Genomic DNA, 56,907 nt, shown 5'->3' with positions numbered 1-56,907 from the left:
GGCCCTGAGAGCCGCGAGCAGTTTCTCCTTGAGCCCGCCAATGGCGAGGACGCGGCCGCGCAGGGAAATCTCACCGGTCATGGCGATATCCTTGCGGATCGGAATCCCGGTCAGCACCGAGACGATGGCGGTCGCCATCGCAACACCGGCGGACGGACCATCCTTCGGCGTTGCACCCTCCGGCACGTGGATGTGAATGTCGGTCTTGTCGAACACCGGCGGCTTGATACCGAAGACTGTCGAGCGCGAGCGCACCCAGGATGCCGCCGCCGAGACGGATTCCTTCATCACTTCCTTCAAATTGCCGGTCGGGGTCATGCGGCCCTTGCCCGGCATCTTTACCGCCTCGATCTTGAGGATGTCACCGCCGACAGACGTCCAGGCAAGCCCGGTCACCACGCCGATAAGGTCATCGCCGTCGATCTCGCCATAGCGGTATTTCTGGACCCCGGCATAATCGCCGAGATTTGCGCCACTGACCTCGACGGTTTCGCTCTTGCCCTGCTCGAATTCCCGCACGGCCTTGCGGACCAGATTGGCAATCTCGCGCTCAAGGTTCCGCACGCCCGCCTCGCGGGTATAGTAGCGGATCAGGCCAATGAGACCGTCGTCGGTGATATGCCACTCGCCTTCCCTGATGCCGTGGTTTTCCAGTTGTTTCGGGATCAGGTGACGGCGGGCGATCTCGAGTTTCTCGTCCTCCGTATACCCCGGAATGCGGATGATCTCCATCCGGTCCAGAAGCGGCTGCGGCATGTTCAGCGAGTTGGCGGTCGTCACGAACATGACGTCCGACAGGTCATAATCGACCTCGAGATAATGGTCGGAGAAGGTGTTGTTCTGCTCCGGGTCGAGCACTTCGAGCAGCGCCGATGCGGGGTCGCCACGGAAGTCGCGGCCCATCTTGTCGATCTCGTCCAACAGGAAGAGCGGGTTCGTCTTCTTGGCCTTTTTCATCGACTGGATGATCTTGCCCGGCATGGAGCCAATATAGGTCCGGCGGTGACCACGGATCTCGGACTCATCGCGCACCCCGCCCAGGGAGACGCGGACGAATTCACGCCCCGTCGCCTTGGCGATGGACTTGCCAAGCGAGGTCTTGCCGACGCCCGGCGGGCCGACGAGGCACAGGATCGGGCCTTTCAGCTTGTTGGTGCGTTTCTGGACCGCGAGATATTCGAGGATGCGCTCCTTGACCTTTTCAAGACCATAATGATCCGTATCCAGCACTTCCTCGGCAGCATCGAGGTCCTTCTTGACCTTTGCTTTCGTGCCCCACGGGATCGACAGCATCCAGTCGAGGTAATTGCGCACAACCGTCGATTCCGCCGACATGGGCGACATCTGGCGCAGCTTTTTCAGCTCTGCTTCAGCCTTGGTGCGGGCTTCCTTGGACAGTTTTGTCTTCTCGATGCGCTCTTCCAGCTCGGACAGCTCGTCACGGCCTTCATCGGTCTCGCCAAGCTCCTTCTGGATCGCCTTCATCTGCTCATTGAGGTAATATTCGCGCTGGGTCTTCTCCATCTGCCGCTTGACGCGGTTGCGGATCTTCTTCTCGACCTGCAGCACGCTCATCTCCCCTTCCATCAGGGAATAGACGGCCTCAAGGCGCTCCGTGACCGGAATGATTTCCAGCAGTTCCTGCTTTTCAGACAGCTTGATGTTGAGGTGCGAGGCGACAGTGTCGGCCAGTTTCGATGGTTCCTGGATCTGCGTGACGGAGACGATCACGTCCGGCTGGACGCGCTTGTTCAGCTTCACATAGGATTCGAATTGGGCGTTGACCGAGCGGGCCAGCGCCTCGATCTCGGCACTTTCGCTCTCGTCCTCGGCAAGGGCCTCGGCTTCGGCCTCAAAAAATTCTTCGCGACCGGTATAGCCGGTGATCTTTGCGCGGGTGCCGCCTTCGACCAGCACCTTCACAGTGCCATCGGGCAGCTTCAGTAGTTGCAGCACCTTGGCGACAACGCCGATCTCGTAGATGTTGTCGGCCTTCGGATCGTCATCGGTCGCGTCTTTCTGCGCGACCAGCAGGATTTCCTTATCGGATTGCATGACGTTTTCGAGGGCACGGACAGATTTTTCCCGGCCGACGAAAAGCGGCACGATCATGTGGGGGAAGACCACAATGTCGCGCAACGGCAATACGGGATAAGTCTTGGATTCAGACATGAATTACTCCTTACGGCAGTCGGTGCCGGGCCTTCTTCGAAGCGCTACCGGCAGTGTGCTAAGCGTCGCACCGCTTGCAAACGGTATTTCTACATTATGTGGAAACATCGTGCCGGGAAACCAGCCGTCAGTGACTGAAATGGCACGCTTGCGGTTCGACTTTAATGGAAATGGCGACTGACGGGCACATTTCAAGAACTGCGACAGCGGCCAGGGCGCTTCCAAACGAATTTGTGACCGGTAGCCGGCCATGAAGCAAAAAACCGGGCCCGCCTTCTGATATCGCCGGCCCGGCCTTTTTGACGAATACCGCGAGGCAAGCTTATGCCGAGGCGTCCACTTCCTTGGAGTCGCGGGAATTCTTGGAATAGATGTAAAGCGGCTGGGCATTGCCGTAGACCACCTCGCCATTGATCATCACTTCCTCGACTCCTTCCAGGGTCGGCAGGTCGAACATGGTGTCGAGCAGGATGCCTTCCATGATCGAGCGCAGGCCACGGGCCCCGGTCTTGCGGGCAATCGCCCGTTTTGCGATCGCCTTCAGGGCGTCTTCGGAGAAAGCGAGCTTGACGTCTTCCATCTCGAAAAGACGCTGATACTGCTTGACCAGAGCGTTTTTCGGCGTGGTCAGGATCTTGATCAGGGCTTCCTCATCGAGGTCTTCCAGCGTCGCGATGACCGGCAGACGACCGACGAATTCCGGGATCAGCCCGAATTTCAGCAGATCTTCCGGCTCTACCTCGCGCAGGATCGCACCGATGCGGCGCTCGTCGATTTCCTTGACCTGGGCACCGAAGCCGATCGAGGCCCCTGCCCCGCGCCCGGCGATGACCTTATCGAGGCCGGCAAAGGCGCCACCAACGATGAACAGGATGTTGGTGGTATCGACCTGCAGGAATTCCTGCTGCGGATGCTTGCGCCCGCCCTGCGGCGGCACGGAGGCAACGGTGCCCTCCATGATCTTCAGCAGCGCCTGCTGCACGCCCTCACCCGACACGTCGCGGGTGATGGACGGATTATCGGACTTGCGCGAGATCTTGTCGATCTCGTCGATATAGACGATGCCGCGCTGGGCCCGCTCGACATTGTAATCGGCAGACTGCAGCAGCTTCAGGACGATGTTCTCGACATCCTCGCCGACATAGCCGGCCTCGGTCAGGGTCGTCGCATCGGCCATGGTGAAGGGCACATCGAGAATCCGCGCCAGCGTCTGCGCCAGCAGCGTCTTGCCCGATCCGGTCGGACCGACCAGCATGATGTTGGATTTGGCCAGTTCCACGTCATTGTTCTTGCTGGCGTGGTTCAGGCGCTTGTAATGGTTGTGCACAGCAACCGCCAGCACGCGCTTGGCGTGCGCCTGGCCGATCACGTAATCATCGAGCACGTTGTGGATATGCTGCGGGGACGGGACACCGTCGCCGGACTTGACCAGCGAGGACTTTGACTCCTCCCGGATGATATCCATGCAGAGCTCGACGCATTCGTCGCAGATAAAGACTGTCGGGCCGGCAATGAGTTTACGGACCTCATGCTGGCTTTTCCCGCAGAACGAGCAATACAGGGTGTTTTTATTGTCGCCGTTACCGCCGGAACTTTTGCCGCCAACTTTGCTCACAGGCTACTCCTTTGCCGGTCTTTCTAGAAAATGGTCAGTGTCACAAAATCTGCATGATTAGTGCCACTCACGCAATACGTACCGGCTATTTTCAATCTTACTCATCAATATAAGGTTTAAAGCGGCGGGAATTTGTCACACTGGACATACCCCGCCATTTTTCGCCTTTTCCCGCCTACTCGCTGGATGCGGGCTGCTCGCGCCGGTCGAGGACCTTGTCGATCAGGCCAAAATCCTTGGCCTCCTGCGGGGTCATAAAGTGGTCACGGTCGAGCGTGCGTTCAATAGTCTCGTAGTCCTGACCGGTATGTTCCACATAAATTTCGTTCAGGCGGCGCTTCGTCTCGAGAATATCCTTGGCGTGACGCTCGATATCGGAAGCCTGGCCCTGGAAGCCGGCAGATGGCTGGTGGACCATGATGCGGCTGTTCGGCAGCGAGAAGCGCATGTCCTTTGCGCCGGCGCACAGCAGGAGCGATCCGGCGGATGCGGCAAGGCCGATGCACATGGTCGAAACGGCCGGACGGATGTAGCGCATGGTGTCATACATGGCGAGCGCGGCCGTGACCGAACCGCCTGGCGAGTTGATGTAGAAATTGATGTCTTTCTTCGGGTTCTCCGCTTCCAGGAACAGCAGCTGGGCAACAATCAGGGTCGATACCTGGTCATGCACCGGGCCGGACAGGAAAATGATGTTTTCTTTCAGAAGCCGCGAATAGATGTCGTAGGACCGCTCGCCGCGGCTCGTTTGCTCCACCACCATTGGTACGAGCGTGTTCATGTAAATGTCATGAGGGTCTTTCATCGGGAGGCTCCGGGAATATGGCCGCAGGATAGCGGCTTTCTAGAAATGATCTGTCTTTATCGAGATGCGTTGGTTAAGGCTTTGCAAACGTCCTGCCAGCTCACGCCATAAGACTTTCCACAGAAATAAGCGGCTTTGGACGTAGTCTCAACCCCGCTCTGGCACGTCACCGGGTGTAAGGGCTCGCCACGGGGCCGGCAAACCCTATTTTCTTGCTGTGTAAAAGGAGATTTCGCGATGCGCACCCTCATTCTCTTTCTTGCCGCGACCGCGTTGCTGTCGGCCTGTAACCGGCCACCGGTGAACCGCGCGGGTGAGGCACCACCGCAAACCGAGGCCTCGGTCGATCTGAACCGCTATCAGGGGCTATGGTATGAAATCGCCCGCTTTCCCAATTCCTTCGAGGAAGGCTGCGAGGGCGTGACCGCCGCGTACGCCCTCCGCGAGGATGGCAAGGTCGATGTCACCAATACCTGCCGCCAGGGCACCGTTGACGGGCCCGAAGAGATCGCTCAAGGCATTGCCCGTGTCGTCGACGGCAGCTCGAATTCGAAACTGAAGGTCAAGTTCGCCCCGGCCTGGGTACCGTTCGCGTCGGGCGACTACTGGATCCTCTATCTCGACCCGGCATATGAGACAGTGCTTGTTGGCTCGCCGGACGGGCGGTATCTGTGGATTCTCGCCCGCACGCCGCAGATCAGCGCGCTAAAGCTGGAGGAAATGCGCACAGCCGCCAGCCAGCGCGGTTACGACACTGCTGCGTTGCGCATGACGGAACAGCCGCCCGCCTGACACAGCTTGGGCACACTGAAGAGGCAGAGGCCCTGCGCGCCGCCATCAACAGGCAGCTGCAGGCCGCCCGAGCCCGGCAGCAAACGGGGAGAGCCGGTCCCCGCGAGCGCTCAACCGGCGTCCGGGCCGTGGCCGCGACGCCCTCGCCGGCAGCCGGATTTCCGGGCCGATTCAGGCGTGATTCAGGGCGTTTGCAGTGTTGCCAACAAGGCGGCTCGCGTGTATAGAGCGCGCTCGATTTATTTCTTGCCTGCCGCGAACGGAAAGTGGCCGCCCAGCCGGGCGGCCTTGTTTCTGGTACGGAGGGCGCTTTAAAAGGATTAGACCAATGTCTGATGATGTAGCTGTTTTGACTTGTGAATTGCGCCAGCGTGCTGGCACCGGTGGCTCGCGGGCCGTTCGCCGCGATGGCTGGGTCCCTGCGATCCTGTATGGCGGCGACAAGGAGCCTGCGAACATCAAGCTGCGCTATAACGAAGTGCTGAAAGCCTACAACACGGGCAAGCTGATCTCCGTCCTGTCGAAGATCGTCGTCGATGGCAAGGAACAATCCGTTATCGGCCGTGCGATCCAGGTTGACCCGGTCAAGGACCTGCCGCTGCATGTCGACCTGATGCGCGTTTCCGAGAAGACCCGTATCAATGTCGAAGTGCCGATGCACTTCCTCAACCAGGAAACCTGCCCGGGCCTGAAAGCAGGCGGCGTTCTCAATATCGTCCGCCACACGGTCGAGGTTATCGCGCCGGCAACTTCCATCCCCGAAGCGCTGGAAGCAGACCTTGCCGCCGGCGGTTACGAAGTCGGCGATTCGATCCACATTTCCGCCGTCACCCTGCCGGAAGGCGTCGAGTTGACGATCACCGACCGTGATTTCACCATCGCCACCATTTCCGCCCCGTCCTCGATGAGGTCGCAGGCAGACGCGGACGCTGAAGAGGCCATCGCCGCTGACGAAGTCGCGGTCGTCGGCGAAGAGGAAGACGGCGACAAGGAGGAATAGGCTCTGGCCTGTTCCCAGCCGGGTCGGCATATTGCCACCATCTCTTGCCTTGCGGCCTGAAATGACCGAACACAGAAAAGCAGGCCGCAGGGTCTGCTTTTTTGATATCCGCCTCTTGAGAGCTGAGGAATAATGCGATGCTGCTGATCGTCGGGCTTGGCAATCCGGAAGACAAATATGCGGGCAACCGGCACAATATCGGCTTCATGATCGCCGATGCCATTGCCGCGCGTTACAACTTCCCCCCTGCCCGCACGAAGTTCTCCGGGCTCGTCACCGAAGGTCTGCTCGATGGCCATGGCGAGCGCATCAAGGCGCTGATCCTGAAACCGCAGACCTTTTACAACGACTCAGGCCGCGCCGTGCGCGAGGCCGCGCAATTCTACAAGATCGAGCCGGAGGACATTGTCGTCTTCCATGACGAGCTTGACCTTGCGCCCGCAAAGCTGCGCATGAAGACCGGCGGCGGCACCGCCGGCAATAACGGGCTGAAATCGATCACCGCGCATCTGGACGGGGATTTCCGCCGCGCCCGGGTCGGCATCGGCCATCCTGGCGACAAGAACCGTGTGCTGCATTACGTGCTCGGTGATTTTTCCAAGGCCGAGCGGAACGACTGGGTCGACGACATGATCGACGCCTGCGCCGACGCCGCGCCGCTCCTGGGCGCGCGCAATGATGCCGATGCCCGCTTCATGTCGCGCGTCGCTCTGCGATTGAACCCGCCAAGGAAGACCGGCGGGGCAGAGACGCACCAAGCAGACAGATCGCCGGCAGGCATGGATGCGACGGCCAACGCCGCCAGCACGCCGTCTCGTCAGCCTGACGGCAAACAGAAAAAACCGGCCGGCCCCTTTGACAAGCTCAAGGGCCTGTTCGGATCGGAATGACAACAAGGACGAAAGACCATGGGTTTCAAATGCGGTATCGTCGGCCTGCCCAATGTCGGCAAGTCGACACTCTTCAATGCACTGACAAAAACGGCTGCAGCGCAGGCGGAAAACTATCCGTTCTGCACGATCGAGCCGAATGTCGGCGATGTCGCGATCCCCGAGCCGCGCCTGTTCAAGCTGGCCGAGATCGCCAAATCAGCCGAGGTCATCCCCTCGCGCATGCAGTTCGTCGACATTGCCGGGCTGGTCAAGGGTGCGAGCCAGGGCGAAGGCCTCGGCAACCAGTTCCTCGCCACTATCCGCGAGGTCGATGCCGTCGCCTATGTGCTGCGCTGTTTCGAGGATGACGACATCACCCACGTCTCGGGCCGCATCAACCCGATCGAGGATTTCGAGATCGTCGAAACCGAGCTGATGCTCGCCGACCTCGAAAGCCTCGAGAAGCGCCTGCCCGCGCTGGAGAAGAAAGCGAAGGGTCAGGACAAGGATGCCAAGGCCGCCATCGTGCTCGTCGAGAAGGCGCTGGAAGCCCTGCGCGAAGGGCGCCCGGCCCGCTCGGTCGCGATCGACGCAGACGATCGCAAGGCGTGGAAGGGCCTGCAGCTGCTGACCCAGAAGCCGGTCCTGTTCGTTGCCAATGTCGATGAGGACTCGGCGGCTAACGGCAACGACTTGTCCCGCCAGGTCGAGGCTCGCGCCGCCGAGGAGAGCGCCAAGACAGTGGTCATCTCCGCCCGGATCGAAGCGGAACTCGCCCAGCTCGACGATGATGAGCAGGCGGAATATCTGGCGACGCTGGGCCTCGAGGAACCGGGCCTGAACCGGATGATCCGCACCGGCTATGACCTGCTGCATCTGCAGACCTATTTCACCGCAGGACCGAAAGAGGCCCGTGCCTGGACAATTCCCGTCGGCGCGACAGCGCCGAAGGCCGCCGGGGTGATCCATACCGATTTCGAGAAGGGCTTCATCCGGGCAGAGACGATCGCCTATGACGACTACGTCGCCAATAATGGCGAGGCTGGCGCAAAGGAAGCGGGCAAGCTGCGCCTCGAAGGCAAGGAATATATAGTGCAGGACGGCGATGTCATGCATTTCCGCTTCGCCAACTAGGGCCGCCAGAATGGGCTTTGTCGCATCAGCGCCTGCGGTCTTCACGCTCATCGCCATCAATGTGGCGGTGAGCCTTTATGCCCTCTATGTCGATCGCAAATTCCTCAACCGCTGCCTGTTCTCGATACAGCGTCTGCGCGCGCACGGCGAATGGTATCGCCTGATCACGGCTTCCTTCCTGCATGGCTCGATCCTGCACCTGCTCGTCAATATGTATGTGCTGTTCATGTTCGGCGTCGCGGTCGAGCGCGAGTTGGGAACGGCGGATTTCCTGATCGTCTATTTCGGCTCGCAACTCGCGGCCAAGGGCGCCTCGCTGATGCTCAACTGGAACAAATGGGACTATTCATCCCTCGGCGCATCGGGCGCCGTGTCCGGCGTGCTTCTGTCCTATTGCACCTTCGCACCGTTCAGCATGCTGTATTTCCTCGGGCTGGTGCCGATCCCGGCGATTGCCGTTGCGGTAATCTATATCCTCTATTCGCGTATCGTCATGAACCGGAAGGGCAATGTCGCCCATGAGGCCCATCTCGGCGGCGCGCTTGGCGGGATCGTCCTCACCTTCCTGCTGCACCCGGAATTGTTGCCATTCTAGAGCAGCCTGCGTCCGGATGGACGCAGAGGAGCTGCTCTAACACTCTGGAAGCGATCAACTTTTCTGCATTCAAATGATTCCATTTGAATGCAGGTTGATCTAGGCATCCGCTAGCCAAGCACACGTCCCGCAATCGCCTTCAGCTTCTCGACCATGGCCGGATCCCGCGCGTCGGGCGGCGTGATCAGGGCGAAGTCGAGACAGGTCTCTATACCGAGCGGCGATGGCGTGCGGTCCGGTCCAAGCTTCGGCGCCACGCTTTTGATCAGCGCCCTGCCCTTCTGTGAATTCTGCTGCAGGATCTCGAGCACGTTGGTTACTTCCACGTCGGCGATGTCGTCGCGCCAGCAATCGTAATCGGTGACCATGGCGACGCTGGCATAGGGCAGCTCCGCCTCCCGCGCGAGCTTGGCCTCCGGCATGTTGGTCATGCCGATGACATCGCAGCCCCAGGAGCGATAGAGATGGCTCTCTGCCTTGGAGGAGAATTGCGGGCCCTCCATGGCCAGATAGGTTCCGCCGCGCACGACCGGGATTTCCAGCTCGCGGCACCCGGCCTCGAGCGCATCGGCGAGCTTCGGGCAGACCGGTCTGGCGATCGAGACATGGGCGACGAGACCGGTGCCGAAAAAGCTCTTCGCGCGGGCATGGGTGCGGTCGATGAACTGGTCGACGATGACGAATGTGCCGGGCGACAGCTCTTCCCGGAACGATCCGCAGGCGGAGACGGAGATGACATCGGTCGCGCCGAGGATTTTCAGAGCGGCAATATTGGCGCGGTAGTTGACCTCGGACGGCGGTATCGCATGGCCCGGACCGTGGCGCGGTAAAAACAGGACTCTGACACCCGCAAGCGTGCCGGTGACGACGGGCCCCGATGGCTTGCCCCAAGGGGTCTCGACCTGCTTCAGCTCGACATCGTCCATTTCGTCGACGGCATAGATCCCGCTGCCGCCGATAAAGCCGAGTACCGTTTTGTCGCTCATGGCCAGGTCCTTCTCTTTTGCCGATCCTGCCAAGAAAAAAGGCCGCGGCAAATGCCTGCGGCCTTCAATTCCCGGTCAGTCACGGACGGATTAATCCGTATCTTTCACGTTCTTCCAAAGCTGCTTGTAGGAGAAGTAGACGATGAGAGCGAGGATGAAGAGGTAGATGAAAACGACCATACCCATCTGCTTGCGTTGTTCCATCTTCGGCTCTGCCGCCCACATCAGGAAGCTGGCGACGTCATAGGAATATTGCTCGACCGTCTCGTCGGAGCCGTCGGCATAGGAGATCATGCCGTCGCGCAGCGGGGCCGCCATCTTGAATGCGCCACCGTAAGGAACCTCGACGCTGTCCAGCGGCTGGCCTTCCTCGTCGAGATACTCGTCCTTCAGGAGCGAGGTCGTGTCGCCCGGATAGTAGACGTTGTAGTGGGTCCCTGCCGGAACGGTGATCGTGGCCGGGGGTTCTTCATAGCCCAGCAGCAGGGAATAGACATATTGCGGGCCGTGATGACGGGCCTTGGCGATCAGCGACATGTCCGGCGGCATCGAGCCGCCATTGGCAGCCATCGCCTGCTGCGGGTTGGCAAAGGGCGACGGGAAATAGTCCGATGGCAGGCCGGGGCGCATGAACATGTCGCCGGCATCGTCCGGACCATCCTCGACCATATACTCGGCAGCGAGCGCCTTGATGACCGGGTTATTGTTCGGGTTCGAACAATCGACGCCTTCCGGCACGCCGACCGGGCATTCGTCCATATAGTATGGACCGCCCGGATCGCCGAGATGGCGGAAAGCGACATAGTTGAGCGAGTGGCACGCCGCGCAGACCTCTCGATAGACCTGGAAGCCACGCTGCAGCGCGTCCTGGTCATAGGAGCCGGTGACCCCCTCGAAGGCAAAGTGCGGATGCTTCAGCGGCTTGGTCTCGCCGCCCGCAGCGTGGGCCGTGCCGCCGATCATCATGAGCGGGAGCGTGACAGCCGTCAGTGTCTTGAGAAATTTTTTCATTGTTTCGGTCTCTCAGTCTTATTCCGCCGGCTGGGCGATGCCGCCGGATAGTTCGGCGGCTGGTTTTTTCATGCGAGCTTTCTTCTTCGCCAGCACGTCTTCCGAAATGGATTTCGGCAGCGGCTTGGGCGTCTCGACGATCGACAGGACCGGCAGGATGACCAGGAAATAGGCGAAGTAATAGAGCGTCCCGATCTGGGCGAGCAGAATATAGGGCTGCTCTGCCGGTTTACCGCCGAGCCAGCCAAGGAAGATGGCATTCACCACGAAGATGAAGAACCACATCTTCGCCCACGGACGATAGCGCATGGAGCGCACTTTCGACCGATCGAGCCATGGCAGCACGAACAGGATGATGATCGAACCGAACATGACGAGCACACCGCCAAGCTTCGACGTGATGAAGAACACATCGAACGTGATCGCGCGCAGCATCGCGTAGAACGGCAGGAAGTACCATTCGGGCACGATGTGGGCCGGGGTCACCAGCGGGTTCGCCTCGATATAGTTATCGGGGTGGCCAAGCGAGTTCGGCATGAAGAACAGGAAGGCCGCGAACAGCATCAGGAACAGAACCACCGCAAACCCGTCCTTGACGGTGTAATACGGGTGGAACGGCACGGTGTCCTTCTTGACGTTCTTGATCTCGACGCCGGTCGGGTTGGTATTGCCCGGCACGTGCAGCGCCCAGATGTGCAGCACGACGACGCCGGCAATCAGGAACGGCAGCAGATAATGCAGCGCATAGAAGCGGTTGAGCGTCGGATTGTCGACGGAATAGCCGCCCCAGAGCAGCGTCTTGATCGACTCGCCGACGACCGGGATGGCACCGAACAGCGAGGTGATAACCGTCGCGCCCCAGAACGACATCTGGCCCCAGGGAAGGACATAGCCCATGAAGGCGGTGCCCATCATCAAGAGGAAGATGACGACGCCGAGGATCCAGATGACCTCGCGCGGCTCCTTGTAGGAACCATAATACAGACCCCGGAACATGTGCATGTAGACGGCGATGAAGAACATCGATGCGCCATTGGAGTGGGCATAGCGGATAATATGGCCAAAGTTGACGTCACGCATGATGTGCTCGACGGACCAGAAGGCATAATCCTCATGCGCGGTATAGTGCATGGCAAGGATGACGCCGGTGATGATCTGGATCATCAGGCACAGCGTCAGGATGCCGCCGAAAGTGTACCAGTAGTTCAGGTTCTTCGGCGTCGGGAACCCCATGAAGTCATCGCCGAAACGGATCAGGGGAAGGCGTTTGTCCAGCCAGCGCTCAAAGCCGCTATTGGGGACGTAGGTGGATTCGTGACTCATTCTCTTACCCTCTCCTAACCAATCCTGATCGTCGTGTCCGTGAGGAACGTATAGGGCGGAACGTCAAGATTCTGCGGTGCCGGCCCTTTGCGGATACGGCCGGACGTATCGTAATGCGACCCGTGGCAGGGGCAGAACCAGCCATTATAGTCGCCCTTGTTGTCGCCTTCGTCGGTCCCGAGCGGCACGCAGCCGAGATGGGTACACACACCCAGCACGACCATCCATTCGGCGCTCGATACGCGATTATCGTCGGTCGCTTCCGGGCTGCCGCCAAGATTTTCGTTACGGGCGATCGGATCCTTCAGGGCCGTCAGCGGCACGGCGCGGGCTTCCTCGATCTCGCGTTCCGTCCGGTGACGGATGAACACCGGTTTGCCCTGCCACATCACCTTGATGCCGGACCCCACCTCGACGGCGCCGATATCGACTTCCTTCGTTGCCAGCGCGCGCACCGACGCATCAGGGTTCATTTGATGGATCAACGGAATGGCAATGCCGATACCAGCCGCAGCGGCGGCGCCACCGGCCAGTAGATGGATGAAATCGCGGCGCGAGGGCTCTTCCTGGCCTTCGACAGCCCCGGGGGCATCTGTTGTGGAACTCATATCTACCCTTTGAGTTTGACGGTAAATTTCGAGCGGGTTTGACATGACTTCCCTGTAAAGTCCAGTACTCACAACGCCCGTCTGGCAGGGCATGGTGTCGCAAACCACGATGGTGACAAGGGCGTCGTTTCAGGCTCATAAAGGCATCATGCGCCTCGTTCTCTACCAGCCCGAAATCGCCGCCAATGTCGGCGCCGCGATCCGCATCTGCACCTGTTTCGGCGCGTTGCTGGATATCATCGAGCCGTGCGGATTTCCGTATAAACACAAGGATATACGCCGGGTCGGCATGGATTATGGCACCCTGTCAGAGCCGGTACGCCACGATTCATGGCTTGCCTATGCGGGCGCGGATCATGGCGCAGCGCGGCTGATCCTGCTGACGACAACGGGTGATACCGATCTGGGGCAATTAGACTTTCGTGCCGATGACCGGATCATGATCGGGCAGGAAAGCGCAGGCGTGCCGGACGATGTGCGCAATGTGTGCGACGTTACGGCACGTATACCGCTCGCCCCCGGTGCCCGGTCCCTGAACATGGCGGTCGCGGCTGCGATCGCCCTGGCCGACGCCCGGCGGCAACTGGGCTATGGCTAGCGGCGGCTAGAGGAATTCATTCCCGCCGGAGTAGCGGTGGCGGAGCACGTCGACGGCCTTGGTGTCCTGCAGGATCAAATCATAGTAATCGCCCGATGCCTCGCAGGCCAGCCGGGCATCATTGTCGTTGCCAGGCTGCTGGGTCGCCATGATCAGCCCGACCTTCTCGTCACCAAGCTGGTCGTTCAGAACCACCCGGACCTCGTCGAGTACGATCACCGCATGGGTCTCGTCATAGTCAGGCAGGATTTCGCTCGCCCCGCGCACCACCGCACCGAGGCGGGTCTGCATCTCCAGATGGGTCGACGGGCCGATGGCGGCAATATAGCGGTCGAAATCGAACCGCGCGCCGAGCATGCCGCCATAGAGCCAGGTATGGCAGGTCATCGGATCGTTTTCGCTCAGCATGGCGATGACCACGCGGATCTGCTGGACAGCGGCGATGAGATCGCCCTCCTGCGCCCGCGCCATATAGTACGGAAAGGAGACCTGCAGAATTTCACGATCCGCCGCCATCAGCGCTGCCATCAGGGCCTCTTCACCGCCCCGGCGATAGGCGGAGGCAAGGCGGGTGCGGATCTGGGACGACCGGTTCGGCTCGCGCTCCAGCACCGCGTCGAAGAAAGGATCGTTGAGCCCGGCGAGCGCCTCGTCGATGGCGGCGGCGACGACCTCCTCGGCAATCTCCGGCTGCACGCTGGCGGGCGCGGCTGTCGCGGCCGATGCCTCGCCGGCAAATTGCTCGAGACGGGGCTCGACGAACGGGCTGATAACTGGCGGCAGAAAGGCATAGCCGGCGACGGCACCGGCGATCACCATAATGCCACCGACGGATTTTTTCGCTTTCGCTCCCAGCGCACCGGCCAGCGGCGATACAAGCCAGCCGAGCACGACACCGGCGATCATGCCGGCGCTGCATGCCAAGGCGATTATCAGGATTTCATCCCAGCTCATCACATCCCTCTCCTGACCCTAACAATAAAATGCTGGCCGGGCCGTGACAATCTGCGCATTTCAACATCCTGAAGCAGGTTGCAGTTCGGCAACACCTGAATAAAGTGCGCTGATGGACAAACGTGATTCGACGGGCATAACCGAGAGAAAACACCGGGCTGCCGAGTGGTTCGCCAGCCTGCGCGACCAGCTTTGCGTGGCCTTCGAGGCCCTGGAAGACGCCGCCGACCCCGGCGTTTACGGCGAATCGCCCGCCGGACGCTTCGTACGGACCGATTGGCAGCGGTCGAAAACCGGCGCCGATGAAGGCGGCGGCACCATGGCACTGATGCATGGCAAGGTGTTTGAAAAGGTCGGCGTGCACATCTCCACGGTCCATGGCGCGTTCTCGCCGGAGTTTCGCGCCCAGATACCGGGCGCGGAGGAAGATCCGCGCTTCTGGGCGGCAGGCATCTCGCTGATTGCCCATACCCGAAACCCCCACGCCCCGGCTGCGCACATGAACACGCGGATGATCGCGACGACGAAAACCTGGTTTGGCGGCGGCGGCGATCTCAACCCGATGATGAATGCCTATCGCGGCGAGAGCCATGAGGACACGCTCGCCTTCCACGCTGCCTTCAAGGGCGCCTGCGATCGTCATCACGAGGAGTATTACCCGCGCTTCAAGGCGTGGTGCGACGAGTATTTCTTCCTCCCGCACCGAGGCGAGGCGCGCGGCGTCGGCGGCATTTTCTATGACCGCCATGACAGCGGCGACTGGGAAGCGGATTTCGCCTTCACCCGGGATGTCGGCAAGGCGTTCCTGACGTCCTACCCGGCGCTCGTCGAAAAGCGCATGAACCAGCCCTGGACGGAAGATGAGCGCGAGGAACAGCTGATCCGCCGTGGGCGCTATGCCGAGTTCAACCTGCTCTATGACCGGGGCACCCAGTTCGGCCTCAAAACGGGCGGCAATGTGGAATCGATCCTGTCCTCCCTGCCACCGGAAGCCAAATGGCCCTGACATGAATAAAAACGCGCCCCGGTCAGGAGCGCGTTTTCGTGTCAGTTCGAATGCGTCGGCGCCTCGAGCAGCCTGCGTCCGGATGAACGCAGAGGAGCTGCTCCAACACTTTGGCAGCGATCAACTTTCTGCATTCAAATGATTCCATTTGAAGGCAGGTTGATCTAGTCCGACTTTCTGCTCATGGAGCTCATCCCGACGAGGACCGTGAGCAGCGATACCGCAAGGGCGGCCCACATGAACCACTGAACGTCGCCGAGCATGCCCTTCTCCCAGATCTGATACAGCAGCGTGCCCGATGCTGCAGTGCCAGCTGCACCGGACAGGAAGGTCAGGAAGCCTGAAATGCCGGCAAGAAACGGTAGCAACCCGAGCACACCGATAATCGCGGCAACGGCGCTGACGGCAACGGCGGCATAAACCACCCAGCCGGTAATGCCGTTCTGCGGGCCGCAGCCCTCGGCCAGCGGGTTGAATTGCAGCTCCATCGCACAGTCGACGGACTGGCCAACATAGGCAGCCCCGGTGACCATGTCCGTGCCCGGCCCGGTAAAGGTGCCGTCGCTGGATTGCTCGAGCAGCGGCGCATAGATGAACAGGCCGGCGATGACGAGCGGTAGAATAATTCTCATGAAAGGCATAATGATCCCCAAACTGGTTTCTTCCCCGTTCGACGTTAACCCTTCCACAAGGCTTCAACAAGTCTCAATTATGTGACACGCAAGGATTGCGCGTTTCGATATTTATATTACAGTTCAGTGACTTGAAACGCTATCCTTACGTGGCACCTATATTCCGTGTTCGGCCAAAACGCTGCCCAAAGGGGATAACCGGGCCGCCCAGCTGCCGGTAGCGACCATGTGCTCACGGCCCGCCCTGCCGATGCTGGTGGCTGTCGGATCATCCTGCAACAGCGCGCTGATGCGCTGGCGGAACGCTTCCGCCCCGTCGGCGATGAAGAAGTGTTCGCCGGGCGTGGCCGCAATGCCGGTGGCCGCGCCGGGGCTGGCGACGACCGGCCGGGCCATGGCCATCGCCTCCAGCACCTTGTTCTGGACGCCGCGAGCGATCTGCAGCGGGGCGATGGCGATCCGGGCGGCGGCGAGCCAGGGGCGCATGTCTTCCACCCTGCCGGTGACGATGATGCCGGGCCGGGCGGCGAGACCGGCGACGGCTTCCGTCGGACGCGCGCCGACAATGGCAAAGATGATATCCGGCATCGCCTTGCGCAATTGCGGCCAGACGGCATCGGCGAACCAGGTCACCGCCTCGACATTGGGCTGGTAGTCCATCGCACCGGTGAAGATGAGATCGACGCGGCGATCGAGCGGGGCGAAGTCGGCGGCGGGGTCGAAATAGTCCGTGTCAACGCCATTGCCGTAGCAGCCGATGCGTGCCGGATTGGCGAGCTTGTGCGACTTCACGATCATGGCCTCCTCCGGCGTGATCAGGAAGGTATGATCTGCCCGGCGCGAGATGGCTGCCTCCGCGTTCGCCAGCACGCTGCCCTCACGGGCATACAGGGCGGACATCGGCAGAGAAGCGCGCTCGGCATAGCTGGCCCACTTGGCACTGTCGGCATCGACCAGGTCGGCGAAGACCGGACAGGTGGCCTGTTCCAGATAGGGCATGACGGCGGCAGAAAAGCCGAAAGCGGCATCGACTCCCTCAGCCAAGACGCCATCAACCCACTGTTTCATGGCGCGGCTGCGGTAGAAGTCGAAGGTCATGGGCCTGCGTGAAGCCAGCGCCGTCAGCGACCGCAGGCGGGCAAGCCGCGGACCGATCTGAACGGCTTTCACCTCATCGCAGAACTGCGCGAGATATTCGACATGAGCCATGTCATCCGGGTCGTCGACGAAGAAGCCACAGGATAGCCGGTAACGCCCGGCGAGATAACGGAACAGCCGCCAGGAGCGGATCTTGTCGCCCTTGTCAGGCGGCCACGGGATGCGGTGCACCAGCAACAGGGCATGTTTGCGGTTATCAGGGGGCTGGCTCATCGCCTATCCCAGATGGCCGGCGATCAGCGGGCCGAGCCGGTTGGCGACAGACAGCGGCAGCTTGCTCCAGACGCTGGTCAGCAGGCGGAATTTCGGATTGTTCGGATTGATGTCCGGCACGTCATCCGCCTTGACGAGATAGTAGTGATAGGCAAGCGGTTGCGGCTCGAACCCCCAATGGCGCTTGTAGTCGTAAGCGCCCGTGCCGACCTTGGACCGGCCGAAATCGAACCGCGCGCAACCGCGCCCGGCAGCATGGCGCATCTGCGCCCAGTACATATAGTCATAGGCATGGAGCGCGCGTGCTGCTGGCGATGCCCCGCCATAATAGGGCATTACCGTGCCCTGGTGATAGAAGCTGACGAGCCCCGCGACCGGCGTGCCGGCGGCACGCACGAGCGCGACGTCCATGTCATCGCCGAAGGCTGCGCCGAGGTTTTCGATCAGGCGTCTGGGCAGGACAGGCGTGCCGAGATTGCGCACGCTTTCGGCATAAAGAGCATAGAAAGTCTCGACGTCCCCCTCGCGGGTCACAGCCAGTTCACCTGCTTGCGCCGCCTTGATGCCCTTGCGCACATCCGCGCGTTTCTTGCGCGGGATCGAGGAAAGGTTCTGTTCTTCGTCGGCCGCAATATCTGCGACGAACCCGGCATAGGTTGCATCCTTGGTCTGCCAGCCTGGCGCCGGCGAGCCGCCGCGCAGCTCGACATAATCGACGCCCCGCTCCTCGCCCAGTGCTTGAGCCGCAGCGATCAGCGCCGATTCCGCAGCGGCATCATCCGCGAGCACGCCGCCGCCGACGGTAAACGCCGTCGAGATCAGCGCCCTGCCGAATAGCGGGCTCCTGACATGAACGAGCGGCAGGATGCCCTTGATGTCGCCGGCCGGTGCATGCGCCATCAGAAAGACCGCCTCATGGCCGTAGGTCTGGCCGATGACCCGGCCCCATTCGAAACGGTGAAAGAATGACGAATCCGGATGCGCCATGACATAAGCGTTCCAGGCGCGCAGATCCGATGGCTGCGCGCGGCGGACCTGGCTGGCCGCCTGCGTCGGTGAGAGTGCGGCCGCGGGCGCGTTCATGCGGCCACCTGCACGGGCTGGACCGGGAACACCTCGTCCATGCGGCGCCAAGGATAGCGTGTCAGCAGCTTTTCCAGCTTGGCTTCCATGCGGTCGAGATTGGTATAGTGGCGCAGGCGCGACCTGGCGCTGATACCATCAATGCGGGGCTGGCCGGGGTCTATCTCCCATGGATGGAAATAGAAGACGGCCGCGCCGCCCTCGCCCTCGATAAGGCGGGTCAGCAGATGGTGCGACCACGCATAGGGCAACAGCCGGAACCAGCCGCCACCGGCGCAGGAAAACCGCCGCCCCCAGGCATCGACCGTGGAGACCGGGATCTCGACGAAGCCGGCGCCGTCGACGGGATGCCAGGCTTGGCGCGGCGCTTCCGGCATGCCGTAATGATCATGCATGATGGGGTGTACGGAGGAGCTATAGAGATGACCAGCCGCGGCAAGGATTTCGAAGGCCCAGGGCGTGCGGTCATCGATAGAGAACCCGGCGGCGCGATAGCCGTTGACCGGCTTGCCGGTGACGTCCTCGAGGATTGTCTTCGTCTTGACGACATCGGTGCGAAATTGATCCGGTGTCTGATCGAAGACCTTGATATGCTCATAGCCATGGCTGCCGACCTCGTGACCGGCATCGACGATATCGCGCATCAGTGCCGGGCAGCGTTCGGCGACCCAGCCGAGGGTGAAGAAGGTCGCCGTCGTGCCGGTACGGGCGAACAGGTCGAGCACGCGCCGCGTGGTATCTTCGACGCGCAGGGAATATGAGTCCCAGGTGTCGCGGTCGATGACGCTTGAGAGCGCCCAGACCTGGAAATAATCCTCGACATCCACCGACATGGCGTGGATGCCGGCCGTTTGCGCGATGGAGCGATCAGGACCGGCGGCTCGGCGCTGATCGCCCGTGCTGTGGTCCCGCGTCATGGTCATTTTCTTTCCTGCAGCCGGTCGAGCATGGTCTCGACACTGTCGAGCTTTTGCTTCAGCAGGCCGTTGCGGCCGTTCTGATAGGCTTCTATCTCGGTGATCTTGTCGTTCACGACATGCATCGACTGTTCCAGGTCGCCAAGGCCGCTGCGTACCTCCTCCAGAAACAGGGCGAGGTCGTTCTTCAGGGCCGCGATGCGCTCGTCGCGTTCATCGGGGTCCCTCGACAACACGGCCTCCTCCAGCACGTTTCCGCCTGTAAGTTGGGTGTTCATGCGCAGCTGACGACCCAGTTCCTCGAACTCGTCATCGCCGGTTGGCGTCGCAGGATCATGTTGCGGCCTATCGCCTTCGTTGCTGGCGGATTGGCCGGGAAAATATCTTCGTTTTGCGGCGTGCAGCCGGTCCAGTACACTCATGGGAAATTCCTCCTCTGTCCTGCTCTCCGTCTGCGGCGGGACAGTCGCTTCAGGCTCTTCTGTCTTCGCCGGCTCATGATCGTGACCGTCTTCGGCGATCATGGCGGCGGTGTCGGTGTCGTCGTCGTCGTCGTCTTCAACTTCATCTTCAGGCGTTTCAGCATCCCCATGCCGGGTACTGAAGATCGGGTATACATTGCTGGGCGTCTGCGCACCGCTCCCGGATACGGTCCCTGCCTCGGCGGCAAGGTCATCGTATTCGTCTGCAGCGAAGCCCTCGTCTTCCTCGACAGGAGGCTCGGCGCCCGGCGCCGGAATGGCGGACCCAATGGTCTCATCAGCGATGTCGATGACGTCATCGACCGTGTCGTCGGACGACACATCTGCCTGAGCCGGCGTTAGCACTTCCGGTTCGTTGATGTCGGGCTCTTCAGATTCTCGCGGCGCGGTCTCGATTTCTGCACTGGTATAGACCGGCTGATCCTGCACCGGGATGATATCCTCCTGGGTCACCGTCACCGGTTCCTCGCCGTGCCCGACCTGTGCGCCGCCCATTTCCTCGTCGAGATCGTCGATCACCGTCTGGACGCAGGCAGCGTCGACGAAGTCTTTCTCATCCAGCGCGGTCTGCAGCAGCACGCGGGCGCAAAGCTTGTTGATACGGCGCGGCACCCCGCCGGTATGGTGGTAGATCGCGTCCTGTGCGCGGTCGGTAAACAGCGACTGCTCGTCCTTGAAGCCCGCCGCATACAGACGATGGTCGATATAGGCGGCGGTCTCGTCGCGGGTCAGCGGCGAGACGTGGTAGGAGGCAATCACCCGCTGGCGGAACTGCTCCATGTCCGGCCGGGCGATCATTTCCTGCATCTCGCTCTGGCCGATCAGGAAGACCTGCAACAGCGGCAGGCCGTCATAGGACAGGTTGGTCAAGACACGCAGCTCTTCCAGCGTTTGCGGCGACAGGTTCTGGGCCTCGTCGACGATCAGCACGGCCTGACGGCCATCGCCGATCTGGTCGATCAGGAATTCCTGCAGCGCTTCGAGCCCGGCGCCTGCCCCCGCCCCGGCCGGTTCGATGCGGAACGCAGACAGAACCTGCGCCAGCGTCTGGCCCGGCGCGACATGGCTGATATCCATCGTCGCGGCAATGATCTGGTTGTTGTCGAGGCCATCGAGCAACTGGTGGACCAGCGTCGTCTTGCCGACGCCGGTATCGCCGGTGATGACGACGAACCCCTCCGCCTGCTGGATGCCGTATTGCAGATAGGACAGCGCCTTGCGGTGGGTCGGACTGTCGAAATAGAAATAGGGATCGGCGCTCAGCTTGAACGGCGCTTTGATCAACCCGAAATAATCTTCAATCATTTCAACACCCTGGCGGCATGCCGCCGGTTAAAAATCGTAGCTCAGGCCGACGGTGACCGAGTTTTCGACATATTCATTGGCAGGTGTATCGGCAAAACGTTGGCTTCTGCTTAATGCGGTGAAAGCGTTCAGGTCCCGGAACAGCAGGTAATCGAGCCCGGCGGAGAGGATGAGCGTGCGGGTGTCGAGGCCGAGCCCTTCGCCGCTCTCGCAGATCGCTTGCAGCATGGCGTCGGTCATGCCGGCATTGTCAGGGTTCTGGCGCAAGGCGGTAAGGCAGTCTTCAAGGCTGCCGCCGACCGCGCCGTCCGAGTCCTGGAAATTGGCGCGGCCATAGGCGTTGAGACGCCGGGAGATGCGATGGTTCAGCAGCGCAGAGACAGACCATGTGTCGATCTCCTCGAACCCGAAATCGGATTTGTCGAAGCCCGTACGCAAGACGAGCGAACTGCGCGGCGCCTGGGCGATCATGTCGGCATAGACGCCGGTGGCGCGCGACAGGCCTGCCTGCTGGCGGGTCAGGTCGGACAGGCCCTCGTTATATTCGAGGACACGGGCGAGTATGTTTTCGGAGGTCAGATTACCGAGCTGGCGCAATTCCTCCGCATAGGACAGGGTTTCCTGCTGCAACACGCTGAAGCGCTCGGCCTGCGCCTGGGCCGTCGTCATCAGACGGTTGTTGGCTGACAGTCGGAACTGCAGCCGGCTCGAATAGCGCCACGAGGCTGCCGCATCGACCCATGTGCCGCCATAGCGCTCGCCCAGTTCAAGGCTTGCATCACTGCGGCGGCCCGGCTTGATCGCAACACCGGCCTTCCAGAAAGCGCCGCTGAGATCCTCGTCATCGAACGGGCTGGTGCCATTCGTATCGATATCGTCATAGCCGACGGTCCCGACCAGCGACAGCTTGCGGTTCATGGCGTACCGGACATCACCCGACAGGCTCGCCTGTCTGAAGTCGACCTCCGGCAGCACCTGGCTGCCTGTCTCCTCGGTCGCATTGGCCAGGGCGCGGACGGAAAATCCGATTCGGTCGAACAGGCGGCCAGTGGAATATTCGGCAAGCAGTTCGTGCGAGCGCGAGTCGTTGAGGAAGTCGTCGACACCATCGACGGACTGGTCGTCATCGACGGAAACGGCGACATAGCGATAGCGTGCTTCGACCGTCGCCTCGCCCGGCAGGCGCCGAAACAGATACGGGCTGGCGCTGACGGCGTAGGAATTGGCAAGGCGCTGGCTGCCGGCGAGCGAGGTGCCGCCGGACGACCGCGTCGTCTCGTCCAGCGCCTGCTCGCGGGCCGATGCCGCAATGTCGAAATAGAACAGGTTATCGACGAGTTTCGTCGTGCCGCCCGCGACCACATTGGGACTGAAGACGACGCGATCATAGAGCTGCTCGCCACCGATTTGCGGCGGATCGACATAGCTGCCAAGCTCGATCGAGCCGTTGACGATGCCCTTGAACCGCACACGGTCGACCAAGGCACCGCCGGACAAATAGACGGAGGCAAGTGCGTCCTGCTGTTCAAAGCCTTCCGGGGCGAGCTCGACATTGTCCGAATAGGTTACACGCGGGCTGACGCGCAGAACATAGGAAAGGGGCCGGGCTTCATAGACCTTCCGGCTCGCGCGATCGCCGGGCTGGGTGCCCGGCGTGTCCGTCAGCAGAGGCGTATTCTGGCGATCCTCAAGATAGCGCTCTGCCAGCTTTTCCTGCGTGACCTGGCTTTGTCCGTAAGCTGCGGGCACAACAGAACCGGCAGCAACGCCTGCCAGCAGGGAAAGCCTGAGAAGCCGCGCAATCATTCCTATCCCTCCCTGCTGCGCAGGTGGCTGGATCGAAGCCCGGACCCCTTGGCATAATATTCTTCATACGATCCGTAATGGGACGCTGCCTGAGGCGCGAGGCATTTGTTCAGGATGAGGGAGATATTCTCGTTGTTGTCGAGCAATTCTTCGAGCGCGATGGCGACCGCCGGTTCCGGCGTCTCGTTGGCCTCGACGAGGAACACCGTCTCGTCGACATGGCGCGCGAGCACAACAGCTTCGGGGGTGGCGAGAACCGGCGGCGCGTCAAAGATGATGATCCTGTCCGGATAGCGGCGGGAGACTTCCTGCACGAACCGGGACATCTCTTCGCTGGCGAACAGTTCGACGGGGTTGACGTTCGCCTTGCCCTGGCTGAGCAGCGACAGCGGATAATCGCGCTCGCGCATGACGAGGTCATCCAGCGGCCGCGCGGTGTCGAGGACATAATCGGTCAGGCCATCGCCTGCATCGAGACCGAAGTGATGGAAGATCTTCGGACGCGGCACATCGGCATCGATCAGCAGGACACTGATATTGTCTTCCAGCGCGAGGCTGAGCGCGAGATTGATGGCGGAGAATGTCTTTCCCTCTGCGGGACGGGTCGACGTGAACAGCACCGTGTTGCGCACAGGCCCCTGCGGCGTCGGCCGGCGGCGCCCGGCGTTTTCCATGCGATAGAAGTTGAGGCGGCGCAGCAGGCGGCGTTTTACCGCACGCATCTCCAGCGCGAGGCGCTTGTCCCTGGTGTCAGGGACCAGAAAGCCCTGCCTCGCTAGAAGCGCCCTATCGAGTTCGAAGACCTGGCCCCAGCCGGCAAGATCGAGGTCGAGATCATCGTCGACGCCCTCAACCGCCTGTGGATGGACGACCGGCAGGCTGCGCCCGGCGCTGGCGCGATTGACCGGCCGGGTTTCGCCGCCACCGGAGCGTCGCGGTCCATCCGCGTCACGCTCGCCCTCGTTCATGGCCCGGTTCCGGGCCGTTGCGGCTCGCTCGATGAGACTCATAATTCCTCGCTCGCGGCCAGCAGGCCCGGTCTGTTGTCGTCTGCATCGACGTGGATTTCATGAAGCCAGAACAGCGCGCAGGCGGTCGCGAACAGCAACCCCGCGACGCCGACAATGGCGGTTCGATCGAAGAAATTATCCCGTCGCCGGGACGGCGTCTGTGCCGGGGAAATCGCGCCGAGCACCGGCAGGCCCAGCGCCTCTTCAAGGTCACTGACCTGCGTGTAGCTCCGGTCGATCTGGGCGAGCAGGAAGGCAATACCGACACCGGCGCCAAGCGCGACCAGGAAAACACCGAGGCTCATCAGCCCGCGCGGCGGCCAGGCCGGTTCGGCTGCGGCGGTCGGCGCCTCGTAGAGATTGTAATCGACCGTGCCGCCACCCTCTGACAGGGACGCGGTGATCGCCTGGCGTTCACGCTCCGACAGCAGGTCTTCATAGCTTGCCTCGATCTGATCGTAGTTGCGCATGATCTCCTGCAGCTCAGCCTGGACGGCGGGCACCTGCCCGGCTGTCAGGGTCAGTTGTTCGATCTCGCTGCGCAGGACAGCCTGACGCTGGCGCAGCACGGCAAGTTCATCCTCGACGACGCGGACGGAGGCTTCGAGGCGCTGGAACTCCGGGTTGTTCGGCAGGCTGGCGCCGCCATTTTCAAGCTCGGCGATGCGGGCCCTGAGCGCGATGATGTCGGGGTAGTTGTCGCGATACTGGCTTTGCAATTGTGCCATTTGCAGCTTCAGCTGGTCAAGCTCCGTACCCGATGTGTTGCGCGGCGTCGTCGCAAGTTCACCCATCAGGGTCTGGCGGCGGCGGGTCGACTGCTCGATGGAGAACTCGATACCGGACAGCTCGCCTTCCTTCTGGTCAAGGCGGCGGCGCTGGGTTTCATTGCCGGTCAACTCGTCCGCATGCTCCTTGCGGAAGGCAGCGACTTCCTGGTCCTTCTGCGAGAGCAGCGCCTCGTAGCGGCGGATTTCCCTGTCGAGGCGGGACAACGCCGTTTCGCTCTGGGAGATCGCGGTACCGACATCCTTTTCGATGAACAGGGCGATGACGGCGGCGACGATGCGCTGCGCCATGACCGGGTTCCTGTCGAGATAGGAGATCGTGTAGTACTGCTCTTCGGAACTCGAGATCCTGATACTCTCGCCCAGTGACTTGATCTTCCGCTGCAGGAGTACCTTGCGGATACGCTCCTGCTCCGCCGCATTGCCCGGTGCCCGCTCGGCAGCCACGACAGCGAATTCCTCGTCAATGCCAACCTCGGCGATAACCTGTTCGAGATTTTCGCGGGACAGGAGTTGCAGGGTCATGACCCGGACGCGCTTTTCAAAATCGGCGCGACGGGCGCTTTCCTCGAGCGTTTCGTTCAGGGCGGTGTCAGTATCGACATAGATCTGCGCACGCGATTCATAGGCATCCGGCATCAACATGATGGCGAGCCAGCCGGCAACGGCCACCAGCCACGCCACTGACAGCACCAGCCAGCGGCGCGTCCAAAGGCCGACGGCATAGCGGACAATCGGTTTGGGGAGATCGTTCAAAGTAAACACGGTACTCGTTGCCCTCTTGCCGTTCACCCTTTCGGGTCCGGTCTGTTCTAGAAAATGCTTTCCGGGATCAGGATGACGTCACCCGGCAGCACCGGCACGTTCGCCTTCACGTCGGCCCGGCGCATCAGGTCATCCAGATACAGCCGATAGCTGAGCTTGTTCTCGCCCTGCCCGCGGATCAGCACGGCCTTGTTGCCAGCGGCGAATTCCGTCAGCCCGCCGACGGCGACCATCACGTCCAGCACGGTCATGCCGGCCTGATAGGGCAGCGCCACGGGCCGCTGCGCCTCGCCCAGCACCCTGACCTGCTGATCAAAGGTGGAGGAGAACTTCTTGACGCTGACGGTAACTTCCGGATTACGGACATATTCGGACAGCTGGCGCTGCAGGTCCACCGCGAGCCTGGTCGGCGATTTGCCGGCGGCCTGCATGTCCTGCACCAGCGGCGTGGAAATCCGCCCGTCCGGCCGCACGGTGACGTCGCCTGACAGCTCCGGCGCGCGCCAGACGAAGATGTTCAGTTCATCGAGAGGCCCGATCAGATATTCCGGCGACGCCTGCAGCAGCGCGCCCTGCGATTGCTGAGCCGGTGTGACTGCGCCGGTTTGCTCGCCCGGCCCGCGGCCGAGGGAATCGCTGATCGACCCCGGCGGCATCGACTCGCATGCCGCGAGGACAAGAAGCAAGAGCGCCGCGGCCGTTTTCATTGTGAAAGTCAGTGTCGTTTTCATCTGTCAGTCCTCTCCTCGCCCTGTTTTGCGAGGTTCGTGCCGCTTGCCCGGCCGTTACCATGATCCCGCACACTTATCCGGTGCAGAACCGCTTCATTACTCGCGTTCAGGACCTGCCGGCACGAGCAGAGCCCGTTCCGGACCTGCGGAAGTTAACGCCGTTATCCTTTATGGCCCGTTAAGAGCCGCCCCGAGCCGTTATAAAACGGCACAACTCCCTTTCTTGCCGCCTAGCGGCTGCCAGTCCCCAGGATCGCTACCGAAATGGTGCGCACAACGATGAAAAGATCGAGGATCAGGCTGTGGTTCTTGATGTAGTAGAGATCGTAGCGCAGCTTCATGCGCGCATCCTCGACCGATGCGCCATACTCGTAATTGATCTGCGCCCAGCCGGTCAGACCCGGCTTGACCCGGTGGCGCTCCTCGTAATGGGGGATCTGCTCGTTCAGGATCGCAGTGAATTCCGGCCGTTCCGGGCGCGGACCGACGAAACTCATATCGCCTTTCAGGATGTTGATGGCCTGCGGAATCTCGTCGATCCGGGTCTTGCGGATGATCCGGCCGATCCAGGTGACCCGGGCATCATTGGTGCCTGCCCATTTAGCGCCATCGCGCTCGGCATCGACCGTCATGGAGCGGAATTTCAGGATGCGAAAATGGCGGCCATGGCGTCCCACCCGTGTCTGGCTATAGAAAACCGGCCCGCGCGAGGTCAGCCTGATCAGCAGCGCGACAGTCACCAGCAACGGTAGCGTGAACAGGATCAGCGCCATGCTGGTGAAAATGTCGCACAGCCTCTTGCCGCCGCGCACCCACAGATCGCCGCGAACCACGGGAATCCCGTCGATCTCCCGTCCGGCAAACAACTCCAGATTTACCTGTCCGTTCAAATGCTCGATCCCGGACTTGTCAGCATCCATGTTGATGGACTTACGCAGCAGTCCGGTAAAAGGTCTCCGCCAGAGGCGTCCCGGGACAGCAAAAAACAGCGCCTTGCGGGCGGAACGGTGCAGGGAGCCGACATAAAGAAGCGCAAGACATCCCGACAGGATGACTTGAATAAACAGGACAGTGACAGGAATCCCCAAGACGTTTTCTACGCTACCCACTTTACGACCCTCACGCGGCGCCTTGTTACTCAGTGTGATTGATCATGGCAATGCCGCACTTCTGGCTAGCAGGAAGCGTGCCACTCGCCCGTCAAGTGTGCACGCCACAGGCAAAGCAGGGCGGCACGGCTCTTGTATGGTGTTGAGCTTCTGGAAACAGTTGCCTGTTATGAAGCGACGCGAGGCAGCATTCACCGCTGTTCCGGACCGGACTGACTGACCCTATGCGTATCCTGACCCTGACCACCCTCTATCCGAACGCCGCCATGCCGACCCATGGCGTGTTCGTGGAGAACCGCCTGCGCGCGCTGCTGGACGAAGGCGGGGTGGACGCGAAAGTGATCGCGCCAGTGCCGTGGTTCCCGTTCAGACAGACCGTATTCGGCAGATATGCCGCCTTCGCCGCAGCCCCGGCGCGGGAAACGCGCCATGACATCGGGATCAGCCATCCGCGCTACCTGTTGCCGCCGAAGATCGGCATGAGCTGGGCCGCTGGCGCCCTGACCCGGTGCTTCGAGCGCGAGGCACGCCGGCTGGTTGCCGAGGGCTGGGATTTCGATCTGATCGATGCGCATTATTACTACCCTGACGGTGTCGCTGCGGTGGAAGTTGCCCGGCGGCTGGGCAAGCCGGTGACGGTCACCGCGCGCGGTACCGACATAAATCTGATCCCGTCCTGGCCCCGCCAGAAACGCATGATCCTCGACGCCGCCGCAAAGGCCGATGCCTCGATCACCGTCTGCCGCGCCCTGAAGGACGAGATGGTGGCCCTGGGCGCCCGCGAGGAAAAAATCCATGTACTGCGCAATGGTGTCGATCTCGACCTGTTCCGCGAAACGCAGCGCGAGGAGACCCGTATGCGTCTCGGCCTGTCGGGCACGGTGCTCCTTTCTGTCGGTCACCTGATCGAGCGCAAGGGGCACGGCCTCGTTATCGACGCGCTGAAGACCCTGCCCGATGCCACGCTGGTGATCGCCGGCGCAGGCCCCGACCGTAGCACGCTGGAAGCCCAGGTGGATAAGTCCGGCCTGGCGGGCCGCGTGATCTTCACCGGCGCCCTGCCCCACGAGGATCTGCCCGCTGTCTACAGCGCCGCCGATGTTCTGGTCCTCGCCTCATCGCGGGAAGGCTGGCCCAACGTGCTGCTGGAAGCGATGGCCTGCGGCACGCCTTGCGTCGCGACGCCAGTCTGGGGCTGCGGCGAAGTCGTCGCCGCGCCTGAAGGCGGACGCCTGACGAAAGATCGCAGCGCCGCGAGTATAGCAGCGGCCGTGACAGAGTTGCTGTCAAATCCCCCGACGCGCGCGCATACACGAGCCTATGCGGAACAATTCTCGTGGAAGGAAACGGCGCTCGGTCTCAAATCGCTGTTTGACCGCGTATCGGGTGCACCGGTGACCGGGCCACAAGCGGCGGCGACCGACTGGCAATATGATCGCCGCTATATCCATGGCAAGTCTCCCTCCCTGCTGGTGACGGTGGACACCGAGGAAATCTTCGACTGGACGGTCAACGATTTCACCACCCACGCCGTCGCCGACCCGGCGGATATTGCCCGGTTCCAGTCGCTGTGCGAGAGCCACGCCATCAAGCCGCTTTATTTCATCACCTGGCCGCTGATGCAGGATGCTGCGAGCGCGCGCTATTTCCGCCAGCTGCAGGACAGCGGCCGGGCCAGCCTCGGCCTGCACCTGCATCAATGGGTGACGCCGCCGCAGTCAGGCGACAACACGCCGCGCAGCTCCTATCAGGCAAACCTGCCGGCTGATTTGCATCGCGAGAAGCTGCGTACCCTGATCGCGGCGTTCAGAAAGGCTTTCGGCACCGATCCGATCGCCCACCGCGCCGGGCGCTATGGCGTGTCGCCATCCGTGCAGGCGGACCTGCAGGCGCAAGGCGTCTGGCTCGATTCATCGCCATCGGCCGGCTTCGACCAGGGCGGCGATGGCGGGCCGGATTTCACCGGGCATTCGCCGAAGGCCTGGTGGCGCAAGGCGACCGTGGACGGAAAGCCCCTGCTGTGCCTGCCGGTATCCGGCGGGAGGGTCCTGCGCGGCACCAGCCTGATGCTGCCGGTGCCCAAGGGCAGGCCCGACGCCAACGGGCCATTGCCTTCCCTGCTCAAACGCATGACGGCGCCGGTGCGCCTGTCGCCCGAAGGCTATGAACTGGATGATCTGAAAAGCCTGACCGGCGCGCTGTTGCGGGAAAAAGTCAGCATCATGACCTTCAGCCTGCACTCCACCTCGCTGACCGAGGGGGCGACCCCCTATAGCGAGACGGCGGCGATGATCGACGCGCTGCTGGCGCGGTCGGAGGCCTATTTCAGATGGTTCAGAGATGAAAAAGGCGGCTCGTTTGCCGCCCTTGATGATTTCGTTGCTACGCGGAACGCCGACGCGGCCTGATTGGCCCTAATCGTCCCGGTGGACCTTTTCCTGGCGCTCATGGCGCTCCTGCGCTTCGAGCGACAGGGTCGCGATCGGGCGCGCTTCGAGACGGCCAAGGCTGATCGGCTCACCCGTATCCTCGCAATAGCCATACTCGCCAGTATCGATCCGGCGCAGGGCCGCGTCGATCTTGGAGATCAGCTTGCGCTGGCGGTCGCGGGTGCGCAGCTCAAGCGCCTTGTCGCTCTCGCTTGAGGCCCTGTCGGCGGCATCTGGCAGATGCAGGCTGTCTTCCTGCAACTGGCCGAGCGTATCCTTGCTGGCACGCAGGATGTCGTCTTTCCAGTCGAGCAGTTTCTTGCGGAAATATTCGAGCTGGCGCTCGCTCATGAAGGGCTCGTCATCTGACGGACGATATGCTTCAGTTTCAGTTGCCGACATCCTGTACTCCCTGAATGATGTCCCGACCCACGGCAATGCTGGTGGTAATAGGCAAACCAGCCTGATTCAGCAAGGCGGGAAGCTCCCCATTGCATAAAATTTGTGTGACGAAAAGGAGACTATTCCGTGTCATTTCGCCAAGTAGTTGGGAACGAAGCAAAAATCGGGCCCGGTTGGCGATCTTTTCGAGGTTTCAGGCGTTTGTGCCTGTGAACAAAAAGTTAACGTCGCCATTGTTGGGCCCGTCTGGCTGGTCTACAATGGGGCCAGCGGGAGGCCGGTCTGCCGAAAGGCTCCGGAGCGGGATAGTATGCGGGTTTCACAAACTGGGATTGACCTGATCAAGCATTTCGAGGGCATCCGGCTAGATGCCTACAAGGATGTCGCCGGGATCTGGACCATTGGCTATGGCCATATCGGCCCGATCCGGATCGACGGCAAACGCTATGACAGCGTCGCCGACGCGGTCGCGGCCAATGGCGGCCAGCCCGTCCGCATCAGCCATGATTACGCCGAGGAATTGCTGCGCGACGAGCTGCAGCGGTTCGAGGAAGGCGTCTCCGGCGGGCTGAAACGGGAGATCAACCAGAACCAGTTCGATGCGTTCGTGTCGCTGTCCTACAATATCGGCGTCAGCGCGTTCCGCAGTTCCAGTGCCCTGAAATTCTTCAACCAGGGCAAGATCGCCGAGGCAGCGGATGCCATCACCTGGTGGAACAAGGCGACGGTGAACGGCCAGAAACAGGTGGTACAGGGTCTGGTGAACCGCCGCGCTGCGGAGAAAGCGCTGTTCCTGCAGCCGATGGACAGTAACGAGCTCGGCGATACGGATGTGGATTCCAGCCGAGTCACGCCGGAGGAGAACTCCCCGCGGCGCAAGAATATCGGCTCGTCCCGGACCATGGAGGGCGCCGTCGTCGCCGGGGCCGGCGGCGCGGCCAGTGCCGGCGCGGCGTGGATGAACCGCGACAGCGATGGTGGCGATGCCGCGGGGGATGAGGCCGGAACCGGGAGCGATGCAGACGCTGGCGCTGACACCGACGCAGACAGTGACGCTGACACCGATACCGGCAGCGAAACCGATGCCGGAACCGGGAGCGATACCGGAACCGGGGATCAGACGGACGGTGGCACGGGTACGGATGATACGTCTCCGGATGAAAGCGCGACAGACAGCACGACCGATGCGACCGATGACGTTGCTGCCGACGACATTGCAGGCGATGATACCGGTACGGGAACGGAAGTCGGCACACCGCCGGTGACGGAGCCTGAGATCACGCGGGAGGACTACACTCTCGCCTTCCAGGTTGCCATCGGCGTGATCATCGTGATCGCGGTGCTCTACATCATCTATGCCCGTATCGATGACTGGCTGAACCACAAGCGCTGATTTATCGCGGCGGGCGACCTTGCGGCCGTCATCGCGGCGTTCGAAAGCTTTTTCCAACCGGCCCGGCCATGGCCGCATTCGCGTCAATCCGGGAATTTGCGCTAGATCAACCTGCCTTAAAATGGAATCATTTGAAGGCAGGAAAGTTGATCGCTTCCAAAGTGTTAGAGCAGCTCCTCTGCGTCCATGCGGACGCAGGCTGCTCTAGGCCATGACCTCTTCGACGAAGGCGGCAGCGAGTTCGAAGGATTTATCGGCATCGCGCGACTTGAACCGCTCGAGGTGATGGCGCGGGGAGTCCCAGTAGTTGATCCGGCATGGAACACCGGCCTTCTCTGCCTTTTCCACCAGCCGCAGGGCATCATCAAACCGGATATCGTAGCGGCTGGAATGGATCGCCATGGGCGGCAGGCCCTTGACCTCGCCATAAACCGGCGAGGCCATGGGATTGGTCGGCAGCGTGTCCTGCAGGTAAAGCCTGGCACAGAAGGCGGCGATTTCCATGCGGTAGGGGCTCGTCGCCGAGACGCTGCCGGTGATGTAGGACCAGCCGGACAGGGAAAGATCCGCCCATGGCGAAAACAGCAGGACGCCTGCAGGCATGGTCACGCCGCGGCGGCGCAACTCCATCAGGGCAGAGAGCATGATGCAGGCACCGGAGGTGTCGCCCCCTGCGATGATATTGCCCGGATGATGCCCTCCGGCCAGCAGCGCCTCGTAATGATCGGCGATATCGTGAATTGCCGCAGGAAACGGATGCTCCGGTGCCAGCCTGTGCTTGCCGATGACGAGGCGGCAATTACAGGCGCTGGCGAGACGCTGCGCCGTCGCGAGCTGCTTGGGCGATGGCGGCAGGATGAAACCGCCGCAGGGCACGTAGAACAACAGGCGCTCCCCGCCCTGCCGGCTCAGGCGCCAGGCATCGGCGCTGGAGCTTTCCTCCGTGTCGACACGCGGCGTGCCGTCGGCGGAGGCCATCATCGACAGGCCCGCCATCTTGCCCTCGCTCTGGCGCTGGCGCAGCGCGTCCATCATGGCATTTGCCGGTCTCAAAGGATCGGCAAAGTCGCGGAAAACCTTTTTCAGACGACTGATAAACACATATTCGATCAGCCTGTTTTCCGCGCGGGCGAGCGTATGGTCGGCGATACGCCCGAGCAAGCCGGCCTCGGAGCGCACGAAATGCGCGAGCCTGCCCGCCTCCAGCACTGAAAGCCGGGCTGCCGGGTGCATCCTGTCGGTATAGGCCGCAGTATTCATAAGATCTCCCGGCTTCTTCAGTAGCATGATCCAGACAAAAACTGAACTATTCACAGGCCCCGAGAGAAAGGTCATGATGCCTTGCAGGAGAGAATAATGGCTGATGAGGATACCGGGGATAAGAAGGATGACGCTGTCGAGACGTTCCTGACCTATGCCCAGCTGTTCGAATTCGATGGCGAACGCCTTGGCGACGTGCCCGTCTGGCAGGAGCGGATGCGCGACATTGCCCGCCAGCTGCCACCGGATCTCGTCAAGGGACTGACCGAGCGCATGCGTCATGCCGCGCCGGGCGAGCTGACGGATTATCACGCCTTTTCCGAGCGTTACGGTCTGACCGTGTCGGAGAAGAAGCTGCTGGTCAGCCTTGCCGGCGGGTTCTCCGTGCCCGATCACGCCCGCCGCACCGGCATTTCAGTGAACACGGCGCGGGTGCATATGCAGAACCTGCTCGACAAGACCGGCGCCGGTGGCCAGGTCGACCTGATAAAAATGCTTCTCGCCGGATAAATCAGCCTCCCATAGTCCTATTGCATCATGTGCCCTGCGAAGCATAACGGCACCCTCCTCTCCGTTCACAACTTTCGAAGAGGAGAGAACTCATGAGAACCCTATTGCTGGCTGCGACAAGCGCAGGCGCCCTGATTATGGGGCAATTTGCCATGACATCACCATCCGCAGCTCAGGACATGAGCACGTTGACGATAACCCAGCTCGAAGACAGGTTGACCGGAATGATGCTGGCAGACGGGCAGGCCGTAGCCACATCGCAGGAATACGCGAAAGCCTATCAGGAATTGAAAGACCGGATGGAAGGGACCCCCACGGCCGATCAGTTGAACAGATTCCAGAATTTTCCCAAGCCGGTCCTGAACCCGTCTCGCAACGCCGAAGGGGGTGGCTCCAGTACAGCTTTCGTCCTGACCTACGCCGAGCCGATGGACAGAACCACTGTCGAGGACAGTTTCGCCATCAGAGGTTTTACCGGAGATGAGGATCGTTCGGGAAAAACCGGAGAGGACGACAAGATCTCTACGTCGTCCTCGACCAGTGCCGCGGCGAAAAGCGGTGGCGGCACCTGGTATGTCGGCGGCGAATTTTCCTCAATGATAATTGACGACGAGGAACCGGGAAACAGCTCGGCGGAGGGTTCCGGTGCCCAGCCGGCAGGGCTTGAGGCTGGCAACAGGTTCCTCGAGCGCAGCCTGTTCGGTTTCGGTGTCACCAGCGTCGACATCCCCCGGGCAGGTTTCGGTGTGGAAGTGACCACCGAGGACGAGCGGTTCGTTGCGGAAACGGACGGCACGCTGTCGGGCACGACATTCGGTGGCTTGCACATTGGCGATTACCGCTTCACGCCGCGGACGGAATATGACGGCCTGCCCTATCTGCAGCGCAAATGGCGCGGCCGGGCCAACGCCTTCATGGCCGGGTTCACCTATACCCAGGCCGACGGCTCCTCCCGCGGCAGCGTGCCGGTTGGCGGCAACGGCACGGGCGTCGTCTATTTCGACTTTGCCGATGACAACGCGACCGGACTTTTCTTCGGCAGCGCCGGATCGGATGTCGAGACGAATACGGACTTCGAAGGCTTCCGTTTCAATGCCGGGCGCAAGGTTTATCACGGAATTGATCCGGACTGGTACTGGGGCTGCTATCATGGCTTTTTCTATGATTATTCCGACACGGAGCATGAATTCGAAATCACCACGCCGAGCTATTCCGATATCTACACGCTCGGGCGCCAGGACCTGACCGAGCGCTATGCCGGGTTCGAGGCCGGCCCGTTCTTCGGACGGCAGCTCGGCAATGCCAGCGTCCATTTCCGGCCCTTGTTCAACTTCGGCTATCGCGAGGCGGACCTCGATGCACAACAGGATACGTTCTGCGGCGCTTGCTACTATTCCCAGACCGTGCCGATCAGGCTGGATGAGGATGATTCCGGCCTTACCTATGGCGCCTCGGTGGATGCGGGCCTGCAATTCGCCGTGACTGAGCGTTTTTCCCTCGGGGCGGTTTATCAGGCCCGCTGGCGCGCCGACAGTGCCGCAATTGTCAACCCGGAAAGCGGCGACGACCTGTTCATCGACAACCAGCCGACGCGGCTTGCTACCGGGGAGCGAACCGAACAGCAGCTGCTCTTCACCGTTGGCAACAGCTGGTAGGGCTCACGCGATCTCGCGGCGGATGATGTCCTGCACGAAAGGCACGACGTCCTCTTCGAACCAAGTGTTCTTGCGCAGCCATGCATTGTTCCGCCATGAGGGATGGGGGAGCGGCAGATAGATGGGGGAGTCCATCGCCGCTTCCCCATTCACGATTCTGTCGTGCGCGATCTTCACCGTCTCCGTCAGTGTACGTCCCACCTTGTCGCCCAGATGCCATTTCTGGGAATAGGCGCCGACCAGCAGGACGAGTTTCAGCTGGCCTTCGATCTCCTTCATGATCCGGGCCCGCCATATCTCGGCACAGACTTTCGGCGGCGGCAGGTCGCCGCCCTTGCCGGTCGAGCCCTTGCCGTCATAGCCGGGAAAGCAGAACGCCATCGGCGCAATGGCGATGCGGCCGGAGTCGTAGAACTCCTCTTCGGTTACGCCCATCCACGCGCGCAGGCGCACGCCGGACGGATCGTAGAACGGCTTGCCCTTGATATGCGCCAGATTGCCGGGCGCCTGGCTGAACAGGCCGATGCGCGCTTTCGACGGCAGCTGGAAGATTGGCCGCGCCTGCGGGATCAGGCCTATGTCCTCGCAATGGCGGCAGCCGCCGAGATCTTTTCTGAGAGTGCTGAGGCTCATGGTTGGGACGATATAGGATCATCGCCGCCACTGTACCAGTGCGGGCGTATTATGAGAGGAAGGCCCGTGGAGAATATTATCCAGAGCTTATATAGCGTTGAGAGCTTTGAGCTTCGGAAAAGCTTTTCACTCTCCACGGCGGCATTCTGGTGCGCGGCCCTGAAGGAGCTCTCGCGTCCACTCGTCTGAGTGAAATGCCGATCCCTGCCACGGGCGCCGACGCGCGCTCGCCCCTCCCGACGACAGGAATGCCTGTTGCCCGGATGGCTGCGAGCAGATCAATCGCCACCATCCAGACCTCCGCCCGGTTCTCACCGGGCTTGGGAGAGTTATAGCCGCAAAATTTTGCACGGGGATAAGTGTGCCCTCACCCGAAATTCCCTGCAGGAATTTCGACCTCTCCCGGAGGGAGAGGTGGGGCATCGCACAAGGCTCAAGATTGGCTTTCCCTCTCCCTCGGGAGAGGTCGAAAGTCCGGTACGGACTTTCGGGTGAGGGGTATGCCCCCTACTTCAGCCGATACCGGATCACGCCCTTGACCGTGTGCGGATCGACGGGCTTGCCCTTGCGGGTGACCTCGATCAGGCCTTCGTCTGAGAGCGCCCTGCCCGCCTCGCGGACCCTGTGCATCTCCGGTTGCCAGTTGTCCGGCGCAAGAGCCTTGGCCGCCTCCGACGGGCAGATGGACTTGCCGGGGTCGCGTTGCGCCAGCAGCGTCAGAATGGCATCGCGCGGATTGCTCATGATTTCCTTTTCCCGATAGGGACGTAGCGGGCCTCGAACGCGAAGGGCTGTTTTTCCGCCTGTGGCGTCAGGTGGACATACCGCCCTGGCCGCGCCATTTGGGTGCTGACATCGACGCTGGCCTCGACCGTCAGCACATTGTCCTTGTGCGGCGCAGTCCAGCCCTCGATCTGCGCCAGTGCGCGCTTCTTCGCCGCGCGGGCATCGCCGGCGACGACCAGCAGGTTTTCGTGCAGCTCGGTGAACAATGCCGGATCATAGCCGCCGAGATTGACGAACCACAGTTTTGGCCCGCCCTGTTGCGGTTCGTCGCGCACCTCGACACCATGGCCGTCGGCCCAGTGAACCTCGCCCCAGCAATCGAGATGCAGGCTTTGCGGCGTGCCCCACCATTGCGCGCACAAATCGTCGTAGCAGGCTTCTATGCTGTCGCCGATGACGAAGCGGACATCGTGCAGTTCGACATGGCAGCCCTTGGCCATGCCGCCGACATAGACCATGAAGAGTTTTTCGCCACCCATCTCAGCCCATCCAGATGACGCCGATGACGGCGCCGGACATCAGCGTTGCCAGCGTGCCGCCGACCAGCGCCTTGGGTGCGAGCTGGATGATTTCCTTGCGCCGGTTCGGGACAAGGCTCGACAAGCCGCCAATGACGATGCCGAGCGAGCCGATATTGGCAAAGCCGCACAGGGCATAGACCATGATCAGGCTGGTGCGCTCGCTCAGGGTTCCGGGTTCGAGGCTGGCCAGTTCGATATAGGCGATGACCTCGTTCAGGGCGGTCTTGATGCCCATCAGCTGGCCGGCCTGGAAGGCTTCTTCGAACGGCACGCCGGCGAGCCAGACCAGCGGCATGAAGACCCAGCCCAGCATGCGCTCGAGCGTCAGCGGCGCGCCGCCGACATCGGGGATGAAGGCATCGAGCATGATGTTGATCAGGGCCGCGAGCGCAATGAAGGCCAGAATGGAGATGACGATGTTCCACCACAGCTTGCCGCCCTCGGTGACGCCATGCATGAACGCGTCCATCGAGCCTTCATACTGGAAGTCGTCGCCCGCACTGGTCGGCGTCGGTGTCTCCTCGTCCGAATAGGGCACCATGATGCGGCCGATCAGCAGGGCAGCGGGCACCGAGATGATCGAGGCGACGATGATATGGCCGAGGATGGACGGCTCGATCGGGGCGAGGATGGTCGCATAGAGCACGATGACCGATCCGGCGACCGTCGCATAGCCGGAGGTGATGATGGTGAACAGTTCCGACCGGGTGACGCGGTCGAGATAGGCGCGGATGAGAAGCGGCGCTTCGGTCTGACCGAGGAAGACGTTCGCTGCGGCTGCGAGCGAGACCGCGCCGCCGGTGCCGAAAACGCGGGTCAGGATCATGGCAAAGCCGCGCACGATCCATTTGAGAATCCCCCAATGCCAGAGCACCGCCGACAGGGCCGAAATGAAGACGACGAGGAACAGGCCCTGAAAGGCGAAGATGAACAAGGGCGCGCCCTCGACCGGATCGAAGGGCATCGCTGCGGGATCGCTGGTGCCGAGATAGCCGAAGAGGAAGGAGGTCCCCTCCAGGGTTGCCGACTGCAGGGCATCGACGAGGCCGTTCAGCCCGCGCAGGGCGCGGCGGGCCGGATCGAATTGCAGGAAGAATGCGGCGACGCCGATCTGGATCGCGACCGCCCAGATGGCGCTCATGAAGGGAAATTTCAGCTTGCGCTCCGACAACAGCCAGGCGATCGCCATGAACGCGAAGATTCCGAGCATTGACTGCCCTCTGAGCCCGAATTCCATACTCATTCTTTCTATCTGCCCCACCCGCGCCCGCGGTAAATGGCCTGCCGCGATTCCCGCCATGAAATACCGTTTTCATGGTTTTGTCATGTCAGGGCGCTTGCCCCTGTAACGGTGTACCGGTAGGAACGAAAGAACTTTTGCTAGAGGAGAGAAGCGATGCTGCCAACCCCGCGTACCGATCTTGAGCCCAATACGCTCGAATATGAGATCATCCCGAAGGTCAAACCGACCGGTTTCCGGGAATATGACGCGCGCTGGCTGTTCGAAAAGGAAATCAATTTGCTCGGCATCCAGGCCCTAGGCGCCGGGCTGGGTACACTGATCCACGAGCTGGGCAAGGAGCCGCGCATCGTCGTCGGCCATGATTTCCGCTCCTATTCCGTCTCCATCAAGCAGGCGCTGACCGTCGGGCTGATGAGCGCCGGGATCGAGGTCAACGATATCGGCCTCGCCCTGTCGCCGGTCGCCTATTTCGCCCAGTTCGATCTGGATATCCCGTGCGTTGCCATGGTTACCGCAAGCCACAATGACAATGGCTGGACCGGCGTGAAGATGGGCGTGGAAGCACCGCTGACCTTCGGCCCGGAGGAAATGGGCCGGCTGAAGGAGATCGTGCTGAACGGCGCGTACAAGTCGCGTGCGGGCGGTGCCTACAAATATGTCGAGGGGATGCGCGAGCGCTATATCGCCGATCTCGTCAAGGACGTGACATTCACCCGCAAGATGAAAGTGATCGCGGCCTGCGGCAATGGTACGGCGGGCGCGTTCGCCCCCGAGGCGCTGGCGCGCATGGGCGTCGAGGTCATCCCCATGGATGCCGAACTCGATCACTCCTTCCCCAAATACAATCCGAACCCGGAAGACATGAAGATGCTGCACGCCATGGTCGATGCGGTGAAAGAGCATGGCGCGGATATCGCGCTCGGCTTTGACGGCGATGGCGACCGCTGCGGCGTCGTCGACAATGAGGGCAACGAGATCTTTGCCGATGTCATCGGCGTGATGCTTGCTCGCGACCTGTCGGCCCTGCACAAGAACGCGGTGTTCGTCGCCGACGTGAAATCGACCGGTCTGTACATGACCGATCCGGTGCTGCAGGCAAATGGCGCGACGACCAAATACTGGAAGACCGGGCACTCCTATATCAAGCGCTATTCCAACGAGATCGGGGCCCTCGCCGGTTTCGAGAAATCCGGCCACTTCTTCTTCCGCGAGCCCTATGGCCGCGGCTATGATGACGGTCTCGTCGCCGCCATCGCGCTGCTGAAAATGCTCGACCGCAACCCGGACAAGACGATGGCGCAGCTGCGGGCCGACCTGCCCAAGACCTGGCAGTCGCCGACCATGTCGCCCCATTGCGATGACGAGAAGAAATATGAGGTGCTCGACCGCATCGTGGCGCAGGTGCAAAAACATAGCGATGGCGGCGGCACGTTTATCGGCCAGAAGCTGCGCGACCTGAACACGGTCAATGGCGTGCGCTTTACCGTCGAGGACGGTACCTGGGGCCTGATCCGCGCGTCCTCGAACAAGCCGGAACTGGTCGTCGTGGTCGAGAGCCCGACTTCCGAGGAGAACCGCAACGAGATGTTCCGCGAGATCGAGGCGATCCTCGCAGGCTATCCGGAAGTCGGCGAGTTCAACCAGAAGCTCTGATCCCTCTCGCGTATAGTGATTATGCAGCGGCGGACGGTCCCGGACTGTCCGCCGTTCTTGTATCCGGGTCTCCAGTCGGCGAGAGTTGAGAGACAGGAGATTTGCCCATGACCATTACGCTGTACCACGCCGCCTACTCGCGCTCGTTCCGCATTGCCTGGCTGCTTGAGGAGATGGGGCTGGAACATGAGTTGAAGATCGTGCCGCAGGCGACCTTCCGCCAGTTCGCGCGCAGCGAGGAATACCGCAAGATCAGCCCGACCGGGAAATATCCGGCGATCCAGGACGGCGATTTCACCATGGTCGAGTCGACCGCGATCATGGAATATCTGTTGAGCCGCTATGGCGACGGCCCGACAGCGGGCGGGCTGAAGCCGGAACCTGGCACCCATGATTATGGCCGCTATCTGCAATGGGTCGAATATGGCGAGGCCGGCATGGGCCCGTATATGAACATGCTGCTCGCCCATGCGCTGATCCTGCCGGAAAAGCACCGCATTCCGGCGATTGCCGAGTGGGCGCAAAAGGAAGTCTATTCTTGCGTCGATTTCATCAGTGACGGACTGGGCGACAAGCCGTTCATCTGCGGCGAGCGTTTTACCGCGGCGGATATCTCGATCGGCTACATGCTGCTCTTGCTGAAGATCATGGGCCGACTGGACGCGACGCCGGAAAATGTGCAAGCCTATTTTGATCGTCTGAGGGGACGCGAGGCCTGGAAAACCGTTTCCGCCAAGGCCGGTTGATCCCCTGCTGCCAATTCTGGTGCTACAAGGGGCTTACCGCATGAAACTGATCTCCCGGCTTATGACCGCCGCCGCTGCCATTTGCGTCTTCACGGGCGCGGCGCAGGCGCAGACTGTCTTCCTGACCGCAGACCGCATGGTCGATGTCGAGACCGGCCGCCTGGTCGGGAATGCCGCCGTGCTGGTCGAGGATGGCAAGGTGACTTTCGCGGGCGACATGTCGACCGTGCGCCTGGCGATCCCGGAAGATGCGACCCGCATCGACCTGGCCGGCTACACCATCATGCCGGGGCTGATCGACATGCATGTGCATCTGACCAGCTCGGCCGACCAGCATGGCTACAAGGGGCTCGCGATCTCCGACGAGATGAGCGCGATCATCGGCGTGGTCAATGCGCAGACGACTCTGGAAGCGGGCTTTACGACGGTACGCAATGTCGGCGCCGGCTCGTTCGGCGATGTCGCCCTGCGCGATGCGATCAACGAGGGGATGATCCCCGGGCCGCGCATGTACGTTTCCGGCCCGCCGATCGGCATTACAGGTGGCCATTGCTCCGACAATAATCTGTTGCCGGAGGAATACGGCCTGGAGGGTGAAAACGTTGCCGATGGTCCGTGGGCGGCGCGCAGCGCAGTGCGCAAGAACGTCAAATATGGCGCCGACCTGATCAAGACATGCTCGACCGGCGGCGTGCTCTCGAAAGGCACCAAGGTCGGCGCGCCGCAATACACGCTGGAGGAACTGACCGCCCTGACCGAAGAGGCGCACAGCCATGGTTTGAAGGTCGCCTCCCACGCCCATGGCGCCGAGGGCATCCGCAATGCGCTGATGGCCGGTGTCGACACGATCGAGCATGCGAGCTTCATCGACGATGAGGGCATTCGCCTCGCCAGGAAGAACGGCGCCTACCTGTCGATGGATATCTATGTGACCGAATATATTCTCGGCGAAGGCGAAGCCGCAGGCATCTTGGAAGAGTCGCTGGAGAAGGAGCGCATGACCGGGCAGGTCCAGCGCGACAATTTCCGCAAGGCGCATGAGGCCGGCGTGAAGATGGTGCTCGGCACTGACGCAGGCGTCTATCCGCACGGCCAGAACGCGCGTCAGCTGTCGCGCATGACAGGCTTCGGCATGACGCCGGCAGAGGCGCTGCAGGCGGCGACGGTGAACGCCGCAGACGCGCTCGGCAAGGGCGATACGATCGGCAGGCTCGCGCCCGGCTATTTCGCGGATATCATCGCGGTTGAAGGCAATCCGCTGGACGATATCTCGATCCTCGAAAGCGTCGGTTTCGTGATGAAGGAAGGCGTCGTCTATAAGTCCGTAGACTGATTTGCCTGGCGGGCGGTCAGTAGTCGACCTGCCCCCTGTTTTTCTTGATATCGCCCCGGCGCTTCTTGGCGTCGAGGCGTTTTGCCTTCTGCGCCCGGCTCGGCGCCGTCTTCCTGCGCGGCTTGGGCTGCACCAGCGCCTTCTTCAGCAGGTCGACCAGCCGCTTGCGGGCATCCTCGCGGTTGGCCTCCTGGCGGCGGAATTGCTGGGCCTCGATCAGGATGTGTCCATCCTTGGTCAGGCGCGAGCCGGCAATGCGCCGGGCGCGCGCCTTCACATCCGCTGGAATGGCGTCGCAGTTCTCGAGGTCGAAACGCAGCTGCACCGCGCTGGAAACCTTGTTGACGTTCTGACCGCCGGGCCCGGAGGCGCGGATGAACGCCTCCTCGAGCCATTTGTCGTCGATCACGATATTGCGGGAAACTTGCAGGGCCATGTCAGACACCGGTCAAAACGATATCGACGGCAGAGACAATCTCGTGGCGATAGTCCCCGATCGTGCCTGTCTGCTCCCCCAGTTCGGACAGCCGGAACGTTGCAAGATCCAGAACAGACAGAATGAGGCTTTCCCCTTGTACGGACACGACAGGCTCCAGCCGGTCGATAGCCAATTGCGGCCTGCCCCTGAAGAGGGAGGCGCACAGCCGGGTCGGCAGCGCATCGAGATAGTCACTCTGTATATTGACGATATAGGGAAAGGATTTTCTGAGCGACGGGATCGGATGAATATGCAGGTCGAACTGTCTACTCATCCCGCCATGCTCTCAACTGCTCCGACAGGGTGCCGTGGGTTTCGATACGCTCTTCATAGGCGGCGATCGCCTCGGCATTGTCTTCCTGCCACCGGCGTTTCTTCTCGGCGCGGACGGCTTCTTCAATTGCCCGCTCGGACAGGGCCGACAGGTTGAGCTTCAGCGCCTTGGCCTGTTGCAGCAGGTCGGCATTGATGGTGACATTGGTCGCCTTTTTCGGCGCCTTGCGGTCATAGAAGCTCATGGCAGGGTCCTCAAATTCATGCGCATAAGGTATGCGCATACTTTGTCCGCATCAAGCTACGAAATGGTGTCGCGCAGCAAGAGCAGAGCCGTGACGCCGAGATAGATGGCGAAAACGCGGTTCAGTAGCCCCTTGTCGAGCCTATGGGCGAGGCTCGCGCCGAGGGGCGCTGTCAGGAAGGTCATTACCGCGATCAGGGCGAAGGCCGGCAGGCTGACATAGCCGATGGAAAGCGGAGACAGGCCGGTGATGCCCCATCCGGCCCCGATAAAGCCGAGCGTGCCGGGCACGGCGATGGCGAGACCGAAACCGGCAGATGTCGCGATCGCCTGATGGATGGTGCGGCCATAGGCGGTGAGCACGATGACGCCGAGTACGCCGCCGCCAATGCCCATCAGCGACGACAGGAACCCGATACCGCCGCCGAGCGCCGCCGCGACCGGGCCGCCGGGAACCGGGGCAAGCGCGCTCGCCCGCGGCACCTCCCGTGTGCGGAACAAGCCCCTACGGATGGCGACGCCGAGAGCGCCGAGGGCAAAGATCAGCGTCAGCGCCTCCGCCGGGATGAACCGGGCAGCCACCGCGCCGACAATCGCACCGAGGCCGATCCACGGTGCCCAGCGTTTCAGCAGATCCATATCCACCGCGCCGTGCTTCATGTGCGCGGTAACAGAGCGCAGCGAGGTGACGATGATCGTGGCGAGGGAGGTGGCGACGGCGGCCTTGATGCGCTCCTCCTCCGGCACACCAACGAGACCGAACACGGCATAGAGCGCCGGCACGATGACGATGCCGCCGCCAATGCCGAACAGCCCGGCGAGGAAGCCCGCGAACAGGCCGACCCCGGCAAGGCCGAGCAACAACATGGTCCAGTCGAGCCCGGTGAGCTCGATCATGCCGCGCCCTCCAGCGCCGCCGCAGGCATCCGGTCGAGCGCCCGCAGCAATACGCTGGCGTCGGCATCGGGCTTCGTGCCCTCCACCGTCAGCATCTGGCGCCAGCGCCGCGCGCCGGGCTGGCCATGGAACAACCCGAGCATGTGGCGGGCGACATTATGCGGGCGCACGCCATTTTGCGCCTGCCGCTCGATATAGGCGGCCATCGCCTCGACCACCGCGCGGCGGGAGGCTGACTCAGCCGTCAGTCCAAGGAGCTTCCCGTCGAGAACACCGAGCATAGAGGGGTTTTCATAGGCGGCGCGGCCGATCATGACACCGTCGATCCTTTCGAGATGGGCGGCTGCGGCGTCAGGCTCGGTGATACCGCCATTGAGCACGATGGTCAGGTCAGCGCGTGCCTGTTTGAGGCGATAGACGAGATCATAGTCGAGCGGCGGTATGGTGCGGTTCGCCTTCGGGCTCAGCCCCTGTAGCCACGCCTTGCGCGCATGGATGATGAAGACCTTGCAGCCGGCCCCGGCCAGCAGATCGACGAAACCGGGCAGCACTTCCTCCGGGTCCTGATCGTCGACACCGATGCGGCATTTGACGGTGACCGGTACATCGACGGCATCGGCCATGGCGCTGAAACAGTCAGCCACCAGTTGCGGCTCGCGCATCAGGCAGGCGCCGAAGGCACCGGACTGGACCCGGTCGGACGGGCAGCCGACATTGATGTTGATCTCGTCATAGCCATAGTCCGCGCCGATGCGGGCCGCGGCCGCCATCGTCGCCGGGTCGCTGCCGCCGAGCTGCAGCGCGACCGGGTGCTCTACGGCATCAAAGCCGAGCAGGTAATCGCGGTCGCCGCGCAGGATGGCATCGGCGACGATCATCTCCGTATAAAGCCGTGCGCCACGCGTGATCTGGCGGTGAAAGAACCGGCAATGGCGGTCGGTCCAGTCGATCATCGGCGCGATGCAGAATTTCCAGGCGCTATCAGTGTCACTCATAGGCCCTGAAATAGGCCGGGGCAGGCGCAAAAGGCAAGCGGCGGCCCGCCCTCATGATCCGTCTTTCAGAACGGGTTCAGCGCATAGCCCTGTTGCTGGAGCAGGACATGGGCGGTCATCGCCGACAACGCCATGGTCACGCCGGGCAACAGGTCTTCCGCGGCGATATCGTAATAGGCAGCACTCTGGCCACACAGTTCGATCGTCACCCCCTGCTCGATCAAAGCGGCGATCAGCGCCTCATTCGGGTTCGTGGCGCCCCGCGCCCCGGCCGTGAGCAGGTCGCTGGAGGCCTTGCCGTGGACGACGATGGCGACCTTCATGTTTTCGGCCGGCACGCCGGCATCGAAGTGCATGTTGAGGAAGCGGGCCGCTGTTTCGATGCGGCGGTTGATGGCATCCTCGCTGCCGGCCTCGGCGATATCATAGGCGATCTTCATTTCCGTTTGCGGCCCGAGGCGCGCATCGGCAATCGGTGCGACCCTGCCGAAGTCAGGTATAAGGCCACCCGGGTGGAACGCCTCCTCCCCTGCCCAAACCTGGGAAATCATGGCGGCGACCGAGACAAGGGCGGGCAAAAGGATTTTCATCGACAGGCCTCCTGTTGGGCAAAAAAATGCCGCCTCATCAAGCCCGATGAGGCGGCACCTGTCCAGCTTCATTGCGGCGAGTGGAGGCTATTCCTCGCTTGCTGCAGCAGCCTGTTCCGGCGCGCGCTGGGCATACATGCCGAAGGTCGCGCCGACAAAGCCTGTCGCCATGCGGGTCGAGAGCGGCTTGGCGTCAAGCCTGTCGCCGAGCTGTTGCCAGTCGCCACCGCCGATGGCGTAATGGAAGGTGTAGCCCTCCCCGCCTTCTGCAACCGCTTTCAGCCGCAGCCGGCCCTTGGCCGCCAGCGGTGCGGAGGCAATCGTCACACCGCCCTTCGGCGCGCCCTCACCGACACGCTTGGACAGGCGAACGATGCGGTTGCCGTCCTCGTCGAGCGTGATGCCGATGGCATAGTAATAGTCATCATTCTGGAAGGCCGCGAGACCGGCCTCATCGCCTGCCTCGCGCGGCGCGAATTTGACCACGGTCTCAGCCGAGCCATACAGGTGTTGCTGGCGGCGCGTGACGAAGGATGGCTGCGTCATGTCGCCGAGGCGCTGGTCCCGGGCCTCGATCACCAGAGAGCCATCTTCCAGCGACCACCACTCTTCCTTCGGTACACGGACCATCATCCAGTAGGGATCGAGGCTGTCGCCGTCGAAATCCTCGGTGATGGTGAAATTGCCGTTCATCGGTATTTCCGGCGTGCCGGCATCGGGCAGTGCCGGGCGGTCGAGAATGTATCCGACCGGCTCGCCACGATCGAGGATCACCGGCCAGCCATCGCGCCATTCGACCGGCAGCAGGAAGGTTTCGCGGCCCGTGTTGTAATAATCGCCCTCATAGGGACGCACGCCGAGGAAGGTCGCCCACCACTTGCCGTCATTGTCGGTGACCATGTCGGCATGACCGACGGAGGTGATCGGGTTTTCCCGGTCGGGGTCGAGGTCGCGCTGGGTCAGGATCGGGTTGCCGTCATAGACTTCCCACGGGCCCTTGATGTTCCTTGAGCGGATGATGACCTGGGAATGGTTGATCGCCGTGCCGCCCTCGGCAGAGGACAGGTAGTACCAGCCATCGACCTTGTAGATATGCGGACCCTCGATCCAGATCGGGTTTTCTTCGGGCCGCACGCCGCCATCAAGCAGCACGGTCTGCTCCTCGATCGGCTGCAGTGTCTCGGGGTCGACGGCGCGGATCCAGATGGCGCGGTGGCCGTCATAGCGCGGCTCTCCGACCGGCGCGTCATTATTCATCATGTAGACGGTGCCGTCATCGTCGAAGAACAGCGAGGGGTCGATGCCGCCGACTTCCGGCGTCCAGATCGGGTCGGACCAGGGGCCGGCCGGGTCTTGCGAGGTGACGATGAAATTGCCGCCGCAGTCGACGCAGGTATTGGCAACGTAGAAGGTGCCGTCATGATGCTCGATCGTCGGGGCAAAGACGCCGCGCGACAGGCCGAGGCCATCGAAATCGAGCATGCCCGGGCGGTCGATGACATTGCCGATCTGGGTCCAGTTGACGAGATCGGTCGAATGGAACACCGGCAGGCCGGGGAAATAGGCAAAGGTGGAATTGACCAGATAATAGTCGCCGCCGACCTGGGTGACGCTCGGGTCAGGGTAGAAACCGGCGAGGACCGGGTTCAGGAATTGATTTTCCCCCGGCTCCAGCCCGTCATAAACCGGGTCGTTGCCGGTATAGGTGAAGCTGTCGAAGCTGGCCGTCAGCGGGCCCGCCGGCTGCGCTGCAGTGTCGTCCGAAATGTTCCGGGCAGCAGGTTCGCTGCACGCGGCAACGCCGCCAAGCGCCAGAATTGCGGCCATCAGGCCAAGCTTGTTGATCTCTCTCATTACATCCTCCCGGTTAGATGATAGCGTCCTGTTTTTCATTCTTGGTGGACGGCCATGAACAGTTTATGATAGCGTTACCAAACAGACTAGTGTATAGCTGGCGAAAAGTACAAAAAAATTACGCCCCTGTCCCGAGAGAAAAATACGGGAGGGGGTCCGGTGACGGAGGAAACAAACAATGACCCGCTGGTCCCGCCGCGAGTATCTTACCTATTCCCTGGCCTGTTCCATGGGCACGGCTGCCCTTGCTGGCAGCGGCGTGCTGTCGCCTGCCCTCGCCGGCGCCGCCGAGGCGTCGTCGCTCGCCGCGCTGGCTGCGGAAAAAGGCGTCCGCTTCGGTACCGCCATGGCGGCCTATCAGGTCGACGATCCAAGATATGTCGAGATCGTCCTGAACGAGTGCAACACCATCGTCGCCGAAAACGAACACAAATGGTACACGATCCATCCGCAGCCCGATGTGTGGAATTTCGGCCCGGGCGACAAGCTGGTCAATTTCGCCAAGGCCAATAATCTGATGATGCGCGGCCACACGCTGATCTGGCATCACCCGCAATGGTTCCCCGACTGGGTCAACAACAAGCAGTTCGCCAATGCCGCCGAGGCAGAAGCGATGCTCGACGATTACATCGACCGCGTCGCCACGCACTATTCGCCGTATCTCTATTCCTGGGACGTGGTGAACGAGACGATCGACCCGGAAACGGGTGCGCTGCGCGAGACGTCTTTTTCGCGCGCCATGGGCCCGGAGGTGATCGATTATTGCTTCCACCGCGCCCGCGAGCATGCGCCGAATGCGACCCTTGCCTATAATGATTACATGAGCTGGGAGAGCGGCCACGAGAAACACCGCACCGGCGTGCTGAAACTGCTGGAGCGGCTGGTTGCCAATGGCGCGCCGATCCAGGCGCTGGGCATCCAGAGCCATTCCAATGACAATAATCCCGACGAGTTCACCGCCGACAAGCAGCGGACCTGGCGGGCCTTTGTCGAGGAAGCCATCGGCATGGGGCTGGAGATCTACATCACCGAATTCGACGTCAACGATACCGAGATGGACCCGGACCCGCAGCTGCGCGACGAGATCATGGCCGCCTATACCAAGGACTATTTCGACCTGATGCTGTCATACGAGGCGACCAAGGAGATCCTGATCTGGGGCATGGTCGACAAATATTCATGGCTGCAGGGCTTCAAGCCGCGTGAAGATGGTGTTGCGAAGCGTCCGACTCTGTATGATGCCGACTACAAGGCAAAGGCGATGCGCGATGCCGTGGGCCAGTCGCTGAAGGCTGCACCCGTGCGTGACCCGGGCAAGGCCGACCCGATCAGAGGCAAGATCGAGGGTTGAGACGGATTTGTAGGGCAGGAAAAGAACGGATTGGATTTGAATGTTTCTAGGTATTGATATTGGCACGTCGAGCGTGAAGGCGGTGATCACCAACGCCGCGGGCGATGTGATCGAACAGGCGACCGCACCCCTGCCCATCTCGCGGCCGAGGCCGCTATGGTCGGAACAGAACCCGGCTGACTGGTGGGCTGCGACCAACAAGGCGGTGATGGAACTGTCGTCGGACCGGCGCAAGGCTGTCGAGGCGATCGGCCTGTCCGGGCAGATGCACGGCGCGACGCTGCTCGATGCGGAGGACAAGCCGCTGCGCCCGGCGATCCTGTGGAATGATGGCCGCAGCGCTGCAGAATGCGCCGAGCTGGAAGCGGCAGAGCCCAAATCGCGCGAGATCACCGGCAACCTCGCCATGCCGGGCTTCACCGCGCCCAAGCTTGTCTGGGTCAGGAAGCACGAGCCGGAGATTTTCAAGAAGACGGCCAAGGTGCTGCTGCCCAAGGATTACGTCCGCCTGCTGATGACCGGCATTTATGCCAGCGATATGTCGGATTCCGCCGGCACGCTGTGGCTCGATGTCGGCGCCCGCAAGTGGTCGCCCGAAATGCTGGCCGCCACAGGTCTTGATGAAAGCCATATGCCGGAGCTGTTCGAAGGGTCCGAGGTAACCGGCTCGCTGAAATCTTCGGTCGCGAAGGACTGGGGCATGGATGCCGTACCGGTTGCCGGCGGCGGCGGCGACAATGCCGCCGGAGCCGTCGGTGTCGGCGTGACGGCGCCGGGCCAGGCCTTCCTGTCGCTCGGCACGTCCGGCGTTCTGTTCCTGGCGGGCGAATCTTTCCTGCCGAACCCGGAACGGGCGGTTCATGCCTTCTGTCATGCCCTGCCCAATGCCTGGCACCAGATGACGGTGATGCTGTCCGCGGCGAGCTGCGTCGACTGGGCGGCGCGGATGACCGGCACCCACGATGCCGGCGAGATCATCGCCAAGGCCGCTGCGAAAGACCGCCTCGACGGGCCGGAAATCTTCCTGCCCTATCTGTCGGGCGAGCGCACGCCGCATAATGATCCGTATGCCCGCGGCGTCCTGTTCGGCCTCAACCATGACACCGATCCGGCAACCGTCGGCCAGGCGGTGATGGAAGGCGTTGCCTTTGCCTTCCGCGACGGGCTCGACGCCCTCGTCGAAGGCGGCGGCAGGCTGAACGAGGTCACCGTTATCGGCGGTGGCGCGCGGTCGGCCTATTGGGGCCGCATCCTGTCGGCAGCACTGGAAACGCCCCTCGTCTATCGCCGCGATGCGGAAGTCGGCCCGGCCTATGGCGCTGCCAAGCTGGCCCAGCTCAGCATCAGCGATGCCGACCCGGCGACGGTCTGCGCCCCGCCACCGGTGCGTGAAACCATCGAACCGAAACAGGCCGATATCGACGCCCTCGCCGCCAAGCGGGAGCGTTTCGGCACCCTCTACAAGAACTTGAAGTCAGTATTTCCACAAGGAGACCAGTAATGAGCAGTTCGGAATTTTTCTCGAAGATCGACCCGATCACATATGAAGGCCCGGAGTCCAGAAACCCCCTCGCCTATCGGTATTACGACAAGGACCAGATGGTCATGGGCAAGCGGATGGAAGACTGGCTGCGTCCGGCCGTCTGCTACTGGCATACCTTCTGCTGGGATGGCTTCGACGTTTTCGGCGGCGGCACGTTCAACCGCCCGTGGCACAAGCTGTCGGGCCAGGAAATGGCCGAGGCCAAGCTGGACGTCGCCTTCGACTTCTTCACCAAGCTCGGCACGCCCTATTTCTGCTTCCACGATATCGACATCATGGCCCCGGCCGCGACCATCAAGGAGCATACGAAGAATTTCGCCGCGATCCTCGACAAGGTCGAGGAGAAAATGGGCGAGACCGGTGTGAAACTGCTGTGGGGCACGGCGAACGTGTTCTCCCATCCGCGCTTCATGGCCGGCGCCTCGACCAATCCGGACCCGGAAGTCTTTGCCTTCGCCGCGACCCAGATCCGCCAGGCGATGGACGCGACCAAGCGCCTGAACGGCGAGAACTACGTCATGTGGGGCGGCCGCGAGGGCTATGACACGATCCTCAACACCGACCTTGGCCGCGAGATGGACCAGCTCGGCCGCATGGTGTCGCTGGCCGTCGACTACAAGCACAAGATCGGCCTGACCGGTCCGATCCTGATCGAGCCGAAACCGCATGAGCCGACCAAGCACCAGTATGACCGCGATACCGCGACCGTATACGGCTTCCTGAAGCGCTATGGCCTCGAGAACGACGTGAAGGTCAATATCGAGACCAACCACGCGACGCTGGCCGGCAATTCGATGGAACATGAAGTCGCCACCGCCTTCGCGCTCGGCATCTTCGGCTCCATCGACGCCAATCGCGGCGATCCGCAGAACGGTTGGGACACCGACCAGTTCTGGATGGAGAACATGGAAATCACCAAGACCATGTATCACATCGTCAAGAATGGCGGATTCGAGACCGGCGGCTTCAACTTCGATTCGAAAGTTCGCCGCCAGTCGATCGATGCCGAGGACCTGTTCTATGGCCACATTTCCGGCCTTGACGCCCTCGCCCGCGGCCTTCTGTGCGCTGTCGACATTCTCGAAGACGGCCGCATGCCGGACTTCGTCACCGAGCGCTATGCCGGCTGGGATGGCGAATTCGGCCAGTGGCTGCTGAAACAGGGCTCCCTCGACGAGATCGCGGACCGCGCCGTCAAGGAAGGCCTCGATCCGAAGCCGAAATCAGGTCGCCAGGAATATATGGAAGGCCTGCTGAACCAGTTCGTCTAAACCGGTGCCTGGACCGATTAGACACGATGCCCGTCGCTTCCAAGCGGCGGGCTTTTTTGTATCGCTCCCGGCGCGCGCCTGCCAACGGGGGCACACAGTTGTCGACTCGGCATTCAGTACGCTATAGGCTTTGAAAACAGGGACGAGAAACGACAAGAAAATGAGCCAGTCACAGATTCGCATGAACAAGCGCCAGTCCGTCACGATCAAGGAAGTGGCCGAGCGCGCTGGCGTCTCCCTCATGACGGTCTCCCGGGTCCTCAACAAGCAAAGCGTCGTCAAGGAAGAGACCCGCGCCCGGGTCGAGGAAGCGATGCGGGACCTGAACTACCGCCCGAACATGCTGGCGCGCGGCCTTGCAGGCGGTAATTCGATCTTCATCGGCCTCGTCCACGCCAACCCGTCCGGCAGCTATTTGAGCGAATTTCTTGTCGGCGCGCTGAACAAGTGCCGCGAGCTGACCCATCACCTCGTGCTGGAAGACATGGTGATCGGCGAGGACACAAGTGTCGAGGAGTTCGAGCGGCACCTGCGCAATATCGGCCTCGACGGCATGATCGTGACGCCGCCGCTGAGCGAGAACCCGGCCTTCATCCAGGCGTTGCGCAATATCGCCGCCCCGTTCGTGCTCGTTTCGCCGGGCGACAATGCGCCCGACGATGCCAGCGTCGTCATCAACGACCGTCAGGCCGCGGAAATGATGACCAACTACCTGATCGAAAAAGGCCATCGCCGTATCGGTTTCATTCTCGGCAAGCCCGACCAGTCGTCCACCTATCGCCGTCATGAAGGCTATCTGGCCGCGATGAAGTCCAACGGGCTCGACATCGCAGAGGATGACGTGATCCAGGGCGCGTTCACTTACCGCTCCGGCATGCAGGCGGCGGAGAAAATTCTCGGCCAGGACGAACCGCCGACCGCGATCTTTGCCAGTAACGACGACATGGCCGCCGGCGTGATCGCCATGGCCCACCAGCGCGGACTGAAAATTCCGCAGGATTTGTCAGTCGTCGGATTTGACGATACGCCGATCGCAACGGCAATCTGGCCGCAACTGACGACGATCCGCCAGCCGATCGCCGACATGGCGCAGGCCGCCGTGACGATGCTGTCGGAAAGCGTCGCCGGCTCTGGCACAGACAAGCCGCTGACGAGGCACGAGCATCTCGTGCTCGACATCGCCATCGTCGAACGCGATACGGTCGGTGCCCCCAGAGGCGCGTGACGATCAAGGGCGCGTGATGATCAAGCCTGCTTCGTCAGCAAGCGGGCTATCTTTTCCTCGAAGCCATCAAGATCACGCCAAGAGGTTGCGCAGCGAACGGGTACGCCGCCTTCCCGGTCGATCAAGGTCATACCCGCGTCGGTGACCGTGATCGGGAGCGTCTCGATCTCGACATGGCTTTCATTGTAGGCGAGCTCGACAGCGAGCACATCGAACAGCGTGCTGCTGCGCTGCGCCGGGTCATGGCCTTCCGGCATCCAGTCGACATTGGGCAGCCATGTCTTGTAGTTCTCGATGATCGCGCGGGCCAGCGGATCGTCGCTCTCATGGACACGGGCGTAGTCTTCGCCATCGAGCACGATGAGGCCGCAGGTATCGAGCGGCGTCAGCAGGATGTCCTGCCACGGCGCGGAAAGCAGCGTGCGCAAGGCACCCGGGTCTGCCACGACATTATACTCGGCGACTGGTTCTTCCGCACCGCCATAGCCGAGATTGATCGACCCGAACATGCCGATCAGGCGGGCATTGCGGAACACGTCCGGACGCTGACGGATTGCCTCTGCCAACACAGGCGCGGGCCCGACCGACAGGACCGTCACCGGCTCCGGCGAAGCCTCGATGGCCGACAGGATCGCTTCGATACCATCTTCAAGGATGGCGCCCGGGTAATCGGTAAGCTGATAGTCGCCGACCCAGCCAGACTGGGGACCGTCCCACTCGTCCCGGTTCGGCCCGAGACTGACCGGCACGTCGCTGCGCCCGGCCAGCTCGAGCAGCCTGGCCGTCAGCCGTGCCCGGTATGGCGTGGCGCTGCCCTCTGTCGCGACCAGCTTCAGGTCCAGCTGCGGGCAGCGCAGCAAGTAATAGAGCGCCCAGGTGTCGTCGACATCACCGCCGATATCCGTGTCCAGAATCACCGGTATGGTGCGCAGGTCAGGCGATCCTGCCCCGCAGGCGCCGAGGACCGGCAGCGCTGCCATCATCTGGAAAATCGCGCGCCTTGAAATATCATTCATACTCATTCCTGCCCTGATCGGTTTTTCTGACACTTTAATAAAAAAAGGCCGCCCTTCACAAGGCGGCCTTTCCGATAGATCGTGAGACGATGAGGGGCTAGCCCTTCATCTCCTCCAGTTCCTTGCCCTTGGTCTCTTTCACCGCCCAGAAGACGAAGAAGACCGAGATGACGGCGCAGATGGTGTAGAAGCCATAGGCACCCGGCAGGCCGATCCAGGCGATCCCGAGCATGATCGGGAAGGTCAGCGTGATCAGGAAGTTGGAGATCCACTGGAAGAAGCCCGCCACGGCGAGACCGGAGCCACGCAGCTGGTTGGGGAACATCTCGCCCAGGGCAACCCACATGACCGGGCCCCATGACATGTTGAAGAAGAACACATAGGCGTTCGCCGAGATCAGCGCGATCCGGCCGACATCTTCCGGCATGCGCACGGCACCGTCGACGAGCGAGGCCTGGGAGAAGGCCCAGACGAGGAGGCCGAGCGTGACCGACATGCCCATCGAGCCGAACCACAAGAGCGGCTTGCGGCCAATAGCATCAATCAGCACCAGTGCCACGATGACGGCACCAATGGAAACGGCGCCGGAGATGACGTTGATGAGAAGCGCATCAGCTTCCGAGAAACCGACAGCCTGCCACAGCACGGCGCCGTAGTAGAAGACGACGTTGATGCCGACGAGCTGCTGGAACACGGCCAGGCCGATCCCGACCCAGACGATGGGCTTGAAGACCGTCCCGCCGAAGACATCGCCGATGCTCGGCTTGTGATCCTTGGCCAGCGAGTCCTTGATCTCGCCGACTTTCTTCTTGGCACGGATGGCGCCGGACAGTTTTTCCAGAACCCCTTGCGCCTTTTCGACCTTGCCATTGGCAACAAGGAAGCGCGGGCTTTCCGGGATCAGAAGAAGCGCGAAAAAGAAGATGAAAGCCGGGATCAGTTCCATCCAGAACATCCAGCGCCATGCTTCGAAGCCCATCAGCCATTCATTGGTCGAGGCACCGGCGGCACCGGCAACGAGATAGTTGCTGACGAAAGCCATGAACAGCCCGGTGATGATTGCGACCTGCTGGATCGAGGACAGGCGGCCGCGATATTTGGCGGGCGCGACTTCCGAGATATAGGCCGGCGACATGACCGATGCTGCACCGACGGCGAGGCCGCCCATTATGCGGTAGATGATGAATTCGATCGAGCCGGTGGCGACGCCCGAGCCCCATGCCGAGACGATGAAAAAGACCGCGGCGACGATCATCATCGTGCGACGGCCGAATGCGTCCGACAGCGTGCCGGCAAGCGCGGCACCGGCGGCGCAGCCGAGCAGCATCGAGGCGACATTGAAGCCCGTGCCCGCGCTGTCCGAGTTAAAGGCTGACTGCAGCCCGTCTACGGTGCCGTTGATGACGCCGGAGTCGAAGCCGAAGAGGAAGCCGCCGATCGTGGCGACGATACTGATGAGAAGAACGTAGGCAAAGCTGCCCTCGCTCTTCGGAGCGTCTGCGGTTGTTTCTGACAATGTTCCATCCCTTCGATGCTGGCCACTGCCCTGTCCTGGCGGGCGTGGCACCCTGTTCGTTGTCGCCCTTGGCTCGTCTTCTTATTGTTAGGGCTAACAGCCACGTTATGGCACACAGCCTGCCGAGATCAACAACAGATTGGGATAAGATCACAGGCTGGCAGGGCCAAGCAACAGAAAACTCGCCGCCCCAGGCGCCCGGAACCCGCGCGCCGCGTAACGGGCATCGAGACCACATGCGGCTGGTGTAGTCCTCAGACAGTCACGAGCGCATTCATGGTGAGACGCCCCTTGCGCGGGTTGCGCGGGAACCTGAACCAGTCGGGTATCAGGCCGGAATGGAGCGTGTTGCCGCGATACATCAGGACGCGATTGAAGACCCCGTCCCAGCCGGCGATCCGTTCGAAGAACGGGTTGCTGTCTTTCATGTATTGGAGCGGCGGCGGACCATAGTGGCGCACCTGGGCCTCGACAGTGCCGCGATAGCCTGGCGCGCGGTCTGACGACACAGTCTCGAAACCGGTCTGGACGTGACGGAAAAACCCGGTGCCGCCAGCCTCGTTGCGCGCGATGTAATGCAGGACGGCAATGGAATTGGGGTCGGTGCCATCTTAATGCGGCATGCGCTGAAACGGGACCAGCTGGTCGGGCGGCGTGGTCACCAGCGAGAAGGCACATTGTTCGACTTCCGGCTCTTTCTGCCGGCCGAAGACATCGTAAATGACAGGGCCGAGAATTTGCTTGATTGTATGACGGTATTTGGCTTCGCCTGGCGCCCTGACCCCCGGATAGAAGGGCGATCTGATCGGCCAGTCGTTCAGGGTCTCTGCCGACTCGACCAGCGCGTCGGCATCTTCGAGAAAGTTGTCGACAACGACGACGGATTCACCTTCCGATCCGATGGCATTGACGTGATACTTAAAATCAGGGTGCTGATCATAAATATCCAAAAAACTTCTCCGACACGTTCCACTCAACAGGTTCAAGCGTAGCATGAGCCTGTCGCGGCACAAAGTTACAGTGGCTTAAAGGTTTGGCGGCAGCATCGCCTGTATCATCAGTTGCCGTTCATCAGGGTCGGCAGTCCCATCGACAGGAACGGCACGAAGGTGACCAGCATCAGCGCCGCGAGCAGGGCCAGATAGAAAGGCCAGATCGAGCGCACCGTGTCCTCCACCTTGACCTTGCCGATGGCCGAGCCGAGGAACAGCACAGAGCCGACGGGCGGCGTGACGAGGCCGATCGACAGGTTCAGCAGCAGCACCATGCCGAACTGGGTCGGGTCCATGCCCGCCTTCTCGGCGATCGGCAACAGGATCGGCGTCATGATGATGATCAGCGGTGCCATGTCCATGAACGTGCCGAGGATCAGCAGGATCAGATTGATGATCAGGAAGATGACGATGGGGTTTTCGGACGCGGCGGTGATCAGCCCGGCGAGCATTTCCGGCGCCTGCAGCAGGGCCAGCAGCCAGCCGAAGGCGCCGGCAGAGGCGATGATGAACATGATGATCGCGGTGGTACGCGCCGCGCCGGCAGCGGCCTGCGCGAATTCCTTCCAGCCCATGGAGCGGTAGACGAGCCCGGCAATGATGACGGTATAGACGACGGCGACCGCGG

The 56,907-nt window shown here is 61.8% G+C and carries 52 protein-coding genes and 1 pseudogene (2 of these 53 only partly in view); 18 read left to right on the top strand and 35 right to left on the bottom strand.

The features are described from left to right. From lon to IEV88_RS02615, 3 genes are all read right to left on the bottom strand, one after another. A protein-coding gene (gene lon / locus IEV88_RS02625) for an endopeptidase La (protein WP_188159733.1) crosses the window boundary here: on the bottom strand, positions 1-2,172 show its 5' portion. The gene continues 234 nt to the left of window position 1, outside the view; only the first 2,172 of its 2,406 coding nucleotides appear in the window; the start codon lies at positions 2,170-2,172; the stop codon falls past the left edge of the window. A gap of 322 nt (positions 2,173-2,494) precedes the next feature. After that, the gene (gene clpX / locus IEV88_RS02620) at positions 2,495-3,787 is read right to left on the bottom strand and encodes an ATP-dependent Clp protease ATP-binding subunit ClpX (protein ID WP_188159732.1); all 1,293 of its coding nucleotides are present in this window, start codon (positions 3,785-3,787) and stop codon (positions 2,495-2,497) included. Positions 3,788-3,962: 175 nt separating this feature from the next. Then, positions 3,963-4,592: an ATP-dependent Clp protease proteolytic subunit gene (locus IEV88_RS02615; RefSeq protein WP_188159731.1), complete on the bottom strand. Its 630-nt coding sequence runs from the start codon at positions 4,590-4,592 to the stop codon at positions 3,963-3,965. Between the two features lie 237 nt (positions 4,593-4,829). On the opposite strand from IEV88_RS02615, the gene IEV88_RS02610 reads away from it, so the two are divergent. The 5 genes from IEV88_RS02610 to IEV88_RS02590 all read left to right on the top strand — a co-directional run bounded on the left by IEV88_RS02610 (position 4,830) and on the right by IEV88_RS02590 (position 8,985). Next, positions 4,830-5,384, top strand: a complete 555-nt coding sequence (locus tag IEV88_RS02610; protein ID WP_188159730.1) for a lipocalin family protein — start codon at positions 4,830-4,832, stop codon at positions 5,382-5,384. Between the two features lie 328 nt (positions 5,385-5,712). Beyond that, positions 5,713-6,384 (top strand): 50S ribosomal protein L25/general stress protein Ctc, encoded by a 672-nt coding sequence (locus IEV88_RS02605; protein WP_188159729.1) that lies wholly within the window; start codon positions 5,713-5,715, stop codon positions 6,382-6,384. A gap of 137 nt (positions 6,385-6,521) precedes the next feature. Then, a complete protein-coding gene (gene pth, locus IEV88_RS02600; RefSeq protein ID WP_188159728.1) occupies positions 6,522-7,274 on the top strand; it encodes an aminoacyl-tRNA hydrolase in 753 nt (250 codons plus the stop codon). Between the two features lie 18 nt (positions 7,275-7,292). Beyond that, the gene (gene ychF, locus IEV88_RS02595; protein WP_188159727.1) at positions 7,293-8,390 is read left to right on the top strand and encodes a redox-regulated ATPase YchF; all 1,098 of its coding nucleotides are present in this window, start codon (positions 7,293-7,295) and stop codon (positions 8,388-8,390) included. 10 nt (positions 8,391-8,400) lie between these two features. Continuing rightward, on the top strand, positions 8,401-8,985 hold the full coding sequence (locus IEV88_RS02590; protein ID WP_188159726.1) for a rhomboid family intramembrane serine protease: 585 nt from the start codon (positions 8,401-8,403) through the stop codon (positions 8,983-8,985). Positions 8,986-9,095: 110 nt separating this feature from the next. Here IEV88_RS02590 and IEV88_RS02585 read toward each other — a convergent pair whose 3' ends face one another. The 4 genes from IEV88_RS02585 to petA all read right to left on the bottom strand — a co-directional run bounded on the left by IEV88_RS02585 (position 9,096) and on the right by petA (position 12,913). After that, positions 9,096-9,971 (bottom strand): S-methyl-5'-thioadenosine phosphorylase, encoded by an 876-nt coding sequence (locus tag IEV88_RS02585; protein ID WP_188159725.1) that lies wholly within the window; start codon positions 9,969-9,971, stop codon positions 9,096-9,098. A gap of 90 nt (positions 9,972-10,061) precedes the next feature. Then, positions 10,062-10,982: a cytochrome c1 gene (locus IEV88_RS02580; protein WP_188159724.1), complete on the bottom strand. Its 921-nt coding sequence runs from the start codon at positions 10,980-10,982 to the stop codon at positions 10,062-10,064. A gap of 18 nt (positions 10,983-11,000) precedes the next feature. Beyond that, the gene (locus IEV88_RS02575; protein WP_188159723.1) at positions 11,001-12,305 is read right to left on the bottom strand and encodes a cytochrome b; all 1,305 of its coding nucleotides are present in this window, start codon (positions 12,303-12,305) and stop codon (positions 11,001-11,003) included. Positions 12,306-12,319: 14 nt separating this feature from the next. After that, positions 12,320-12,913 carry a ubiquinol-cytochrome c reductase iron-sulfur subunit gene (gene petA, locus IEV88_RS02570; RefSeq protein ID WP_188159722.1) on the bottom strand — a complete coding sequence of 198 codons (594 nt, stop codon included), beginning with the start codon at positions 12,911-12,913 and terminating at the stop codon, positions 12,320-12,322. 148 nt (positions 12,914-13,061) lie between these two features. On the opposite strand from petA, the gene IEV88_RS02565 reads away from it, so the two are divergent. Then, entirely contained in the window at positions 13,062-13,511 is a 450-nt protein-coding gene (locus tag IEV88_RS02565) for a tRNA (cytidine(34)-2'-O)-methyltransferase (protein WP_188159721.1), read from the top strand. Positions 13,512-13,517: 6 nt separating this feature from the next. Here IEV88_RS02565 and IEV88_RS02560 read toward each other — a convergent pair whose 3' ends face one another. After that, the gene (locus tag IEV88_RS02560) at positions 13,518-14,465 is read right to left on the bottom strand and encodes a hypothetical protein (protein ID WP_188159720.1); all 948 of its coding nucleotides are present in this window, start codon (positions 14,463-14,465) and stop codon (positions 13,518-13,520) included. A 112-nt stretch (positions 14,466-14,577) separates the two neighbouring features. On the opposite strand from IEV88_RS02560, the gene hemF reads away from it, so the two are divergent. After that, entirely contained in the window at positions 14,578-15,471 is an 894-nt protein-coding gene (gene hemF, locus IEV88_RS02555; RefSeq protein WP_188159719.1) for an oxygen-dependent coproporphyrinogen oxidase, read from the top strand. Positions 15,472-15,635: 164 nt separating this feature from the next. On the opposite strand, the gene IEV88_RS02550 is transcribed toward hemF, so the two are convergent. From IEV88_RS02550 to IEV88_RS02505, 10 genes are all read right to left on the bottom strand, one after another. Then, positions 15,636-16,103 (bottom strand): hypothetical protein, encoded by a 468-nt coding sequence (locus IEV88_RS02550; protein ID WP_188159718.1) that lies wholly within the window; start codon positions 16,101-16,103, stop codon positions 15,636-15,638. A 156-nt stretch (positions 16,104-16,259) separates the two neighbouring features. Further along, positions 16,260-17,474: a TIGR03087 family PEP-CTERM/XrtA system glycosyltransferase gene (locus IEV88_RS02545; protein WP_188159717.1), complete on the bottom strand. Its 1,215-nt coding sequence runs from the start codon at positions 17,472-17,474 to the stop codon at positions 16,260-16,262. A gap of 3 nt (positions 17,475-17,477) precedes the next feature. After that, on the bottom strand, positions 17,478-18,557 hold the full coding sequence (locus IEV88_RS02540) for a FemAB family XrtA/PEP-CTERM system-associated protein (protein ID WP_188159716.1): 1,080 nt from the start codon (positions 18,555-18,557) through the stop codon (positions 17,478-17,480). Continuing rightward, the gene (locus tag IEV88_RS02535) at positions 18,554-19,474 is read right to left on the bottom strand and encodes an XrtA system polysaccharide deacetylase (protein WP_188160520.1); all 921 of its coding nucleotides are present in this window, start codon (positions 19,472-19,474) and stop codon (positions 18,554-18,556) included. Before IEV88_RS02535 ends, IEV88_RS02540 begins: the two co-directional genes overlap by 4 nt. Positions 19,475-19,476: 2 nt before the next feature. Continuing rightward, entirely contained in the window at positions 19,477-21,261 is a 1,785-nt protein-coding gene (locus IEV88_RS02530; protein WP_188159715.1) for an ExeA family protein, read from the bottom strand. 27 nt (positions 21,262-21,288) lie between these two features. Then, complete coding sequence (locus IEV88_RS02525; RefSeq protein WP_188159714.1) at positions 21,289-23,067, bottom strand: porin family protein; 1,779 nt, start codon at positions 23,065-23,067, stop codon at positions 21,289-21,291. Positions 23,068-23,069: 2 nt separating this feature from the next. Further along, positions 23,070-24,077 (bottom strand): P-loop NTPase family protein, encoded by a 1,008-nt coding sequence (locus tag IEV88_RS02520; RefSeq protein ID WP_188159713.1) that lies wholly within the window; start codon positions 24,075-24,077, stop codon positions 23,070-23,072. Continuing rightward, positions 24,074-25,630, bottom strand: a complete 1,557-nt coding sequence (locus tag IEV88_RS02515) for an XrtA system polysaccharide chain length determinant (protein WP_188159712.1) — start codon at positions 25,628-25,630, stop codon at positions 24,074-24,076. Before IEV88_RS02515 ends, IEV88_RS02520 begins: the two co-directional genes overlap by 4 nt. A gap of 47 nt (positions 25,631-25,677) precedes the next feature. Beyond that, positions 25,678-26,337, bottom strand: coding sequence for an XrtA/PEP-CTERM system exopolysaccharide export protein (locus IEV88_RS02510; protein ID WP_373291172.1), 660 nt, complete (start codon positions 26,335-26,337; stop codon positions 25,678-25,680). A 254-nt stretch (positions 26,338-26,591) separates the two neighbouring features. Continuing rightward, positions 26,592-27,281: an exopolysaccharide biosynthesis polyprenyl glycosylphosphotransferase gene (locus IEV88_RS02505; RefSeq protein ID WP_188159711.1), complete on the bottom strand. Its 690-nt coding sequence runs from the start codon at positions 27,279-27,281 to the stop codon at positions 26,592-26,594. A 413-nt stretch (positions 27,282-27,694) separates the two neighbouring features. Here IEV88_RS02505 and IEV88_RS02500 point away from each other — a divergent pair, with 413 nt between their 5' ends. Beyond that, the gene (locus IEV88_RS02500) at positions 27,695-29,878 is read left to right on the top strand and encodes a glycosyltransferase (RefSeq protein WP_188159710.1); all 2,184 of its coding nucleotides are present in this window, start codon (positions 27,695-27,697) and stop codon (positions 29,876-29,878) included. A gap of 6 nt (positions 29,879-29,884) precedes the next feature. On the opposite strand, the gene dksA is transcribed toward IEV88_RS02500, so the two are convergent. Continuing rightward, on the bottom strand, positions 29,885-30,301 hold the full coding sequence (gene dksA, locus IEV88_RS02495; RefSeq protein WP_188159709.1) for an RNA polymerase-binding protein DksA: 417 nt from the start codon (positions 30,299-30,301) through the stop codon (positions 29,885-29,887). A 310-nt stretch (positions 30,302-30,611) separates the two neighbouring features. Between dksA and IEV88_RS15210 the strand changes: the two genes are divergently transcribed. Continuing rightward, on the top strand, positions 30,612-31,694 hold the full coding sequence (locus tag IEV88_RS15210) for a lysozyme (protein WP_206711326.1): 1,083 nt from the start codon (positions 30,612-30,614) through the stop codon (positions 31,692-31,694). A 204-nt stretch (positions 31,695-31,898) separates the two neighbouring features. Here IEV88_RS15210 and IEV88_RS02485 read toward each other — a convergent pair whose 3' ends face one another. After that, the gene (locus tag IEV88_RS02485) at positions 31,899-32,954 is read right to left on the bottom strand and encodes an alpha/beta hydrolase fold domain-containing protein (RefSeq protein WP_188159708.1); all 1,056 of its coding nucleotides are present in this window, start codon (positions 32,952-32,954) and stop codon (positions 31,899-31,901) included. 96 nt (positions 32,955-33,050) lie between these two features. Here IEV88_RS02485 and IEV88_RS02480 point away from each other — a divergent pair, with 96 nt between their 5' ends. Both IEV88_RS02480 and IEV88_RS02475 read left to right on the top strand, forming a co-directional pair. Further along, positions 33,051-33,464: a helix-turn-helix transcriptional regulator gene (locus IEV88_RS02480; RefSeq protein ID WP_188159707.1), complete on the top strand. Its 414-nt coding sequence runs from the start codon at positions 33,051-33,053 to the stop codon at positions 33,462-33,464. 92 nt (positions 33,465-33,556) lie between these two features. Continuing rightward, a complete protein-coding gene (locus tag IEV88_RS02475; RefSeq protein ID WP_188159706.1) occupies positions 33,557-35,119 on the top strand; it encodes a hypothetical protein in 1,563 nt (520 codons plus the stop codon). A gap of 3 nt (positions 35,120-35,122) precedes the next feature. On the opposite strand, the gene IEV88_RS02470 is transcribed toward IEV88_RS02475, so the two are convergent. The 4 genes from IEV88_RS02470 to IEV88_RS02455 form a co-directional block, all read right to left on the bottom strand. Further along, positions 35,123-35,752, bottom strand: a complete 630-nt coding sequence (locus tag IEV88_RS02470) for a uracil-DNA glycosylase family protein (RefSeq protein ID WP_188159705.1) — start codon at positions 35,750-35,752, stop codon at positions 35,123-35,125. A 507-nt stretch (positions 35,753-36,259) separates the two neighbouring features. Further along, complete coding sequence (locus tag IEV88_RS02465) at positions 36,260-36,496, bottom strand: DUF3253 domain-containing protein (RefSeq protein ID WP_188159704.1); 237 nt, start codon at positions 36,494-36,496, stop codon at positions 36,260-36,262. Beyond that, positions 36,493-37,017, bottom strand: a complete 525-nt coding sequence (locus IEV88_RS02460) for a DUF1543 domain-containing protein (protein ID WP_188159703.1) — start codon at positions 37,015-37,017, stop codon at positions 36,493-36,495. Before IEV88_RS02460 ends, IEV88_RS02465 begins: the two co-directional genes overlap by 4 nt. Before the next feature lies 1 nt (position 37,018). After that, positions 37,019-38,269, bottom strand: coding sequence for a NupC/NupG family nucleoside CNT transporter (locus IEV88_RS02455; RefSeq protein ID WP_206711325.1), 1,251 nt, complete (start codon positions 38,267-38,269; stop codon positions 37,019-37,021). Between the two features lie 186 nt (positions 38,270-38,455). Between IEV88_RS02455 and IEV88_RS02450 the strand changes: the two genes are divergently transcribed. The 3 genes from IEV88_RS02450 to IEV88_RS02440 all read left to right on the top strand — a co-directional run bounded on the left by IEV88_RS02450 (position 38,456) and on the right by IEV88_RS02440 (position 42,034). Further along, complete coding sequence (locus IEV88_RS02450) at positions 38,456-39,955, top strand: phosphomannomutase/phosphoglucomutase (protein WP_188159701.1); 1,500 nt, start codon at positions 38,456-38,458, stop codon at positions 39,953-39,955. A gap of 107 nt (positions 39,956-40,062) precedes the next feature. Next, positions 40,063-40,701, top strand: a complete 639-nt coding sequence (locus IEV88_RS02445) for a glutathione S-transferase family protein (protein WP_188159700.1) — start codon at positions 40,063-40,065, stop codon at positions 40,699-40,701. A gap of 40 nt (positions 40,702-40,741) precedes the next feature. Next, positions 40,742-42,034 carry a Xaa-Pro dipeptidase gene (locus tag IEV88_RS02440; protein WP_188159699.1) on the top strand — a complete coding sequence of 431 codons (1,293 nt, stop codon included), beginning with the start codon at positions 40,742-40,744 and terminating at the stop codon, positions 42,032-42,034. Between the two features lie 16 nt (positions 42,035-42,050). Here the strand turns inward: IEV88_RS02440 and arfB are convergent, their stop codons facing one another. From arfB to IEV88_RS02405, 7 genes are all read right to left on the bottom strand, one after another. Then, positions 42,051-42,470: an alternative ribosome rescue aminoacyl-tRNA hydrolase ArfB gene (gene arfB, locus IEV88_RS02435; protein ID WP_188159698.1), complete on the bottom strand. Its 420-nt coding sequence runs from the start codon at positions 42,468-42,470 to the stop codon at positions 42,051-42,053. Between the two features lies 1 nt (position 42,471). Continuing rightward, complete coding sequence (locus IEV88_RS02430) at positions 42,472-42,786, bottom strand: CcdB family protein (protein WP_188159697.1); 315 nt, start codon at positions 42,784-42,786, stop codon at positions 42,472-42,474. Next, entirely contained in the window at positions 42,779-43,030 is a 252-nt protein-coding gene (locus IEV88_RS02425) for a type II toxin-antitoxin system CcdA family antitoxin (RefSeq protein WP_206711324.1), read from the bottom strand. Before IEV88_RS02425 ends, IEV88_RS02430 begins: the two co-directional genes overlap by 8 nt. A gap of 56 nt (positions 43,031-43,086) precedes the next feature. Beyond that, positions 43,087-43,926, bottom strand: coding sequence for a sulfite exporter TauE/SafE family protein (locus IEV88_RS02420; protein WP_206711323.1), 840 nt, complete (start codon positions 43,924-43,926; stop codon positions 43,087-43,089). Beyond that, on the bottom strand, positions 43,923-44,921 hold the full coding sequence (dusA, locus tag IEV88_RS02415; protein WP_188159695.1) for a tRNA dihydrouridine(20/20a) synthase DusA: 999 nt from the start codon (positions 44,919-44,921) through the stop codon (positions 43,923-43,925). Before dusA ends, IEV88_RS02420 begins: the two co-directional genes overlap by 4 nt. A gap of 65 nt (positions 44,922-44,986) precedes the next feature. Then, positions 44,987-45,511: a DsrE family protein gene (locus IEV88_RS02410; RefSeq protein WP_188159694.1), complete on the bottom strand. Its 525-nt coding sequence runs from the start codon at positions 45,509-45,511 to the stop codon at positions 44,987-44,989. Positions 45,512-45,598: 87 nt separating this feature from the next. Further along, a complete protein-coding gene (locus IEV88_RS02405; RefSeq protein ID WP_188159693.1) occupies positions 45,599-47,365 on the bottom strand; it encodes a glycoside hydrolase family 43 protein in 1,767 nt (588 codons plus the stop codon). Positions 47,366-47,543: 178 nt separating this feature from the next. Between IEV88_RS02405 and IEV88_RS02400 the strand changes: the two genes are divergently transcribed. The 4 genes from IEV88_RS02400 to IEV88_RS02385 all read left to right on the top strand — a co-directional run bounded on the left by IEV88_RS02400 (position 47,544) and on the right by IEV88_RS02385 (position 52,755). Beyond that, on the top strand, positions 47,544-48,716 hold the full coding sequence (locus IEV88_RS02400; protein WP_206711322.1) for an endo-1,4-beta-xylanase: 1,173 nt from the start codon (positions 47,544-47,546) through the stop codon (positions 48,714-48,716). Between the two features lie 40 nt (positions 48,717-48,756). Continuing rightward, positions 48,757-50,217, top strand: a complete 1,461-nt coding sequence (xylB, locus tag IEV88_RS02395; protein ID WP_188159692.1) for a xylulokinase — start codon at positions 48,757-48,759, stop codon at positions 50,215-50,217. Then, positions 50,217-51,530: a xylose isomerase gene (xylA, locus tag IEV88_RS02390; protein ID WP_188159691.1), complete on the top strand. Its 1,314-nt coding sequence runs from the start codon at positions 50,217-50,219 to the stop codon at positions 51,528-51,530. Before xylB ends, xylA begins: the two co-directional genes overlap by 1 nt. 160 nt (positions 51,531-51,690) lie before the next feature. Next, positions 51,691-52,755, top strand: coding sequence for a LacI family DNA-binding transcriptional regulator (locus IEV88_RS02385; RefSeq protein WP_188159690.1), 1,065 nt, complete (start codon positions 51,691-51,693; stop codon positions 52,753-52,755). Positions 52,756-52,775: 20 nt separating this feature from the next. Here IEV88_RS02385 and IEV88_RS02380 read toward each other — a convergent pair whose 3' ends face one another. The 4 genes and pseudogenes from IEV88_RS02380 to IEV88_RS02360 form a co-directional block, all read right to left on the bottom strand. After that, positions 52,776-53,771, bottom strand: coding sequence for a nucleoside hydrolase (locus IEV88_RS02380; RefSeq protein ID WP_188159689.1), 996 nt, complete (start codon positions 53,769-53,771; stop codon positions 52,776-52,778). A gap of 97 nt (positions 53,772-53,868) precedes the next feature. Further along, entirely contained in the window at positions 53,869-55,287 is a 1,419-nt protein-coding gene (locus tag IEV88_RS02375; protein ID WP_188159688.1) for a sugar porter family MFS transporter, read from the bottom strand. 254 nt (positions 55,288-55,541) lie between these two features. Continuing rightward, a pseudogene (locus IEV88_RS15205) lies at positions 55,542-56,237 on the bottom strand (DUF6445 family protein). A gap of 107 nt (positions 56,238-56,344) precedes the next feature. Further along, a protein-coding gene (locus IEV88_RS02360) for a TRAP transporter large permease (protein WP_188159685.1) crosses the window boundary here: on the bottom strand, positions 56,345-56,907 show its end. It continues 724 nt past the right edge of the window; 563 of the gene's 1,287 nt are visible here — the last part of the coding sequence; its start codon lies beyond the right edge, outside the window; the stop codon is at positions 56,345-56,347.

The organism is Aquisalinus flavus (assembly GCF_014640095.1).
GTDB classification, from domain to species: Bacteria; Pseudomonadota; Alphaproteobacteria; order Caulobacterales; family Parvularculaceae; genus Aquisalinus; species Aquisalinus flavus.
The sequence above is the reverse complement of the archived record's forward strand: the minus strand, read 5'-3'. Positions and strand labels throughout refer to the sequence as shown.

Excerpts from the sequence above, each read along its gene's own strand:
- IEV88_RS02615 (WP_188159731.1), bottom strand. The coding sequence starts at position 4,592 with ATGAAAGACCCTCATGACATTTACATGAACACGCTCGTACCAATGGTG.
- IEV88_RS02610 (WP_188159730.1), top strand. The coding sequence starts at position 4,830 with ATGCGCACCCTCATTCTCTTTCTTGCCGCGACCGCGTTGCTGTCGGCC.
- IEV88_RS02605 (WP_188159729.1), top strand. The coding sequence starts at position 5,713 with ATGTCTGATGATGTAGCTGTTTTGACTTGTGAATTGCGCCAGCGTGCT.
- pth (WP_188159728.1), top strand. The coding sequence starts at position 6,522 with ATGCTGCTGATCGTCGGGCTTGGCAATCCGGAAGACAAATATGCGGGC.
- ychF (WP_188159727.1), top strand. The coding sequence starts at position 7,293 with ATGGGTTTCAAATGCGGTATCGTCGGCCTGCCCAATGTCGGCAAGTCG.
- IEV88_RS02590 (WP_188159726.1), top strand. The coding sequence starts at position 8,401 with ATGGGCTTTGTCGCATCAGCGCCTGCGGTCTTCACGCTCATCGCCATC.
- IEV88_RS02585 (WP_188159725.1), bottom strand. The coding sequence starts at position 9,971 with ATGAGCGACAAAACGGTACTCGGCTTTATCGGCGGCAGCGGGATCTAT.
- IEV88_RS02580 (WP_188159724.1), bottom strand. The coding sequence starts at position 10,982 with ATGAAAAAATTTCTCAAGACACTGACGGCTGTCACGCTCCCGCTCATG.
- IEV88_RS02575 (WP_188159723.1), bottom strand. The coding sequence starts at position 12,305 with ATGAGTCACGAATCCACCTACGTCCCCAATAGCGGCTTTGAGCGCTGG.
- petA (WP_188159722.1), bottom strand. The coding sequence starts at position 12,913 with ATGAGTTCCACAACAGATGCCCCCGGGGCTGTCGAAGGCCAGGAAGAG.
- IEV88_RS02565 (WP_188159721.1), top strand. The coding sequence starts at position 13,062 with ATGCGCCTCGTTCTCTACCAGCCCGAAATCGCCGCCAATGTCGGCGCC.
- IEV88_RS02560 (WP_188159720.1), bottom strand. The coding sequence starts at position 14,465 with ATGAGCTGGGATGAAATCCTGATAATCGCCTTGGCATGCAGCGCCGGC.
- hemF (WP_188159719.1), top strand. The coding sequence starts at position 14,578 with ATGGACAAACGTGATTCGACGGGCATAACCGAGAGAAAACACCGGGCT.
- IEV88_RS02550 (WP_188159718.1), bottom strand. The coding sequence starts at position 16,103 with ATGAGAATTATTCTACCGCTCGTCATCGCCGGCCTGTTCATCTATGCG.
- IEV88_RS02545 (WP_188159717.1), bottom strand. The coding sequence starts at position 17,474 with ATGAGCCAGCCCCCTGATAACCGCAAACATGCCCTGTTGCTGGTGCAC.
- IEV88_RS02540 (WP_188159716.1), bottom strand. The coding sequence starts at position 18,557 with ATGAACGCGCCCGCGGCCGCACTCTCACCGACGCAGGCGGCCAGCCAG.
- IEV88_RS02535 (WP_188160520.1), bottom strand. The coding sequence starts at position 19,474 with ATGACGCGGGACCACAGCACGGGCGATCAGCGCCGAGCCGCCGGTCCT.
- IEV88_RS02530 (WP_188159715.1), bottom strand. The coding sequence starts at position 21,261 with ATGATTGAAGATTATTTCGGGTTGATCAAAGCGCCGTTCAAGCTGAGC.
- IEV88_RS02525 (WP_188159714.1), bottom strand. The coding sequence starts at position 23,067 with ATGATTGCGCGGCTTCTCAGGCTTTCCCTGCTGGCAGGCGTTGCTGCC.
- IEV88_RS02520 (WP_188159713.1), bottom strand. The coding sequence starts at position 24,077 with ATGAGTCTCATCGAGCGAGCCGCAACGGCCCGGAACCGGGCCATGAAC.
- IEV88_RS02510 (WP_373291172.1), bottom strand. The coding sequence starts at position 26,337 with ATGAAAACGGCCGCGGCGCTCTTGCTTCTTGTCCTCGCGGCATGCGAG.
- IEV88_RS02505 (WP_188159711.1), bottom strand. The coding sequence starts at position 27,281 with ATGGATGCTGACAAGTCCGGGATCGAGCATTTGAACGGACAGGTAAAT.
- IEV88_RS02500 (WP_188159710.1), top strand. The coding sequence starts at position 27,695 with ATGCGTATCCTGACCCTGACCACCCTCTATCCGAACGCCGCCATGCCG.
- dksA (WP_188159709.1), bottom strand. The coding sequence starts at position 30,301 with ATGTCGGCAACTGAAACTGAAGCATATCGTCCGTCAGATGACGAGCCC.
- IEV88_RS15210 (WP_206711326.1), top strand. The coding sequence starts at position 30,612 with ATGCGGGTTTCACAAACTGGGATTGACCTGATCAAGCATTTCGAGGGC.
- IEV88_RS02485 (WP_188159708.1), bottom strand. The coding sequence starts at position 32,954 with ATGAATACTGCGGCCTATACCGACAGGATGCACCCGGCAGCCCGGCTT.
- IEV88_RS02480 (WP_188159707.1), top strand. The coding sequence starts at position 33,051 with ATGGCTGATGAGGATACCGGGGATAAGAAGGATGACGCTGTCGAGACG.
- IEV88_RS02475 (WP_188159706.1), top strand. The coding sequence starts at position 33,557 with ATGAGAACCCTATTGCTGGCTGCGACAAGCGCAGGCGCCCTGATTATG.
- IEV88_RS02470 (WP_188159705.1), bottom strand. The coding sequence starts at position 35,752 with ATGAGCCTCAGCACTCTCAGAAAAGATCTCGGCGGCTGCCGCCATTGC.
- IEV88_RS02465 (WP_188159704.1), bottom strand. The coding sequence starts at position 36,496 with ATGAGCAATCCGCGCGATGCCATTCTGACGCTGCTGGCGCAACGCGAC.
- IEV88_RS02460 (WP_188159703.1), bottom strand. The coding sequence starts at position 37,017 with ATGGGTGGCGAAAAACTCTTCATGGTCTATGTCGGCGGCATGGCCAAG.
- IEV88_RS02455 (WP_206711325.1), bottom strand. The coding sequence starts at position 38,269 with ATGCTCGGAATCTTCGCGTTCATGGCGATCGCCTGGCTGTTGTCGGAG.
- IEV88_RS02450 (WP_188159701.1), top strand. The coding sequence starts at position 38,456 with ATGCTGCCAACCCCGCGTACCGATCTTGAGCCCAATACGCTCGAATAT.
- IEV88_RS02445 (WP_188159700.1), top strand. The coding sequence starts at position 40,063 with ATGACCATTACGCTGTACCACGCCGCCTACTCGCGCTCGTTCCGCATT.
- IEV88_RS02440 (WP_188159699.1), top strand. The coding sequence starts at position 40,742 with ATGAAACTGATCTCCCGGCTTATGACCGCCGCCGCTGCCATTTGCGTC.
- arfB (WP_188159698.1), bottom strand. The coding sequence starts at position 42,470 with ATGGCCCTGCAAGTTTCCCGCAATATCGTGATCGACGACAAATGGCTC.
- IEV88_RS02430 (WP_188159697.1), bottom strand. The coding sequence starts at position 42,786 with ATGAGTAGACAGTTCGACCTGCATATTCATCCGATCCCGTCGCTCAGA.
- IEV88_RS02425 (WP_206711324.1), bottom strand. The coding sequence starts at position 43,030 with ATGAGCTTCTATGACCGCAAGGCGCCGAAAAAGGCGACCAATGTCACC.
- IEV88_RS02420 (WP_206711323.1), bottom strand. The coding sequence starts at position 43,926 with ATGATCGAGCTCACCGGGCTCGACTGGACCATGTTGTTGCTCGGCCTT.
- dusA (WP_188159695.1), bottom strand. The coding sequence starts at position 44,921 with ATGAGTGACACTGATAGCGCCTGGAAATTCTGCATCGCGCCGATGATC.
- IEV88_RS02410 (WP_188159694.1), bottom strand. The coding sequence starts at position 45,511 with ATGAAAATCCTTTTGCCCGCCCTTGTCTCGGTCGCCGCCATGATTTCC.
- IEV88_RS02405 (WP_188159693.1), bottom strand. The coding sequence starts at position 47,365 with ATGAGAGAGATCAACAAGCTTGGCCTGATGGCCGCAATTCTGGCGCTT.
- IEV88_RS02400 (WP_206711322.1), top strand. The coding sequence starts at position 47,544 with ATGACCCGCTGGTCCCGCCGCGAGTATCTTACCTATTCCCTGGCCTGT.
- xylB (WP_188159692.1), top strand. The coding sequence starts at position 48,757 with ATGTTTCTAGGTATTGATATTGGCACGTCGAGCGTGAAGGCGGTGATC.
- xylA (WP_188159691.1), top strand. The coding sequence starts at position 50,217 with ATGAGCAGTTCGGAATTTTTCTCGAAGATCGACCCGATCACATATGAA.
- IEV88_RS02385 (WP_188159690.1), top strand. The coding sequence starts at position 51,691 with ATGAGCCAGTCACAGATTCGCATGAACAAGCGCCAGTCCGTCACGATC.
- IEV88_RS02380 (WP_188159689.1), bottom strand. The coding sequence starts at position 53,771 with ATGAATGATATTTCAAGGCGCGCGATTTTCCAGATGATGGCAGCGCTG.